General features: G+C 64.6%; 59 protein-coding genes, 1 tRNA gene, 1 pseudogene and 1 riboswitch. Of the genes and pseudogenes, 35 read left to right on the top strand and 26 right to left on the bottom strand.

The genetic code is table 11. The annotated features are described in order from the left end of the window. Positions 1-63: 63 nt before the first annotated feature. Positions 64-1,152: a chorismate synthase gene (gene aroC, locus GGD62_RS32685; RefSeq protein ID WP_018322574.1), complete on the top strand. Its 1,089-nt coding sequence runs from the start codon at positions 64-66 to the stop codon at positions 1,150-1,152. Positions 1,153-1,227: 75 nt separating this feature from the next. After that, entirely contained in the window at positions 1,228-2,418 is a 1,191-nt protein-coding gene (locus GGD62_RS32680; RefSeq protein WP_183712297.1) for an adenylate/guanylate cyclase domain-containing protein, read from the top strand. 21 nt (positions 2,419-2,439) lie between these two features. Here the strand turns inward: GGD62_RS32680 and GGD62_RS32675 are convergent, their stop codons facing one another. The 6 genes from GGD62_RS32675 to GGD62_RS32650 all read right to left on the bottom strand — a co-directional run bounded on the left by GGD62_RS32675 (position 2,440) and on the right by GGD62_RS32650 (position 6,020). After that, positions 2,440-3,201, bottom strand: a complete 762-nt coding sequence (locus GGD62_RS32675; protein ID WP_183238744.1) for a hypothetical protein — start codon at positions 3,199-3,201, stop codon at positions 2,440-2,442. A gap of 78 nt (positions 3,202-3,279) precedes the next feature. Then, entirely contained in the window at positions 3,280-3,585 is a 306-nt protein-coding gene (gene clpS, locus GGD62_RS32670; RefSeq protein ID WP_018322577.1) for an ATP-dependent Clp protease adapter ClpS, read from the bottom strand. Positions 3,586-3,629: 44 nt separating this feature from the next. Next, positions 3,630-3,971 carry a DUF190 domain-containing protein gene (locus tag GGD62_RS32665; RefSeq protein WP_179735335.1) on the bottom strand — a complete coding sequence of 114 codons (342 nt, stop codon included), beginning with the start codon at positions 3,969-3,971 and terminating at the stop codon, positions 3,630-3,632. A 2-nt stretch (positions 3,972-3,973) separates the two neighbouring features. Then, positions 3,974-4,396: a fluoride efflux transporter CrcB gene (gene crcB, locus GGD62_RS32660; protein ID WP_183712295.1), complete on the bottom strand. Its 423-nt coding sequence runs from the start codon at positions 4,394-4,396 to the stop codon at positions 3,974-3,976. A 6-nt stretch (positions 4,397-4,402) separates the two neighbouring features. Further along, on the bottom strand, positions 4,403-4,792 hold the full coding sequence (gene crcB / locus GGD62_RS32655) for a fluoride efflux transporter CrcB (RefSeq protein WP_026202771.1): 390 nt from the start codon (positions 4,790-4,792) through the stop codon (positions 4,403-4,405). A 19-nt stretch (positions 4,793-4,811) separates the two neighbouring features. Then, on the bottom strand, positions 4,812-6,020 hold the full coding sequence (locus GGD62_RS32650; RefSeq protein ID WP_018322581.1) for an MFS transporter: 1,209 nt from the start codon (positions 6,018-6,020) through the stop codon (positions 4,812-4,814). Between the two features lie 112 nt (positions 6,021-6,132). Continuing rightward, positions 6,133-6,223, bottom strand: a riboswitch (Fluoride riboswitch). A 272-nt stretch (positions 6,224-6,495) separates the two neighbouring features. Between GGD62_RS32650 and GGD62_RS32645 the strand changes: the two genes are divergently transcribed. After that, positions 6,496-7,359 (top strand): DUF1194 domain-containing protein, encoded by an 864-nt coding sequence (locus GGD62_RS32645; protein WP_091964726.1) that lies wholly within the window; start codon positions 6,496-6,498, stop codon positions 7,357-7,359. A 167-nt stretch (positions 7,360-7,526) separates the two neighbouring features. Then, positions 7,527-8,162, top strand: coding sequence for a hypothetical protein (locus tag GGD62_RS32640; protein WP_018322583.1), 636 nt, complete (start codon positions 7,527-7,529; stop codon positions 8,160-8,162). A 38-nt stretch (positions 8,163-8,200) separates the two neighbouring features. Here GGD62_RS32640 and GGD62_RS32635 read toward each other — a convergent pair whose 3' ends face one another. Further along, positions 8,201-8,974, bottom strand: coding sequence for an enoyl-CoA hydratase/isomerase family protein (locus GGD62_RS32635; protein WP_312014316.1), 774 nt, complete (start codon positions 8,972-8,974; stop codon positions 8,201-8,203). A gap of 252 nt (positions 8,975-9,226) precedes the next feature. On the opposite strand from GGD62_RS32635, the gene GGD62_RS32630 reads away from it, so the two are divergent. Continuing rightward, a complete protein-coding gene (locus GGD62_RS32630) occupies positions 9,227-9,610 on the top strand; it encodes a VOC family protein (RefSeq protein ID WP_183712291.1) in 384 nt (127 codons plus the stop codon). A 77-nt stretch (positions 9,611-9,687) separates the two neighbouring features. Next, complete coding sequence (locus tag GGD62_RS32625) at positions 9,688-10,320, top strand: hypothetical protein (protein ID WP_018322587.1); 633 nt, start codon at positions 9,688-9,690, stop codon at positions 10,318-10,320. Here the strand turns inward: GGD62_RS32625 and GGD62_RS32620 are convergent. Continuing rightward, on the bottom strand, positions 10,317-11,426 hold the full coding sequence (locus GGD62_RS32620) for an Acg family FMN-binding oxidoreductase (protein WP_246800373.1): 1,110 nt from the start codon (positions 11,424-11,426) through the stop codon (positions 10,317-10,319). The genes GGD62_RS32625 and GGD62_RS32620 overlap by 4 nt on opposite strands. Positions 11,427-11,506: 80 nt before the next feature. Then, positions 11,507-12,415, bottom strand: a complete 909-nt coding sequence (locus GGD62_RS32615) for a GntR family transcriptional regulator (RefSeq protein ID WP_246800372.1) — start codon at positions 12,413-12,415, stop codon at positions 11,507-11,509. An 89-nt stretch (positions 12,416-12,504) separates the two neighbouring features. Between GGD62_RS32615 and GGD62_RS32610 the strand changes: the two genes are divergently transcribed. The 5 genes from GGD62_RS32610 to GGD62_RS32590 are packed head-to-tail and all read left to right on the top strand — an operon-like array spanning position 12,505 to position 17,439. Then, entirely contained in the window at positions 12,505-13,440 is a 936-nt protein-coding gene (locus tag GGD62_RS32610; RefSeq protein WP_183712289.1) for a hydroxymethylglutaryl-CoA lyase, read from the top strand. Further along, positions 13,437-14,651 carry a CaiB/BaiF CoA-transferase family protein gene (locus GGD62_RS32605; RefSeq protein WP_183712287.1) on the top strand — a complete coding sequence of 405 codons (1,215 nt, stop codon included), beginning with the start codon at positions 13,437-13,439 and terminating at the stop codon, positions 14,649-14,651. Before GGD62_RS32610 ends, GGD62_RS32605 begins: the two co-directional genes overlap by 4 nt. A gap of 42 nt (positions 14,652-14,693) precedes the next feature. Then, positions 14,694-15,740: an ABC transporter substrate-binding protein gene (locus GGD62_RS32600; protein WP_183238675.1), complete on the top strand. Its 1,047-nt coding sequence runs from the start codon at positions 14,694-14,696 to the stop codon at positions 15,738-15,740. Continuing rightward, positions 15,737-16,585, top strand: a complete 849-nt coding sequence (locus tag GGD62_RS32595; RefSeq protein ID WP_179735355.1) for an ABC transporter ATP-binding protein — start codon at positions 15,737-15,739, stop codon at positions 16,583-16,585. Before GGD62_RS32600 ends, GGD62_RS32595 begins: the two co-directional genes overlap by 4 nt. A 2-nt stretch (positions 16,586-16,587) precedes the next feature. After that, complete coding sequence (locus tag GGD62_RS32590; RefSeq protein ID WP_020508811.1) at positions 16,588-17,439, top strand: ABC transporter permease; 852 nt, start codon at positions 16,588-16,590, stop codon at positions 17,437-17,439. Positions 17,440-17,449: 10 nt separating this feature from the next. Here GGD62_RS32590 and GGD62_RS32585 read toward each other — a convergent pair whose 3' ends face one another. The 8 genes from GGD62_RS32585 to GGD62_RS32550 form a co-directional block, all read right to left on the bottom strand. Continuing rightward, positions 17,450-18,697, bottom strand: coding sequence for a methyltransferase (locus GGD62_RS32585; protein ID WP_183712285.1), 1,248 nt, complete (start codon positions 18,695-18,697; stop codon positions 17,450-17,452). After that, on the bottom strand, positions 18,690-19,424 hold the full coding sequence (locus tag GGD62_RS32580) for a TlyA family RNA methyltransferase (protein ID WP_183712283.1): 735 nt from the start codon (positions 19,422-19,424) through the stop codon (positions 18,690-18,692). The genes GGD62_RS32585 and GGD62_RS32580 overlap by 8 nt, the downstream gene beginning before the upstream one ends. 63 nt (positions 19,425-19,487) lie before the next feature. Further along, entirely contained in the window at positions 19,488-20,042 is a 555-nt protein-coding gene (locus GGD62_RS32575) for a nucleoside 2-deoxyribosyltransferase (RefSeq protein WP_183712281.1), read from the bottom strand. Positions 20,043-20,228: 186 nt separating this feature from the next. Beyond that, a complete protein-coding gene (dxs, locus tag GGD62_RS32570; protein ID WP_026202775.1) occupies positions 20,229-22,157 on the bottom strand; it encodes a 1-deoxy-D-xylulose-5-phosphate synthase in 1,929 nt (642 codons plus the stop codon). Between the two features lie 605 nt (positions 22,158-22,762). Beyond that, positions 22,763-23,014, bottom strand: coding sequence for an exodeoxyribonuclease VII small subunit (locus GGD62_RS32565; RefSeq protein ID WP_008132970.1), 252 nt, complete (start codon positions 23,012-23,014; stop codon positions 22,763-22,765). Between the two features lie 74 nt (positions 23,015-23,088). After that, on the bottom strand, positions 23,089-24,018 hold the full coding sequence (locus tag GGD62_RS32560) for a histone deacetylase family protein (RefSeq protein WP_026202776.1): 930 nt from the start codon (positions 24,016-24,018) through the stop codon (positions 23,089-23,091). 133 nt (positions 24,019-24,151) lie between these two features. After that, positions 24,152-25,813, bottom strand: a complete 1,662-nt coding sequence (locus GGD62_RS32555; protein WP_183712279.1) for a bifunctional UDP-sugar hydrolase/5'-nucleotidase — start codon at positions 25,811-25,813, stop codon at positions 24,152-24,154. A gap of 199 nt (positions 25,814-26,012) precedes the next feature. Continuing rightward, positions 26,013-26,771 (bottom strand): enoyl-CoA hydratase-related protein, encoded by a 759-nt coding sequence (locus GGD62_RS32550; RefSeq protein WP_092259911.1) that lies wholly within the window; start codon positions 26,769-26,771, stop codon positions 26,013-26,015. Between the two features lie 205 nt (positions 26,772-26,976). Between GGD62_RS32550 and GGD62_RS32545 the strand changes: the two genes are divergently transcribed. After that, complete coding sequence (locus GGD62_RS32545) at positions 26,977-28,215, top strand: MFS transporter (protein ID WP_183712278.1); 1,239 nt, start codon at positions 26,977-26,979, stop codon at positions 28,213-28,215. A 91-nt stretch (positions 28,216-28,306) separates the two neighbouring features. Here GGD62_RS32545 and GGD62_RS32540 read toward each other — a convergent pair whose 3' ends face one another. Beyond that, a complete protein-coding gene (locus GGD62_RS32540) occupies positions 28,307-30,085 on the bottom strand; it encodes an acyl-CoA dehydrogenase (RefSeq protein WP_183712276.1) in 1,779 nt (592 codons plus the stop codon). Between the two features lie 256 nt (positions 30,086-30,341). Between GGD62_RS32540 and GGD62_RS32535 the strand changes: the two genes are divergently transcribed. Then, positions 30,342-30,416: transfer RNA gene (locus GGD62_RS32535), tRNA-Gln, on the top strand. An 87-nt stretch (positions 30,417-30,503) separates the two neighbouring features. Here GGD62_RS32535 and GGD62_RS32530 read toward each other — a convergent pair. Then, complete coding sequence (locus GGD62_RS32530; RefSeq protein ID WP_183712274.1) at positions 30,504-31,487, bottom strand: LysR family transcriptional regulator; 984 nt, start codon at positions 31,485-31,487, stop codon at positions 30,504-30,506. A gap of 102 nt (positions 31,488-31,589) precedes the next feature. Between GGD62_RS32530 and GGD62_RS32525 the strand changes: the two genes are divergently transcribed. From GGD62_RS32525 to aroQ, 11 genes and pseudogenes are all read left to right on the top strand, one after another. Continuing rightward, entirely contained in the window at positions 31,590-32,534 is a 945-nt protein-coding gene (locus GGD62_RS32525) for a ketopantoate reductase family protein (protein ID WP_183712272.1), read from the top strand. A 4-nt stretch (positions 32,535-32,538) separates the two neighbouring features. Continuing rightward, a complete protein-coding gene (locus GGD62_RS32520; RefSeq protein WP_026202784.1) occupies positions 32,539-32,925 on the top strand; it encodes a VOC family protein in 387 nt (128 codons plus the stop codon). Positions 32,926-32,937: 12 nt separating this feature from the next. After that, positions 32,938-33,408, top strand: a complete 471-nt coding sequence (locus tag GGD62_RS32515) for a MaoC/PaaZ C-terminal domain-containing protein (RefSeq protein ID WP_183712270.1) — start codon at positions 32,938-32,940, stop codon at positions 33,406-33,408. Next, positions 33,405-34,646: a CaiB/BaiF CoA-transferase family protein gene (locus GGD62_RS32510; protein WP_183712268.1), complete on the top strand. Its 1,242-nt coding sequence runs from the start codon at positions 33,405-33,407 to the stop codon at positions 34,644-34,646. Before GGD62_RS32515 ends, GGD62_RS32510 begins: the two co-directional genes overlap by 4 nt. Positions 34,647-34,649: 3 nt before the next feature. After that, on the top strand, positions 34,650-35,477 hold the full coding sequence (aroE, locus tag GGD62_RS32505; protein WP_183712266.1) for a shikimate dehydrogenase: 828 nt from the start codon (positions 34,650-34,652) through the stop codon (positions 35,475-35,477). 15 nt (positions 35,478-35,492) lie between these two features. Next, entirely contained in the window at positions 35,493-36,347 is an 855-nt protein-coding gene (locus tag GGD62_RS32500) for a shikimate dehydrogenase (protein ID WP_183712264.1), read from the top strand. A gap of 51 nt (positions 36,348-36,398) precedes the next feature. Next, the gene (locus tag GGD62_RS32495; RefSeq protein ID WP_183712262.1) at positions 36,399-37,067 is read left to right on the top strand and encodes an amino acid ABC transporter permease; all 669 of its coding nucleotides are present in this window, start codon (positions 36,399-36,401) and stop codon (positions 37,065-37,067) included. 9 nt (positions 37,068-37,076) lie between these two features. Then, complete coding sequence (locus GGD62_RS32490; protein ID WP_018322646.1) at positions 37,077-37,733, top strand: amino acid ABC transporter permease; 657 nt, start codon at positions 37,077-37,079, stop codon at positions 37,731-37,733. Positions 37,734-37,790: 57 nt separating this feature from the next. Beyond that, positions 37,791-38,618 carry a transporter substrate-binding domain-containing protein gene (locus GGD62_RS32485; RefSeq protein ID WP_183712260.1) on the top strand — a complete coding sequence of 276 codons (828 nt, stop codon included), beginning with the start codon at positions 37,791-37,793 and terminating at the stop codon, positions 38,616-38,618. Between the two features lie 58 nt (positions 38,619-38,676). Next, positions 38,677-39,427 (top strand): annotated as a pseudogene (locus GGD62_RS32480) (amino acid ABC transporter ATP-binding protein). Between the two features lie 13 nt (positions 39,428-39,440). Continuing rightward, positions 39,441-39,890: a type II 3-dehydroquinate dehydratase gene (gene aroQ, locus GGD62_RS32475; RefSeq protein ID WP_183712257.1), complete on the top strand. Its 450-nt coding sequence runs from the start codon at positions 39,441-39,443 to the stop codon at positions 39,888-39,890. Positions 39,891-40,042: 152 nt separating this feature from the next. Here aroQ and GGD62_RS32470 read toward each other — a convergent pair whose 3' ends face one another. Further along, the gene (locus tag GGD62_RS32470) at positions 40,043-40,387 is read right to left on the bottom strand and encodes a hypothetical protein (protein WP_183712255.1); all 345 of its coding nucleotides are present in this window, start codon (positions 40,385-40,387) and stop codon (positions 40,043-40,045) included. A 104-nt stretch (positions 40,388-40,491) separates the two neighbouring features. Next, entirely contained in the window at positions 40,492-40,947 is a 456-nt protein-coding gene (locus GGD62_RS32465) for an Hsp20 family protein (RefSeq protein WP_018322651.1), read from the bottom strand. Between the two features lie 156 nt (positions 40,948-41,103). On the opposite strand from GGD62_RS32465, the gene GGD62_RS41930 reads away from it, so the two are divergent. Together GGD62_RS41930 and GGD62_RS32455 are read left to right on the top strand one after the other, a co-directional pair. Then, a complete protein-coding gene (locus GGD62_RS41930; RefSeq protein WP_409333978.1) occupies positions 41,104-41,499 on the top strand; it encodes a hypothetical protein in 396 nt (131 codons plus the stop codon). Beyond that, on the top strand, positions 41,496-41,675 hold the full coding sequence (locus tag GGD62_RS32455) for a hypothetical protein (protein ID WP_028143162.1): 180 nt from the start codon (positions 41,496-41,498) through the stop codon (positions 41,673-41,675). The genes GGD62_RS41930 and GGD62_RS32455 overlap by 4 nt, the downstream gene beginning before the upstream one ends. 15 nt (positions 41,676-41,690) lie before the next feature. On the opposite strand, the gene GGD62_RS32450 is transcribed toward GGD62_RS32455, so the two are convergent. After that, on the bottom strand, positions 41,691-42,602 hold the full coding sequence (locus tag GGD62_RS32450) for a LysR family transcriptional regulator (RefSeq protein ID WP_183712251.1): 912 nt from the start codon (positions 42,600-42,602) through the stop codon (positions 41,691-41,693). A gap of 110 nt (positions 42,603-42,712) precedes the next feature. Between GGD62_RS32450 and GGD62_RS32445 the strand changes: the two genes are divergently transcribed. After that, positions 42,713-43,345 carry a DsbA family protein gene (locus GGD62_RS32445; protein ID WP_183712249.1) on the top strand — a complete coding sequence of 211 codons (633 nt, stop codon included), beginning with the start codon at positions 42,713-42,715 and terminating at the stop codon, positions 43,343-43,345. A gap of 43 nt (positions 43,346-43,388) precedes the next feature. After that, entirely contained in the window at positions 43,389-44,288 is a 900-nt protein-coding gene (locus GGD62_RS32440) for an MBL fold metallo-hydrolase (protein WP_183712247.1), read from the top strand. A 9-nt stretch (positions 44,289-44,297) separates the two neighbouring features. Here GGD62_RS32440 and GGD62_RS32435 read toward each other — a convergent pair whose 3' ends face one another. Continuing rightward, the gene (locus GGD62_RS32435) at positions 44,298-44,786 is read right to left on the bottom strand and encodes a MarR family winged helix-turn-helix transcriptional regulator (RefSeq protein WP_018322657.1); all 489 of its coding nucleotides are present in this window, start codon (positions 44,784-44,786) and stop codon (positions 44,298-44,300) included. Positions 44,787-44,910: 124 nt separating this feature from the next. Between GGD62_RS32435 and GGD62_RS32430 the strand changes: the two genes are divergently transcribed. From GGD62_RS32430 to GGD62_RS32410, 5 genes are all read left to right on the top strand, one after another. After that, positions 44,911-45,453 (top strand): VOC family protein, encoded by a 543-nt coding sequence (locus GGD62_RS32430; RefSeq protein WP_018322658.1) that lies wholly within the window; start codon positions 44,911-44,913, stop codon positions 45,451-45,453. A gap of 27 nt (positions 45,454-45,480) precedes the next feature. Then, positions 45,481-47,118 (top strand): FAD-dependent oxidoreductase, encoded by a 1,638-nt coding sequence (locus GGD62_RS32425; protein WP_183712245.1) that lies wholly within the window; start codon positions 45,481-45,483, stop codon positions 47,116-47,118. Continuing rightward, entirely contained in the window at positions 47,115-47,321 is a 207-nt protein-coding gene (locus tag GGD62_RS32420) for a DUF2783 domain-containing protein (RefSeq protein ID WP_018322660.1), read from the top strand. Before GGD62_RS32425 ends, GGD62_RS32420 begins: the two co-directional genes overlap by 4 nt. Before the next feature lie 282 nt (positions 47,322-47,603). Further along, complete coding sequence (locus GGD62_RS41925) at positions 47,604-47,873, top strand: EF-hand domain-containing protein (protein ID WP_409333977.1); 270 nt, start codon at positions 47,604-47,606, stop codon at positions 47,871-47,873. A 33-nt stretch (positions 47,874-47,906) separates the two neighbouring features. Then, on the top strand, positions 47,907-50,192 hold the full coding sequence (locus GGD62_RS32410; RefSeq protein WP_183712243.1) for a heavy metal translocating P-type ATPase: 2,286 nt from the start codon (positions 47,907-47,909) through the stop codon (positions 50,190-50,192). A gap of 19 nt (positions 50,193-50,211) precedes the next feature. Here GGD62_RS32410 and GGD62_RS32405 read toward each other — a convergent pair whose 3' ends face one another. Next, complete coding sequence (locus tag GGD62_RS32405) at positions 50,212-50,814, bottom strand: hypothetical protein (protein WP_246783583.1); 603 nt, start codon at positions 50,812-50,814, stop codon at positions 50,212-50,214. 285 nt (positions 50,815-51,099) lie between these two features. Between GGD62_RS32405 and GGD62_RS32400 the strand changes: the two genes are divergently transcribed. Then, entirely contained in the window at positions 51,100-52,287 is a 1,188-nt protein-coding gene (locus GGD62_RS32400) for a CaiB/BaiF CoA-transferase family protein (RefSeq protein ID WP_183712241.1), read from the top strand. Here the strand turns inward: GGD62_RS32400 and GGD62_RS32395 are convergent. Further along, positions 52,284-53,006: a DUF72 domain-containing protein gene (locus GGD62_RS32395; RefSeq protein WP_183712239.1), complete on the bottom strand. Its 723-nt coding sequence runs from the start codon at positions 53,004-53,006 to the stop codon at positions 52,284-52,286. The genes GGD62_RS32400 and GGD62_RS32395 overlap by 4 nt on opposite strands. A gap of 92 nt (positions 53,007-53,098) precedes the next feature. On the opposite strand from GGD62_RS32395, the gene GGD62_RS32390 reads away from it, so the two are divergent. After that, positions 53,099-53,314, top strand: coding sequence for a hypothetical protein (locus GGD62_RS32390; protein WP_018322666.1), 216 nt, complete (start codon positions 53,099-53,101; stop codon positions 53,312-53,314). Position 53,315: 1 nt separating this feature from the next. Here GGD62_RS32390 and GGD62_RS32385 read toward each other — a convergent pair whose 3' ends face one another. Then, a complete protein-coding gene (locus GGD62_RS32385; protein WP_183712237.1) occupies positions 53,316-54,464 on the bottom strand; it encodes an amidohydrolase in 1,149 nt (382 codons plus the stop codon). Positions 54,465-54,722 lie beyond the last annotated feature (258 nt).

Genomic DNA, 54,722 nt, shown 5'->3' with positions numbered 1-54,722 from the left:
ACCCCGGTGTTCCCCCGCGTTACCACCACAAGTCAGAACTGACTTACGCACCAGCGAGAAGCGATGTCCTTCAACACCTTCGGCCACATGTTCCGCGTCACGACCTTCGGCGAGAGCCATGGGGTGGCGATCGGCTGCGTGGTCGACGGTTGTCCGCCCATGATCCCGCTGACCGAGGCCGACATCCAGCAGGACCTCGATCGCCGCCGGCCGGGCCAGTCGCGCTTCACCACCCAGCGCCAGGAGCCGGACCAGGTCAAGATCCTCTCCGGCGTGATGGCGCATCCGGAGACCGGCGTGCAGGTGACGACGGGTACGCCGATCGGGCTCCTGATCGAGAACACCGACCAGCGATCGAAGGACTATTCCGAGATCAAGGACAAGTTTCGCCCCGGTCACGCCGACTTCACCTATGAGGCCAAATACGGCCTACGCGATTATCGCGGCGGCGGCCGCTCCTCGGCGCGCGAGACCGCGACGCGCGTTGCCGCCGGTGCCATCGCGCGCAAGGTGCTGCCCAACGTGAAGGTGCGCGGCGCGCTGGTGCAGATCGGCCCGCACAAGATCGACCGTGCGAAGTGGGACTGGGACGAGATCGCCAAAAATCCGTTCTTCTGCCCGGACAAGGACAAGGCCGCATTCTTCGAGACCTATCTCGACGGCATCCGCAAGAGCGGCTCCTCGATCGGCGCGGTGATCGAGGTGGTCGCCGAAGGCGTGCCGGCCGGCCTTGGCGCGCCGATCTACGCCAAGCTCGATTCCGATCTGGCGGGCGCGATGATGACCATCAACGCAGTGAAGGGTGTCGAGATCGGCGCCGGTTTCGGCGCGGCCGAGCTCACCGGCGAGGAAAACGCCGACGAGATGCGCACCGGCAATGACGGCACGCGCTTTTTGTCCAACCATGCCGGCGGCGTGCTCGGCGGAATCTCCACGGGCCAGCCGGTGGTGGTGCGTTTCGCGGTGAAGCCGACCTCGTCGATCTTGCAGCCGCGTCTCACCGTCGACCGCAAGGGGGCCGACACCGAGATCTTCACCAAGGGCCGCCACGACCCCTGCGTCGGCATCCGCGCCGTCCCTGTCGGCGAAGCCATGATGGCCTGCGTGCTGGCCGACCACTTTCTGCGCGATCGCGGGCAGGTGGGACGCTAGCAAAAGGTCTTCATGTCGCGGTACTAGCCCACCGCGCAGCTTGACGTTCCCACAACTTCGTCCGCAAATGCGGACATGCAAAGCTCCGAGCTTCAGCGCATCACCAACTGGCTGATTGACGGCGCCTGGGCGGCTCAGGAGTCGGCCGTAGGGATTGCCGATTTCTGCGAACGTCTTGTCGCGGCCGGCCTGCCGCTGACGCGTTTCGGCATCTTCATCCGTACGTTGCATCCCGAAGTCTTCGGCCGCAACTTCATCTGGCGGAAGGGCGAGGAGGTCGAGGTCGGCACCGTCGATTTCGATATCCTGGACACGCCCGAATTCGCCGCGAGCCCGCTCCGCATCGTGTTCGAGCAGGGGATCGAGGTCAGGGGGCGCGTCGGCGATCCCGACAATACGCGCTTTCCGATCGTCAAAGACATGGACGCCGAAGGAGCGACCGACTACATCGCGGTGCCGATGCCGTTTCTCGACGGCTCGGTCCACGCCACGAGCTGGGTGACGCGGCATCCCGGCGGCTTCAGCGATGACCATATCGCAGCGATCCGGTCCATCGTGACGCCGCTGGCGCGCGTCAGCGAGATCATCACCCTGCGCCGTACCGCCGAGATGCTGCTCGACACCTATGTCGGCAACCGCGCCGGCGCGCGCATCCTCGGCGGCCAGATCCGCCGCGGCCACAACGACACCATGCAGGCCGCGATCTGGCTCTCGGACCTGCGCGGCTTCACCGCGCTGTCGGACCGGCTGCCACCCGAGACGGTGGTCGAGATCCTCAATCACTATTTCGACTGTCAGGTGACCGCGATCCGCGGCCATGGCGGCGAAGTCCTGAAATTCATGGGCGACGGCCTGCTCGCGGTGTTTCCGATCGACGAATATGTCGGCGATGCCGCCCATGTCTGCACACGCGTGCTGGAAGCGGCGCGCGAGTCCCGCGCCAGCGTCGAGGCGCTGGCCTTTCCGGTCGGCGACGCCGTCGAGCGCTTCCGCTTCGGCGTCGCGCTGCACGTCGGCAACATCCTCTACGGCAATATCGGCGGCGGCAACCGCCTCGACTTCACCTGCATTGGTCCCGCCGTGAACCTTGCCGCAAGGCTCGAGAAGATCACGGGCCGCCTGGGGCGGACCGTTGTCGCCTCGGAAGGTTTTGCCAATGTCTGCCGCCACGACTGGCGCGAGCTCGGCGAGTTTCCGATCGCGGGATTTTCCAAGGCTCAGCGCGTGTATGGGCTTGGCGAGGAAATGCCGGTGGTGATGGCCTAGCGGACGGCACCGTCGGCGAAACTAGTCAGCGCGCACATATGACTGCCTCAGCCCAAGCGTCAGGATCGTCAGAGTGATCCACAGCCGCAGCATCGCAAAGCTGAAGATGAAGACGAAATAGATCAGGTTCTTGCTGAACTGGCTCGCTGACGAGGTCTGCCAGAAATTCCAGATCGCGCTCCGCACCGCTTCCTGTCCGTAGGCGAGGGCGACGTTGATGACACCGAGCGCGATCACGGCGGCGCCGAGCCACAGCCCGCGCCGTGCGAACTCGCCGATGGCGCCGAACAGGGCGACCCTGCCGTCATCGCGCTCGGCACGGACGATCATGAGCAGCACGATGGTGGCGATCCATGCACTCCAGAAGCGCCCGGGATGGGTGAACTGGTCGAACGCCATGCCATCGAGCCCCGCCAAGAGATGATACGAGGCCTCAAAGCCGGCTAATCTGGCGCTGAGCGCCGCCGCGATCATCACGAGCATGATCCGCCACAGGATCGAGAAGGACAGCTTGAACTGCTCGCCCAATGTCAGCGCGCCGAGCGAGGACTGGCCGCCGGCCGCCTCGATCGATTGTTGCGCCGTCGCGAAGAAGGCCAGGAGCACCGAAATGTCGGCAATGATGATGGCTGGCAGCGCCACGGCGCCGCCGCCGAACGCGATCACCCGCATCGCAGCCGCCAGGATCAGCCAGGGCAGGGCGTGCAGGAGCTTGAACGGACCGAACGAGGTTTCTGGGCGGGCCGGCTTGAGTGCGAACTGTTTGCGCAGTGCAACTGTCATCTCACCGCGGTGACACAGGAGATTGAACCTGCGGTAGCGGGGATCGGTAAAATTGACCGGAAGCGGGCAAACGACGCCCTATTCCTCCGGCTCGGTCGTGAACAGCAGTGGATAGCCCTTGGCGCGGCCGGCATCGGTGGCGCGGGTGGCCTTGGTCTCGGCGACGTCCCTGGTGAACACCGCGACGACGCAGGCGCCGAGCTTGTGCGCGGTGATCATCACCTTGTAGGCCTGATCCTCGGTCATGCGGAATTCGGCCTTCAGGATCATGGTGACGAATTCGCGCGGCGTGTAGTCGTCGTTGATCAGGATGACCTTGTGCAGCTTCGGCCGCTCGACCTTGGTCTTGGTCCGCGTCTTCGGCTTGGTGACAGTGTTGTTCATTCCGCCTCCCGGATACGGCGGGCTCGGGTTCCCTGCCGCAGCGATCAGCTTGCGACCTTCGCACCATATTGCAGGACCTGCACCTTCTCCAAGGTGATCAGGCCGCTCGACATCATGCCATCCAGGATGGGCAGGAATGCGTTGATGTTGTCCTCGCTGTCGACGATTTCGATCAAGAGCGGCAAATCTTCCGACAGCCGCAGGATTTTCGAGGTGTGCAGCCGGCTCGACTTGCCGAAGCCCATGGGGCCGCGCAGCACGGTGGCGCCGGCAAGGTGCCGCTCGCGCGCGGTCATCACGATCGCTTCATAAAGCGGTTTGCCGTCGAAATGGTCGCTCTCGCCGATGAAGATCCGGAGCGAAACTGCCTGATTGGGGATTTGCATGGTCAGCTCCTCGTCAAGCGGTTGTAGCGGCTCGCCATCATATGCCCTGCCCATACCGACACCAGCCAGCAGATGACGGACGCCGCGATATAGGCGAGCGCGGTGTATTTCATGCCGCCGTGGAACAGGCGGAAGGTGTCCAGGCTGAAGGTCGAAAAGGTGGTGTAGCCGCCGCAGAACCCGGTCATGACGAATTGCCGGTGCTCGGGCCGCGCCAGCATGCGGCCGTCGGGGCCGGTCAGCGTCGCGTAGAAGCCGATGATCAGCGAGCCCGTCGCATTGATGAACAGCGTCGCGAAGGGAAAGCCCGACCCGGTGTCGAGCGCGAGCCCGACGAGATAGCGCGTCAGGCCACCGACGACGCTGCCGGCGGCAACCCAGGCATAGAGTATCGCAGTGCGCCAGCGCTCGGCGGGAGCGTTCATCGGCCTCTAGCCTCCCAGGCCGTCCGCAAGGAGGAAACCGCAACTGACGGCGGCAAGGCAGAGCCCGACCGAGAACACGACATTGCCGAGCGCATGCATCGCCTCGCCGTTACGCGCGAGTGTCAGCGTCTGCAGGCTGAACGAGGACACCGTGGTGTAGCAGCCGAGAAATCCCGTCACCGCGAACAGCCACGGATTGGGCGTGGCAAAGGCCGAGCCGGGATGGGTCGCCAGCGCGCCGAGAATGCCGATCAGGAAGGCGCCGGTGACGTTGATGGTCATGGTGCCCCACGGAAACGTCTCGCCCAGCCGCCGCGCGATCACGCCGGAAATAAAATAGCGCGCGCAGCCGCCGAGCACGCTACCGACCATGATCGCGATTGCTCCGCTCAGCACGATGAACGACCTCCCATCCTCATTTGTCCTCCGCTGCCAGACCGTTGCCGACGGCCAAGAGTCCCACGAGCGAGACCAGTGCGAAGCCGAGCCCCGCAAAGAAGGTTCCTGCCGGACCATAGGCGTCCCACAGCGCGCCGGCGATCACGCTCGCGGCCAGCAAGGCAAGGCCGGTGAACAGGTTGAAATAGCCGAACGCGGTGCCGCGCAGGCTGGGCGGCGCGGCGTCGGCGACGAGGGCCGAGAGCAGGCCTTGCGTCAGTCCCATATGCAGCCCCCACAGCACGACGCCGAGTGCGAGGCCGCCAAGGCTCGGCAGCAGCGCCAGCGCGAGATCGGCACAGGCGAGGAAGACGAGCCCGAGCGCGAGTAGGCCGGTCCGGTTGATCCGGTCCGAGAGCACGCCGGCCGGATAGGCCGACAGCGCGTAGGCGATGTTCATCAGCACCAGCACCGCCGGCACCCACATCGCATTGAGCCCGATGTTCTGAGCCCGCAGGATCAAGAAGGCCTCGCTGAAGCGGGCGAGGGTGAAGACGACGCCGACGGCCACGACGCGCCAATAGACCGTGCCGAGCTGCCGCATCGCGGCGAGATTGAGCGGATTCCCCGCAGGCTCCCGGCTCGGATCCGGCTCCGGCTCGCTCACCGCGAACGCGATCAAGCCGAACGACAGGAAGGCCGGCAGCACCGCCACCCAGAACACCGCGGCAAAATTGTCTGCCGTCCACCACATCAGGCCGATCGCCACGAGCGGCCCGAGGAAGGCGCCGATGGTGTCGAGCGATTGCCGCAGGCCAAAGCTCGCCCCGCGCAGGCCGCGAGGTGCGATATCGGCGATCAGCGCATCGCGCGGCGCGCCGCGTATGCCCTTGCCGACACGGTCGATGAAGCGCGCGGCCACCAGCCATCCGACGCTGGGGGCAAGCGGGAACAACGGTTTGGTGAAGGCTGCGAGCCCATAGCCGAGCGCTGCGAGCAGCTTGCGGCGGCCGAGCCAGTCGGACAACGCGCCGGAGAAGATCTTCGTGATCGAGGCCGTCGCCTCCGCGATGCCCTCGATGAAGCCGACGGTGAGCGTCGAAGCGCCGAGCACGGTGACGAGATAGACCGGCAGGAGCGCGTGGATCATCTCGGAGGAGATGTCCATCAGCATCGAGACGAAGCCAAGCACCCAGATCCCCCTGGGCAACCCGCTACGTGCAGCAGTCGGTGTCGTCGTCGTCACGTCGTCGCCGTCTCCTTCGCGTTCTCCTGGCCAAAGGCCAGACAACAAAAAACCCGCCACCGGCGGGTTTGTCCATGCTCCCGCCGAAGGCAGAGGCTCAATGATTGCCCCTCCTCAAGCAGGAGTCATCAGCCCACTACGGTCCAAGATTCGGGTTCAAGGCCGCCGGGCGGTTATCGGGGGACTCCATCCCCATCTGTTTGGCCAACCTAGCATGGAAATCGTGCCGGACAAGTAGGCGGGACGCTCTGTCCCGCGGCTCGTCGTTCCGGCTTTGCGCATCGCGAGCCCGATGATGCCAGCAATCTGGCGCGTTCCAGCGGCGCGAGCGCGGCAACACGGCGGCAGCTTTGCGCAAGGGCGTGCACATACCCAACCCGCAGCTTCCTAACCTGAATGTGAAGCGCAAGCGATCTTCGCCCTTTGCGGCTCGGCGATTGCATGTCACCATCGCGTCATACGACGGGAGACTGCGATGCGCTTGCTGTTCTCGATCGGGGCTGTGCTGGTTGCCGGCATGTTTGCCGGAGGGGACGTCGCGGGCATCGCGGCACCAGGACCAAAATTTGAACCGCCAAAGAACGAGCCGCAGCGGCTTGCGGCCGACAGGGACGCGCAGACGGTCGACGTCGAGCTGATCCTCGCCGTCGATGTCTCTTACTCCATGGACATGGACGAGCTCGCGATCCAGCGCGAAGGCTATGCGCAGGCGATCCAGTCGAAGGAATTTCTTCAGGCGCTGAAGCTCGGTCCGAACGGTCGGATCGCGGTGACCTATTTCGAGTGGGCCGCCTCGAGCGACCAGAAGATCATCATTCCCTGGCGGCTGGTCGACGGACCGGAGACGGCCGATGCGGTTGCCGCCGAGATCATGAAGACGCCGATCCGGCGCGCCTCGCGTACCTCGATCTCCGGCGCGATCACGTTCGCGATGCCGCTGTTCGACGAGGATCCCTATCGGGGCCTGCGCCGTGTGATCGACATTTCCGGCGACGGCCCCAACAACAATGGCGGCCCCGTCACGGTGGCGCGCGACGCCGCGCTGGAGAAGGGCGTCGTCATCAACGGCCTGCCGATCATGGTCAAGGAGCCGTCCTATTCGACCATGGATATCGATAATCTCGATTTCTATTACGAAGACTGCGTCATCGGCGGTCCAGGCTCCTTCGTCATCACGATCAAGGACCGTGACAAGTTCAAGGAGGCGATCCGCACCAAGCTGCTGATGGAGGTCGCCGGCCGCACGCCGGAGCGCCCCGTGATGCGCGTCGCCGACAAGGAGCCGCGCGTCAATTGCCTGATCGGCGAGAAGATCTGGTCGGACCGTTGGGGACGATGAAGCCCCCCGGCTGAGACCTTTTGCCCATCCAACCGGCAGTTGAACTTAACGGCTCGTTAACCGGTGCATGGCCCTAATCGGTCGGTTTCTGTCCGTTTCAGTCGGCGTCCCGATATCGCTGAAGCCAAACGAAGTGGGTCTGTCGGGCCCGTCTTCCGAGCAATCATATGGCCGTCATCTCATCCAGCACCAGCCAGATTTCTCCCGCCAATGAGCGGCTGTATCACCAGAGCGCGCTGCTTGGTGACTGGAAGGGCAATTGGGTGGGCAACAACCAGCCCGTCGGCTTCAAGGTCGTGAACATCCGCGGGGCCCGCGCGCAGGTCGAGTACACCCATAACGGGCACACCGAGCGCGGCTTTGCCGAGGTCCAGGGCACGCTCATCACCTTTGGCGGGGTCACGGTCGGCACCAAGGACGGCAAGAACATGGTGATGCTGTTCTCGTTCGGGGGCGCTGGCAAGCAGACCGCCAATCTCGAGAAGCAGGCCCCGCCGGCTTCCGACAGCCGCCTCATGGGAAGCTGGGGCGGCTATTCCAGCGCCAACGGCAAAAGCGCGAGCTTCAAGGTGCTCGCGGTCAATGGCAAGGAAGCCCAGGTCAGCGTCACCACCGATGGCGTCACGCGCCAGGGCACCGGCTACGTCTACAAGAACGTCATCATGTTCGGGCAGACGCAGATCGCGACCGATGACGGGCAGAACGGCAAGGTCATCTACCAGGTCGGCACGAAATCCTTCATGGTGCCGGTGACGAAATATCCGCCGGCCGATTCATCGTCCTCCGTGGACAGGACCGCCTGAACGCGCGGCGCTCCGACACGCGCGGGGGCCTGCTGTCCTCACCATTTCGGCGCCCGCTTCTCCACGAACGCCCTCAAGCCCTCCTGCGCCTCATCCGACGTCGCGACGTTGCAGAAATCGTCCACGGCGCTCGCAATGCTGCGGCGATAATCGAGATCGATCTGGCGCATGAAGGCGGCGCGGCCCATCCGCAGCACCGTGGCCGATTTGCCGGTGAACTGCGCAGCGAGCTTCGCCACCTCGGCCTCGAGTTCGGCATCGCCGACGACGCGGTTCACCACGCCGAGCTCGCGTGCTTCCATGGCGCTGAAGACCCGGCCGGTGAACAGTAGCTCGAAGGCGCGGTGACGTCCGACGATGCGCGGCAGATGCGCGTAGTGGATCGCGGGAATGACGCCGACGTCGATCTCGGGATAGCCGAAGGTCGCGCTCTCGGCTGCCAGCACCACGTCGCAGGACACCGCCATGGTCATGCCGCCGCCGCGCGCCGCACCGCCGACCGCGGCGATCGAGGGCTTTCCGAGCCCGTACTGGGCATCGTAAAGGTCGATATAGAGCGCCTGGAGGAATTCCCGGATCTCGGCGCCGGATCTGCCAAGCAGGATGTCGAGGTCGAGGCCCGCCGAAAAACGTTTTGCAATTGCGCTCGCCAGCACGACAACGCGTGCGCCGTCGTCATCCGCAGCGCGGCGGAAGGCGGCCACAACTGCGCGGATCATCTCGAGGCTCAGCGCATTGACAGGCGGGCGGCGCAGCGTGATGCGGGCGATGTTGCCAACGCATTCGTACGCGACGGGATTGTCAGAGGTCACCGCGTTCTCCATGCTTCATTGGGGCAGCACCTTCAACTCCCGCTCGACCTTGCGCAAGACTTTCGCGGGCAGCCGCAAGGGCGCCATCGCCGATCAGCCGCCAGACATCATTAGTCCGTTCCGCCAGATGCGGGATCGTCAGCGGCAAGTGCGCGGCTTCATGACCAGCTTACGTTGCGGCGCCGCCCGTGCAAGACCTCGGGCGCGCATGCTAGGCTGCGCTCTGGAGATTGCTCGCGACGGAGAGGACAGATGACCGACGAACATCCCATGTTGGCCGGCTCGGCCACCGTTTTCGTCGTCTCCGACATCGCCGCGAGCCTCGCCTATTACCGCGACGTGCTCGGGTTCGAGGTCACCTTCGAATATGGTGAGCCCCTGTCCTATGCCTGCCTCTGTCGCGAGGAGGTCGCCCTGCATCTGCTGGCAGCGGCCAGGACGAAACGCTTGCCCGGGCAGGGCGGCCTCTGCATTTTCGTCCGCGACGTCGACCTGCTCTATGCCGAATTGTCCGGCCGTGGCGCCAGGCCCATCAACCAGCCGGAGGATCGCGATTACGGCATGCGCGATTTCGACATCCTTGATGCCGACGGCAATCAGCTCACTTTCGGCATGGGTATCCCGGAACCCGGCTGAGGCGATGCCGGCGCGGCCTCGCTGGCATTCCTCATCGCCGGAGGGTATGATTTGCGAGGTTTTCGAAGGTTATCCGAATGTCCCGCCTTGCAGCTTCATGCGGTCTTGCAGCTATCGTCGCCGTGCTCTGGCTCGGCGGCACCTCCGTTCATGCGCAAGTTGCACCGCTGAGATATGTCATACCGGGCGGACCGTTTGGCTTTGGCGGCAGCGATGGCCAGGGCTCCGATCCTTACGGCAATTTTCCGAGCTTCAATGCCGGTGACGCAGGCGGGCGCACTAATTTTGCGAACGGCTTCTTCGTCGGCAGCCAGCGCGGCAACCTCAATTGGAGCGGGCTCAGTCAGACCGGACTTGGTCAGAGTGGATTTGGTCAGAGCGGTTTTGCCGGCAATTTCAGCGCGCTCTCGTATGACAGCACCCAGTTCGGCTACACCACCAAAACCTTGGGCGACATGCCCGTCACCTTTTTTGCCGGTTTCGACACGCTGAAATATGGCAATGGCATCGGCAGCTCGGTGGCGCCGCTGACCTCGGGTGCGGCCCCCGGCACCAGCGCATTTGCGGGCGTCGAGTTCAAACCGACCTCCAACCTCAGCCTATCGTTCGGCGCCGGTTTCATCCAGCAGGACTCGGGTCGCATGGACAGCGATATCAGATCGAACATGCTGCCCGGCGAGTCGCCGGCCCTGAGTGGCCTTCGGCGTTAGGATCGCATCACCAGTTCCGGCGGACGCCGCAGCGATTTCGGCAGGTCCGGGCCGTACCCGAAACGCATCACGATATCGGGGCGCCGCTCGCCGAGTCCGAGTGAGGCCGCGAATTGCGGCCTCAGCGCCGCCACCTCGACCGGCTGGTTGACGAAGGCATATTTCAGTCCCAGCGCGGTCGCCTGCAAACCGAAGCGCTGGCAGGCGCGCCCCACTGCAATCCAGCGCGGTGTGTCGCTGCGATTGGCCGCGAGCACGACGACGCCCGCAGAGCTGACGAGCTGTTCGCGGTACTTCTTGTTTTCGCCGCTCTCCGTGAAGAAGAGTTTCATAAGCGGCCGCGCCAGCCACGACGGCAGGGACGGGTTTCCCGAGGCCGGTGAGAACAACCCGTCCATGCTCGCGAGCGCCTCCGTCTCGTTGAAGCGAATCCAGTTCACGAGCTCGCGCATGAAGGCCCCGTCGCGCATCTGCGCGGCGTTGCCTTCGAGCACGTAGTCGGCGACCTTCGCGATCGCGGCGTGCTCGGTCAGCAGGATGGTTGTGACATCAGGTTCGCGACAGACGTTCTCGAGCCGGCGCAATGTCTCGGGCGGGGCCGGCCTACCGTCGAACGTCGCGCGCGTGCACTGCCGTACCGGAATCGCGGCCGCCAACGCCGATGCGGCGGGCGGTGTTTCCTCGAGCGTGATCACGATGCGGTCGCCGTCGATGACCGGGTCGGCGCGCCAGCCCAGCGTGGATGCAGCGAGGATGAGGTTTTCGGCGGCGCAGCCGAGGCTGACGAAGAGGTGATGATCGTCCGGATCGACGGCCGGACAGCGGCGCGAAAAATCCGGCGCGATCGTGATTTCGTTGCCGTGCGCGGAGAAGACCCACGGCTGGGTGTTATGGCTATTGGCGGCGAGGGTGGCAAAGCGCACGAGCTCGCGATCCCGTGGCACGGCCTGCAGTGGAGCCCGCGACGTCGTCACCGCCGCGTCATAGGTCATCGTTGCTCCCGCGGCAGGGAAGCCGCCGATCGCAGCCGCGGGAAACCCGAGCGCGGCCGCGATGAACTGCCGTCGGTGAACCAAAAACGTCCGCTCCATGCCCTTGCGCAGCATGCCTCTAGCAGCAACGGGCGCCAGAACGATTGACCGGAATCAAGATCAGATGACCGGTCCACGCAATTCTGGTTTGGGCATCACGACAAGCCCGCCACCAGCGGCCTTTGCAGGTGCCTGGCCATCAGTTCCGCCGCCTCCGTGTAACGTCGCGTTTCCAGGACGTCGAGCAGGCGCAAATGCTCGCGCACGTGCCGGCGCATGCCCTCGCGGTCGGCGAAGCTGCGATAGGCGAACAGGCGTCTGATCGAGTTCACGCGCTTGAGCGCTTCGAGAAAAAAGGGATTGCCGGCGCCGCGGATGATGTCTTCGTGGAATTCGCAGCCGGAGTGAAAGATCTCGCCGATCGTCATCTTCTCGATCTCGCCTTCGAACACGCGCTGTTGGCGCTCGCGCAGGCGTGTGATCACCTCCTGCGGCAGCGTAAAACCCGGCTGCGCGATCGCCGCCGGCTCGATCACCGCGCGAAACGCCTTGGCCTGTGCTTGAGCTTCGGGGCTTGAGACCGTCTCTGCGAAACGCCAGCCATAGCCCGGCAGGCGTGCGATCCAGCCCTCGGCAGCGATCCTGTCCAGCAGCCGCTGCAGCTCGGCCCGCGTGACGTCATAGCGGCGCATCAGCTCCGCCTCGGTAACGTCGGTCGGCAGCCGGCTCGCGAGCACGTCGCCTGCGACCGACGCATAAACCTGCTCGTTGCGCCTCACTGCCGCGAGCGCCGGTTGGGCTGCGCCGCTGGTGGGATTCTTCGCCAGCACAAAACCGCGATGCGGCTCGCCGCGCGCCAGCCCCGCTGCTTCCAGCGCCTTCAGGCCGAGCCGGATCGGCGCGCGCGAAAGGTCCAGCGCGTCGGCAAGCCTTTGTTCGATCAGGCGGTCGCCGGCCTTCATGCCTTCGCGCCGGGCCAGCGCCATGATGAGACCGGCAAGGTGTTCGGCGCGTTCGGAACCGTTCTTGTCGGTGCGTTGTCGGGAACTGTCTGATGAGCTCATTGCACTGCACGCGAGATTTAGGGCTTGACAGACTGTCCCACGGATTGTTCTTTTATGCAACAATATACAATCGACCCAGGGAGAGCCCGATGGCACGCGCGCCGGATGTCCATATTTGCGAGGTCGCTCCCCGCGATGGTCTGCAGAATCTCGACATCTTCGTTCCGACCGAAGCCAAATGCGCGCTGATCGACACGATCGCCGCTGCCGGCGTGCGCGAGATCGATGCCGGCTCGTTCGTGCCGCCAAAGGTCGTGCCGCAATTCGCCGACGTCGATACGGTGATGACACACGCGCTCACGCACAAATCGGCGACCATCGGTGCGCTGGTGCCGAACGTGAAGGGCGCCGAGCGCGCCATCGCCGCCGGTGTCAACGCCGTCTACTTCGTGGTCTCCGCCAGCGAGACGCATAATCGCGCCAATGTGCGCCGCACGGTCGATGAGCAGATCGAGGGATTTCGCGCGGTCCGCGCCGCGATCGACGCCCGGCCCGTGGGCCAGCGGCCGCAATTGATGGGCGCGATTGCCACCGCCTTCGGCTGCTCGCTGGAGGGCGAGGTGAGTGAGGCAGCCGTGTGCCGGGTGGCGCGCGCTTTTGCCGAGGCCCGCGCCGACGAGATCGGCCTTGCCGACACCGTTGGTTACGCCACCCCAAAGCTGATCGGCCAGATCGTTGCAGCCGTGCGGCGCGAGATCGGGTCGCAAATGACGCTGCGGCTGCATCTGCACGACACGCTCGGTGCGGGCCTTGCCAATGCCGTCGCCGGTCTCGAAGCCGGCATCCGCCGTTTCGACGCTGCGGTGTCCGGCCTCGGTGGCTGCCCCTTTGCTCCCGGTGCGCGCGGCAACATCGTCACCGAGGACCTCGTATTCATGCTGGAACGCATGGGCCTCTCCACCGGCATCGACCTCGACCGTCTGATGCAGACGCGCGAGATCCTCGCCCGCCATATCCCGGCAAAACATTTGACGGGGCATCTGCACGAGGCGGGCATTCCCAAAGTCCTGCGGAGCGCGGCATGACCACGGCTGCACATGAGACGGCATCGGAGCTTCGCCCGCTCGCCGGGCTTCGCGTCATCGAGTTCAGTCAGATGGTGATGGGGCCGAGCTGCGGCTTGATCCTGGCCGATCTCGGCGCCGACGTGATCAAGGTCGAGCCGCCCAAGGGCGACCGCACCCGCACTTTCAAGGGCCCAGCCGCCGGTTTCTTCGCCACCTACAGCCGCAACAAGCGTAGCATCGCGCTGGATACGTCGACCGCGGACGGCCAGAACGTCGCACGCAGGCTGATCGAGAACAGCGAAGTCCTGATCGAGAATTTCCGGCCGGGCCTCTTGAAACGGATCGGCCTCGACTACGAGAGCGTCGCGGCGTTTGCGCCGCGCCTGATCTATTGCTCGCTCAAGGGGTATCTGCCCGGCCCGTACGAGAACCGCCTCGCGCTCGACGAGGTGGTGCAGATGATGGGTGGCCTCGCTTATATGACCGGCTTGCCCGATCGTCCCATGCGCGCCGGGGCCTCGGTCAACGACGTCATGGGCGGCATGTTCGGCGTGATCGCGATCCAGGCCGCGCTCGCCGAGCGCCAGCGGACCGGCCGCGGCCGTTACATCCAGAGCGCGCTGTACGAAAACAACGTGTTCCTGATGGCGCAGGCCATGATGTGCGAGGTGGTCAGCGGCCAGCCGTCGATCCCGTATTCCATCAAGGACAGTCCGTGGCCGGTCTACGATCTCTTCGACACCAGGGACGGCTCGAAGCTGTTCGTCACCATCGTCGGCGAAGAGCAATGGGCGGCGTTCTGCCGCGCCTTCGATCGTGACGCCTGGCTCGTTGATCCGCGCTTTGCCACGAGCAACGACCGCGTCGATCATCGCAGCTGGCTGATCCCGGAAATCGCGAAGATCTTCAGGCAATGGGACAAGGCCGATCTCGCCGCGCGCCTCGAGCAGCTGGATCTGCCCTACGCGCCGGTCAACAAGCCCGGCGATCTCTTCGATGATCCGCATCTCAACCAGTCGGGCGGCCTGACCGATATTCGGCTGCCCGATGGCGGCGAGGCCAAGACACCGCTGTTGCCGATTTCCATGGACGGAAGGCGACTGCCCAACCGCTACGATCCACCTGGGATCGGTGAGCACAGCGGCGAGATCCTGCGCGAGATCGGCATGTCTCCGGAAGACATCGAGGCGCTGCGACAAGCAGGGACGATCAAGTTCGCGCCGTCCTGACCGATCCGCGTAATCGAACAAAAAACGAGGGAGGAGGAGCACATGAGCATTACTAGGCGCCAGGCGCTGATCGCGGGCTCCGCATTGGCCGGAGCATCGCTGTTGCCGGGGCGATTGCTTGCGCAGAGCAAGCAGGTCTCCCTTGCGTTCGGACCAGTGTCGCCGGTCTACGCCATCGGCATGATCGCCGAGCTGAAGGGGTACTTCAAGGACGAGGGGCTCGATTCCAAGCTCATCACCGGCAATGCCGGCACGTTCGGACGCCAGACGCTGGCGGCAGGGCAGGCGCTGTTCGCGCATGGCGATGCCAGTCACCCGCTCCAGCTCGGCGCGCGCGGCAAGCCATGCAAGATCCTGCTCGCCACCGAGATGGTGTGCTCCTACGCCAACATCATGGTCCGGCAGGATCTCCACGACAGCGGGATCAATTCGGTCGAGAAGCTCGCCGACTACAAGCGGCCGGACGGCGCCAAGCCGATCGTTGCCGCCACCGCGATCGGCTCGGGCACCTGGGTGTTTGGCACCTATGTGTTCGAAGCGCGCGGGCTCGGCGACAAGGTGAACTGGGTCGCAGGCGGCGGGACCAACACGATGTTCCCCTCGCTCCAGACCAAGCAGTTCGACGCGATCATGGCGCCGCCGAGCTGGATCGTCGAGGTCGAGAAGAAAGGGTTTGGCAAGACGATTTACGACACGTCCAAGCCGGGCGTGTTCGAGAAGGATTTCGGCGGCACGCTGCCCGTGCTCGTGATCTACACGCTCCAGGACACGGTGGAGCAGGACAAGGCGTTGGTGCAGGCCTACGTCAATGCGATCTACCGCGCGATGGCGTTCGTGAAGGCGGCGCCACTCGCGGAGGTGCAGGCGCTGGTCACGCCGAAATATTTCTCGGGCATCGATCCCGACGCGGTCAATGCCGAACTCGGCTTCGACAAGTCGACCTGGGCCTATGACGGCGTCATCGACAAGACTGCGTTCGAACGCGGCGCCAAGCCCTGGTACCGCAAGGGCACGGATATTCCAGAGACCAAATACGAGGATGTCGTCGACATGAGCTTCCTCCAGGCCGCCAGGGCGAAATACAAATGATCGCCGCGACGGGCCAAGGCCTTGCGCTCGCGCGCGACTACGATCACACAGCGGCAGCGCGCGTCCGCATTGCCGTGCAGGGGCTTGCCAAGCGCTTCAACGCGTCCGGCCGCGAGTTCGTGGCGGTGGATGACGTCTCATTCGAGGTCAAGCAGGGCGAGTTCGTTGCGCTGCTGGGTCCATCCGGCTGCGGCAAGAGCACCATTCTCAACATGGTCGCGGGGTTGTTGCCGCGCTCGGGTGGACGCATCCTGATCGACGAGGACGCGGTCGAGACCGGCACGGTCAACCCCAGGGTCGGTTATGTCTTCCAGCGCGATACGCTATTTCCCTGGCGAACCGTGGAGCAGAACATCGGCTATGGGCTGGAGATCGCCGGGTTGCCGAAGACCGAGCGCGCCAGCCGCGTCGCTTCGGCGGTCGAGAAGGCCGGGCTCTCGGGCTTTGGTCAGAGTTTTCCACGCATGCTGTCCGGCGGCATGCGCCAGCGCGTCGCCTTGATGCGCACGCTGATCCTGGAGCCCGAGATCCTGCTGATGGACGAGCCGTTCGGTGCGCTCGACACCCACACCAAGCTGGAGATGCACAAGACGCTGCTGGAGATCTGGGAACGCGAGCGGCAGACGGTGCTGTTCGTGACGCACGATCTCGGCGAGGCGCTGACGCTCGCGAGCCGCATCATCCTGCTCTCGGCCCGGCCCGGGCGTCTCAAGGAAGATTTCGACGTCGCCATCCCGCGGCCGCGTGACCCCGTGGCCGTGCGCGAGAGCGCCGAATTCGGCCGCCTCTATTCTCACATCTGGCACTCCCTCGGCGAAGAATTCCGCCGCACCAGGGTCGATTGACCATGTCCAACAACCGCGCCGTGATCCTGTTCTGGCAATTGGCCATTCTCGCAGCCGTGCTCGTCATCTGGCAGTGGGGCTTTGAATGGAGCAAGGCGTTGCTGCCGAGGGCTTACGTGCCCAAAATCCTCGATCCCTATTTTGTCGCCAAGCCGTCGCTGATCTGGCAGAGCTTTCTGCGGCTCGGCTGCTTCGCTGACGCTGGCGGCTTTGCCGCCTGTATCAGGGGCAACGACAACAATCTTTGGCTCGCCACGCTCGTCACGCTGAAGAATACCTGGTGGGGCTTTCTGTTCGGCTCTGCGAGCGGCATCGCCGCTGGCCTCATTCTCGGCCGCTCGGATTTCCTTGCCCGCGTGTTCGGACCCTACATCGTGGCGCTCAACTCGATACCGCGCATTGCGCTGGTACCGCTCGTCATCCTGATCTTCGGCCTTGGCGATCTCTCCAAGATCGCGACCGCCTGGCTCGTCGTGTTCTTCGTGGTGTTCTTCAACACCTTCGAGGGAACGCGGGCGGTCGATCGCGACCAGATCGCTGCCGCCCGTCTGCTCGGCGCCAGCGAGTTCACCGTGCTGCGTACGGTCGTGATCCCGTCCGCGCTCGCCTGGGTGTTCGCTTCGCTGTTGCCGGCGGTGTCTTTTGCGCTGATCGGCGTCATCGTTGGCGAGTTCATCGGCGCCGAGCGCGGCCTCGGCAAGCTCATCATCGAGGCGGAGGCGCGGGCCAATGCCAGCGAGATGATGGTGGCCATCTTCGTCATGATGTTCGTCGGCATCCTGCTGGCGATCGCGGTGCGCTCGCTACAGTCCTATCTGCTACGATGGCAGCCGCAATTCGAGCCATCGGCATAGCGGCCTGACCTCAACGGCTGAACCGCGCCACCAGCTCCACATGCGGCGTGTGCCGGAACTGATCGACCGGCACCACCGCCTCCAGCCGATAGCCGCCGTCGATCAGCAGCCGCGCGTCGCGGGCAAATGTCGCGACGTTGCAGGACACCGCGATCACGACCGGCACCTTGCTCGCGGCGAGCTTAAGCGCCTGCGCTTGTGCGCCCTGGCGCGGCGGATCGAACACGACGGCGTCGAAGTCACGTAGCTCGGGCGGCACCAGGGGGCGGCGGAACAGATCGCGCGGCTCGGCCTTGATCGGCTTCAGGCCCGGCGTGCGCGCGGCTTTCGCCAGCGCTGCGACAGCGCCGGCGTCGTTGTCATAGGCGGTGACGCGGGCCTTCTCTGCGAGCCGCAGAGCGAACGGACCGACACCGCAGAAAAGGTCGAGAACCTCCTTGGCCTTGCCGATGCGCTCGGCGACGAGCGCTGCCAGCGTCTCTTCGCCCGCCACGGTTGCCTGCAGGAACGAGCCCGGCGGCAGCGTCACCTCGGCGCGGCCCATCTTTATTGTCGGCGCCAGGCGTTGCAGCACCAATTCGCCATGCCGCGTCAGCCGCGCCAGGCGGTGCTGCTCGGCGACGCGCGAGAGCGCGGTGACGAGCGCCGTCGGCAGCGGGCCGGAGCCGCGCACGTCGACATCGAGGCCGTTGGCGGTGGCGGTGACCTGGATGTCCAGCGGCTTGGTCACCGGCATCCTGGACGTCAAAGGCTCGGCGAGCGCCCAGGCGGCATCGAGCGCGCCGTCGAGTCCGGGATCGAGGATCGGGCAGCGATGGATCGGGATGACGTCGTGCGAGCTCGTCGCCGAGAAACCGACCTTGAGGATGTCATGCGTGCCGAAGCGGCCATGCAGCGTGACGCGGCGGCGTCCGGCGCCATGGGCATCGACCAGCGGCGCGACCTCGCATGCGATGCCGGCCTGGGCCAGCGTCTCCACCACGATGCCGCGCTTCCAGGCGTGATATGGCTCAGCCGCCCAATGCTGGATGGCGCAGCCGCCACAGACGCCGAAATGCGGACAGAATGGCTCGATGCGCTCGGGGCTTGCGACGTCGACTGCGAGCAGCTTGCGGCGATCGGGATGGTTGCCCACGACGTGATCGACCTCGACGGTCTCGCCGCCAAGCGTGTAGGGCACATAGATCGCTTCGCCGGCGTCGAGGCAGACGCCGTCGCCGCGATGGCCGACATGATCGATCCTGATGCGCTCAACCACGACGCGCGCCCAGGAAGAATTCGATATTGCCGTCGCCGCCCGTGATCGGCGAGGGGAATATCTCGATGTCGGTGCAGCCGAGCGAGGCGGCAAAGGCGGCGATGTCGCCGCAGATTTCCCGGTGCACGGCGGCGTCGCGGACGATGCCCTTCTTGTTGTGCTTCCGGTCAGCCTCGAATTGCGGCTTGATCAGCGCCAGCAGGCTCATCGGCGCTGCCGCCAGCGACAGCGCCACCGGCAACACGGTCTTCAGCGAGATGAAGCTGACGTCGATGACGACGACATCGGGCCGTGCCGGCAGCCGCTTGCCCTCATAGCTGCGGATGTCGGTCTCCTCCATCGACACGATCTTGGGATGGTCGCGCAGCGAAGGATGCAGCTGGCTGGTGCCGACGTCGATGGCGAACACCAGGCTCGCGCCGTTCGCCAGCAGCACCTCGGTGAAGCCGCCCGTTGAAGCGCCGACGTCGAGGCAGACTTGATCTTCGATCTCGATCGGATACCGTTCCAGCGCGCCGGCGAGCTTGACGCCGCCGCGGGAGACATAGGGGTGCGCGGGCTCGGCCTGGATCACGGCGTCCTCGGCAATCGTCTCCGACGGTTTGGCGACCGGCTTGTCGTCGGCGGTGACGAGCCCGGCCTCGATCGCCGCGCGCGCCCGCGCCCGGCTCTCGAACAGGCCGCGCTCGACCAGCAATACATCTGCGCGCTTGCGGGCAGGGGACATCACGCTCTCTTGGTACGGCTCTCGGTACGGGTCTTGGGACGCTTCTTGGGACGATTGATCTGCTTATGTAGCGATCAATCGCGCGGCTGCCATCCGGACGCAAGCCTCGAACGCGGCCAGATCGTGCCAGACGTCGATCGGCATCGCGGCCGGCGTCACCAGCGGACAGCCGTGCAGCTCCAGCGCATGGATCATCATGAGATTGTCGACGAGGCCGAAATCCTCGACCGTCAGTCCCTGCGCGTCGACCAGCCGCCCATCCTCGGAGGTGACCTCCATGAAGCGGCCGACACGGTCGGCATAGGCGGCACCGTCGTTGGAATAGGCCAGGCAGAATTTGCGGCGGCCGGCCATGTAGCCGAGCTCGTAGACGGTGCCGGGATCGGCGCCGGCGCCGCGGAACGGGGTGAGATTGGCAATGATGGCGTCGGCCGCCTCCATCATCGCCTCGTTGCCGCAGAAGATCTGCCGCGCGGCATCGGGCGCGGTGAGATCGATGGCATTGTCGAGGGGATAGAGGCCGGTGAGCCCGTGCGCGGCGCAAATATCGACCTTGCGCCGGCCGATCTCGATCGCATCCGGCAGGAACACGTCGGGGCCTGCCAGATAGATTCTCATGGCTGACTGCTTCGGAGAAATTCAGGCGAGCTGCGAACCGCGGCGAAAACTGCGCTCCCTCTCCCGCTTGCGGGGGAGGGTTGGGGAGGGGGTGTCTCGGCAATCGAGAACCCCCAAGAGGCGAAAACCCTCACCCGGATCGCTTCGCGATCCGACCTCCCCCGCAAGCGGGAGAGGTGTACCACCTCAGGCCAGCTTGACCGTCTCGGCCTTCACGTCCTTGCCGAGCGCCTCGAACACCTTGGCGACGATGCCCTTGGCGTCGAGACCGGCGCGGCCGTACATCGCGGCCGGCGTGTCGTGGTCCTGGAATACGTCGGGCAGCACCATCGAGCGGAACTTGACCATGCCGGTGTCGAGCACGCCCTGATCGGTCAGGTACTGCGCGACATGCGAGCCGAAGCCGCCGACCGAGCCTTCCTCGATCGTGATCAGGATCTCGTGGTCGCGGGCCAGCTTGAGCACCAGCTCGGTGTCCAGCGGCTTCATGAAGCGCGCGTCGGCGATCGTGGTCGACAGGCCATGGGCTGCGAGCTCGTCGGCCGCCTTCTCGCATTCGGCGAGGCGCGTGCCGAAGGAGAGCAGGGCGATCTTGCTGCCCTGGCGAATCACGCGGCCCTTGCCGACCTCGAGCGGGATGCCGACCTCGGGCATCTCGATGCCGCGGCCTTCGCCGCGCGGATAGCGCAGCGAGCTCGGACGGTCGTCGATCGCGACCTGCGTCGCCACCATGTGCACGAGCTCGGCTTCGTCGGCCGCCGCCATGATCACCATGTTCGGCAGGCAGCCGAGATAGGCGTTGTCGAACGAGCCGGCATGCGTGGCGCCGTCGGCGCCGACGAGGCCGGCACGGTCGATGGCGAAGCGGACGGGCAGGTTCTGGATCGCGACGTCATGCACGATCTGGTCGTAGCCGCGCTGCAGGAAGGTCGAATAGATCGCGCAGAACGGCTTGTAGCCTTCGCTGGCAAGACCGGCGGCGAAGGTCACCGCGTGCTGCTCGGCGATACCGACGTCGAAGGTGCGGTCGGGGAAGGCCTTGTTGAAGATGTCGACACCGGTGCCGGACGGCATCGCCGCGGTGATGGCGACGATCTTGTCGTCCTTTTGCGCTTCCTTGACGAGGCTCTGGCCGAACACGTTCTGGTAGGCCGGCGCATTCGGCTTGGCTTTGGCCTGGGTGCCGGTCGCGACGTCGAACTTGACGACGGCGTGGTACTTGTCGGCGGACGCTTCCGCCGGGCCGTAGCCCTTGCCCTTCTGCGTCACGACGTGGACCAGGATCGGGCCGGTCTCCATGTCGCGGACGTTCTTCAGGACAGGCAGCAGATGGTCGAGATTGTGGCCGTCGATCGGGCCGACATAGTAGAAGCCGAGCTCCTCGAACAGCGTGCCGCCGTCCATCATGAAGCCGCGGGAATATTCCTCGACGCGGTTGGCGCGGTTGGCGATGATCTTGGGCAGGCGCTTGTTGATCTGCTTGGCCGCATCGCGCAGCGTGCGATAGGTCTTGCCGGAGTAGAGCCGCGACAGATAGGCGCTCATGGCACCGACCGGAGGCGCGATCGACATGTCGTTGTCGTTGAGGATGACGATCAGGCGCGAGTTCATCGCACCCGCGTTGTTCATGGCCTCATAGGCCATGCCGGCCGACATCGCGCCGTCACCGATCACGGCGATAACGTTGTTCTTGCCGCCGGAGAGGTCGCGCGCCACCGCCATGCCGAGGCCGGCGGAGATCGAGGTCGAGGAATGGGCCGCGCCGAACGGATCGTAATCGCTCTCGCTGCGCTTGGTGAAGCCGGACAGGCCGCCGCCGGTGCGCAGCGTGCGGATGCGGTCGCGCCGGCCGGTGAGGATCTTGTGCGGATAGGCCTGATGGCCGACGTCCCAGATCAGCCGGTCGCGCGGCGTGTCGAAGACGTAATGGATCGCAGTGGTGAGCTCGACCACGCCGAGGCCCGCGCCGAAGTGACCGCCGGTCACCGAGACGGCATCGATGGTCTCCTGCCGCAGCTCGTCGGCAACCTGGCGAACCTGCTCGATCTTGAGCTTGCGCAGGTCTTCCGGCGTCCGGATGGTGTCGAGAAGCGGCGTTTTACTGTATGCGTTCACGGCGATTTCCAATTTGTCAGCGCCGGAAGTTCATTCCGGTGCGCGATGGGTTTGCACAATATCGGCGCAGCGCGAGTCCTCAAACCGTCGGAGCCACCTGCATGGGGCAAGGCCCCGTCTTCAAGCTTAGGTAAGCTTAAGTGCGCTCCGGTTCAGTCTCTGTGATCCCTGTCACTTAGATCGGCTTCGTCCGTCCCAACCAATTTCATTAGCAGTTTGAAGCGCTTGTCGTCGGAATTCTCTGCCCACGCAAGGCTTGCAAAAAGCCACACTCCGCGCAGCTTTACACCAAAGCTTGGGCCAAAGCCAACCCGCAGGACCGATTGGGGGTATGCACATGCAACCGGCGGGCCAGAGTGGTTAACCGTGGCTCGGGACAATGGGTTCCAGCCTTGCCGGGTCCCCTGGCAGGCTTTTCCGCCTGAATGAGATCTTTTTTTGGTCCCGAGGGACGGATTTCCGGACGGATGGCATCGATCCGGCTGCACGGAACCGTGCTGGTTGGCGGGATCGCGCCGTGCGTTCATGAAATCATGGCGGCCACGCTCCCGTGATGACGTTTTGGGGCCTGCCCTCGGAAGGCTGAGCGGGAACTCTCGGCTTTCCTACTGCACGTCCAGCGGTGCGGTGCCGGTGGCCTGGCCGCTGGCATCGGTGGTGATCTTGTCGACGCGCGCCTCGGCCTGGCGCAGCAATTCCTCGCAGCGGCGCTTTAGCGCCTCGCCGCGCTCGTAGATCGTCACGGATTCCTCGAGCGGCACCTTGCCGTCCTCGAGCCGCTTCACGATCGTTTCGAGTTCCTCGATCGCGCGCTCGAAGGTGAGCCTGGAGACGTCGACTTGAGTATTTTCGGCCATATCCGTTTCCGATTGCCCGATTCGCTTTCCTTGCAGTGAAGGCGGGTTTTGCGGGCTTAATGTGGCGGGCGTCGTCACGCGCCCATCAGGGCGCCGACATGCGCCGTAACAGATTCTTTCAGTCCCTGCAGGTCATAGCCGCCCTCGAGCACCGAAACAACGCGCCCTCCCGCGGACTTGTCGGCGAGATCCATCAGCTTGCGCGTCACCCAGGCATAATCCTCCGCGCGCAAATTCAGCGAGGCCAGCGGATCGCGATAATGCGCGTCGAAGCCGGCGGAGATGATGAGCAGCTCGGGGCTGAATTTCTCGAGCTGCGGCAGAATCAAATTCTCGAATGCGGAGCGGAATTCCGGCCCGCCGTCCTCGGAGGCGAGCGGCGCGTTGACGATGGTGTCGTGGTCGCCGCGCTCGCCCGTCGCGCCGGTGCCCGGAAACAGCGGCATCTGGTGCGTCGAGCAGTACATCACGGTCGGGTCCGACCAGAAGATGTCCTGCGTGCCGTTGCCGTGATGCACGTCGAAATCGACGATGGCCGCGCGCTTGATGCCGTATTTGCGCTGGGCGTGGCGCGCGGCGATGGCGACATTGTCGAAGAAGCAGAAGCCCATCGGCTTGCCGATCTCGGCGTGATGGCCGGGCGGACGCACCGCGACGAAGGCGTTGCGATGCTCGCCCGCCATCACCGCTTCGGTCGCCGCCACCGCGCCTCCGACACCGCGCATCACCGCTTCCCACGTGCCAGGGGACATCGAGGTGTCGCCGTCGATATAGACCTGCCCGCTGCTCGGTGCGATGTGGCGCAGCTCGGTGACGTAGTGCTCGTTGTGGCACAGCGTGACGAGATCGAGATCGCCCTCCGGCGCCTGGTCGCGCACCAGGAACTGGAAGCGCTCATGCGACAGCGCTTCCTCCACCGCACGCAGGCGATCCGGCCTTTCAGGGTGTCCCGGCGGCGTGACATGGTCGAGGCAGGCCTTGTGGGAAAGGAGAAGCGTGCTCATCAGGTCGGCCTCATGGATCCGGGCTTTCGACGTCGCTTGGCGCATCCGGCGCCAAAACGCAATGCAAATCCCAATCTATGCGTTTGAACGGGAATGGCAAAGGGTCGTCCGGTTCTGGCCCGTTTGATCCGGATCAATTCACGCGCAGGATGCGACTCAGCGGCAGCGGGCCGATCGGACCGTGCGCCCGGAAGAACGCGAACAGCGCGTCCGCGTCGTAGCCGCCATATTGCGGCGCCGTGCCTTGTTTGGCGACGGTAAAACCATCGCCGCCGACCGCGAGGTAATCGTTGAGGGTGACGCGGTAGCCGCTGGCCTGCTCGATCGGCCTGCCGCCAAGCGTCATCTTGTCGGCGATCACGCGCTCGCCGAATGGCTTCGACGCATCCCAGGCATAGCTGAACCCGTTCGATACCTGGAGAATCCGCGGCCGCTTCGGGTCCAGCCATTGCTGCTCGAGCATGTCCTTGAGCTGACTGCCCGTCAGCGTCATCGTCACGAGGCGGTTGCGGAATGGCTGGCTGGCGAACACGTCGCCGAACGTGATCGCGCCGTTCTCCTTCGGGACGATGTCGGTGCGGATGCCGCCCGGATTGGTGAGCGCGATGACAGCGCTGCCATCCTTGGCGTCCCTGGTCGCGGCAAGCTGCGCGTCCGCGATGATGTCGCCGAGCGCGCTTTCGCCGGCCTCGTTCGGCACGCGCGACAGCGTCTGCGTCACCGATCCGGCCGGCCGGTTGGCGATCGGCGCCGAGAGCCTGTCATAGGCCTCGATCAGCGCGGTCTGCTCGGCGTCCTTCGCCAGCGAGGCGTTGGCGACCATGACGTTCTCGGCTTTGGCGCTGACGATGTCGCGGGTTACAGGATCGAGCTTGAGATCGATCGCGGTGACCAGCGTGCCGTATTTGTCGCCGCTGGTGACGAGCCGTCCGTCGATGTCGCAGACATAGGCGCGGTGGGTATGGCCGCTGACGACGACATCGACGGCGCGGTCGAATCTCTTGACGATATCGACGATCGGCCCGGTAATGGCAGGACATTCATTGTAGTCGCCGGCGGGCTCGCCGCCCTGGTGGATCAGCACCACGATCGCCTCGACGCCGCGCGCCTTCAGCTGGGCGACCTGCGCATTCACCGTCTCGGCTTCGTCGCGGAATTCGAGCCCGGCGATGCCAGCAGGCGAGACGATGCCCGCGGTCTCCTTCAAGGTCAGCCCGATGAAGGCGATCGGGATGCCGTCGAATTCCCGGATATCGTACGGCGGCAGCACGCTGTTGCCCGTCGCGGTCTCGATGGTGGACGCTGCGAGATAACGGAATTTGGCGCCCGTGAACGGATGCGGCCCCTGGCAGCCGTCGACCGGATGACAGCCGCCGTTCTGCATCCTGAGCAGCTCGGTCTTACCCTCGTCGAACTCGTGATTGCCGACCGAGCTGATCGCAAGCCCCATCAGCGAAAGCGCCTCCACGGAAGGCTCGTCGTGAAACATCGCCGACAGGAACGGGCTCGCGCCGATCAGGTCGCCGGCGGCGACGAAGATGGTGTTCTTGTGTCCCTCGCGCAGCTGCTTCACCAGCGTCGCCATGTATTCGGCGCCGCCGGCCGCCACCATCACCTTCCGGGCTCCGTCCTCGGGATCATTGATGCGGATGCCGCCCGGCGGCGGACGCAGATTGCCGTGAAAATCGTTGATCGCGAGCACGCGCAGCTCGACCGGCGCGGCGGTCTGGGCCGAGGCGGGGAGGGCGGAGGCGAGAGCGAGGGCGGCAAGGATGGATCGTAAGGCATTTCGCATGGAACCAAGATTAGTCGGTCCGCGCGAAGATTTCACGAAGCATTATCGTAACCGTGCTGGACTTCTCCCCAACCTCAGTATTGTAGGGTGAGCAAAGTGAAGCGTGCCCACCATCTGACCATGATCGAAGAAAAGTCGTGGGCACGGCGCAAGTGCGCCTTTGCCCACCCTACGATACTGGACTCGCGGAGAGAGGCCGCTACTTCTTCTTCCGGTTCGCAAACGCATTGAACGCCGCCACCGCTTCCTCCGACTTGAGCCGCTCGCCGAACAGATGGCCTTCCTGGTCGATGCGGCGGGTGAGCTCTTCGGCCGGAGCGCGCAGCAATTTGCGGGAGGTTGCGACCGCCTCGGCCGGCAGCCGGCAGATGTCGCGCGCCACCTTGCGCGCCTCGACCTCGGTATGTCCGGGCGACACCACGGTGTTGACGAAGCCTGCCGCGTGCGCCTCCGCGGCGGAAAAAGTCCGCCCCATCACCAGCATGGCAAAGGCGCGCTGATATCCCATCGTGTTCGGCATCAAGAGGCTGGCGGCGCCGACCGGCACCAGCCCGAGATGGATGTAGGGCGCGGAGAAGGTCGCAGCGTTCGAGGCCAGCACGTAGTCGCAGTGAAACAGCATCACGGTGCCCATGCCGATCGAGGCGCCGTCGACGGCGGCGATGATCGGCTTGACGTTGAGGGCGAGCGAATAGAGGAACTTCGCGCCTTCCGACAACGTCTCGGGGCGCGCGGTGTCGGCGTGCATGAAATCGTCGATATCGTCGCCGGCGGTGAACACGCCTGAGCCGCCGGTGATGATCATGCAGCGGATGTCGGGGTTGTTCTGCGCGGTGTCGATCGCGTGGCTCATCTCTCGATACATATCCTGGGTGATGGCATTCTTCTTGCCCGGACGGCGCAGGGTGATGACACGCGTTCCGCGCTCTTCGGTGACGACGATATTGCCATTCGGCATGAGAGCCCCCTGCGCTCGCCGCGATGCTCGCCGCTTCGCGAGTCTCGCCGAGCATCAGCCTACATGATCCGGCAGGCGTGCCAATGCGCTGTGTCAACCTTTTCGGCGCCAACGCATCGCAACAATTGGCTACAATGTTTCATTTGAAAAACCGGTGGTTGTGGTGCACGATCCCGCGGTTCCATGTGACCCGATTGCCCGATTGATGATTGCCGCAACCCGCGTCGACGAATCCTCGCTGCACTACCGCGGCTGGCGCGTCGTGCTGGCCTGCTTCCTGATGGCCTTCTTCATGTTCGGCTTCGGCCTGTATGGCCAGGGCGTCTATCTCGCCGAGCTGCAGCGCGCCCATGGCTGGCCGGGCACGCTGGTCTCCGCGGCCAGCACGTTCTCCTTTCTCCTGACCTCCGTCCTTGTCATCTTCACCGACGATCTGCTCGCGCGCATCGGCTTGCGGTCGCTGATCCTGTGCGGCCTGGCGGCGCTCGGCGCCTCGACGGTGCTGCTGGCGCTGATGCAGACGCCCTGGCAGCTCTATCTCGCCTATGCGCTGATGTCGGTCGGCTGGACCGGCATGGGCACCGTGGTGATCGCGACCGTGCTGAACTCCTGGTTCGAACGCCGGCGCGGGCTGGCGCTCAGCCTCGCATTCAACGGCGCGACCTGCGGCGGCATCATCCTCGTTCCGCTGCTGCTGTCGCTGACCGGCAGCATCGGCTTTCGCTCCGCCATGCTGGCGGCCACGTTCGCGATGATGGTGCTGGTGCTGCCGGTGGTCGTGACCTTCATCGGCTGGCCTGCAGGGACCTCGCCGGCTTCGGGCGGACGCCCTTCCGGTGAGAGCACGGCCGCACCAAGCCATTCCCGCAAGACGCTGCTCGCCAACGCGGCGTTCTGGACCATGGTCTTGCCGATCGCGATCGCGCTGCTGGCGCAGATGGGATTTATCATCCACCAGGTGACGTTTCTCGAGCCGCTGATCGGCCGCTCGGCCGCAGGCGGCGCGGTCACCATCATGGCGGCGATGGCGGTGGTCGGCCGCCTGTCGCTCGGCCTGTTCGTCGACCGGCTCGATCCCCGGCTCGCCTGCGCGGCGTCGATGACGAGCCAGGCGGCGGCGCTGTTCGTTCTCGTGCAGAGCACGAGCCCGACGGTGCTGCTGGTGTGCTGCGCCGTCTACGGCTTCTCGATCGGCAACATGATCACGTTCCCGCCCTTGATCATCCAACGCGAGATCGGTGCCGCCGCCTTCGCCGCCGCAATGGGATTGGGCACCTCGATCAGCGGCGTCGTCAGCGCCTTCGGTCCGGGCATCGTCGGGCTCGTGCGGAGCTTGACGGGCAATTACACCGCGGCTTTCGCGATGTGCGTCGTGCTGGATCTCGTGGCGGCGGGCGTCGTGTTGTGGCGGCCTGGGAGAAGCGCGAAGGCCGTGGCCTCGTAGCCCGGATGGAGCGAAGCGTAATCCGGGATTCGTGCCATGAGCGACGTCGGCCCCGGATCGCGCTGCGCTCCATCCAGGCTACAAGGCCTCCTTACCCCAGCAACACCGCATCCGCCGCTGCGACGGACTCCGCGCTCTCGGTCACGGTGCGCTCGAGCGCGCCGGCCTGCACACTGATGTTCTCGGCGAAGAAGCGTGCGAGTGAGACGTAGCGCGCGGCGTCCGTGTTGCCGTCGGCCTTGGCGGCGAGTGCTTCGGAGGCGAGCAGGCAGCCGCCGAGCGTCGAGCCGAACTGCTGCAGATAGGGTGTCGCGCCGGCAAGCGCCTCGTTCGGCGCGGACGTCACGCGCTCCAGCAGCCATTTGCTGGTGCGGGTCAAGGCCTCCAGCGCTTCGCGCAGCTTGACGCCCGTGGTGCCAAAAGCCGGATCGTTCGACGCTTCGACTTTCTTGACCGTCGCTGCGAGCTCGTCGAGCAGCGCCCAGACGGCAGCGCCGCCATTGGCCGCGAGCTTGCGCGTGACGAGGTCGATCGCCTGGATGCCGTTGGTGCCCTCGTAGATCGCGGTGATGCGGGCATCGCGATAATGCTGGGCCGCACCGGTCTCCTCGATGAAGCCCATGCCGCCATGCACCTGCACGCCGAGATAGGCGACCTCGTTACCGATGTCGGTGGAATAGCCCTTGGCCATCGGCGTCAGCAGCGCCGCGCGCGCGGCGGCATCGGCGCGCACCTTGGGATCCCTGGCGCGCGTCGAGACGTCGATCGCGACCGCGGTCGCATAGCAGATGGTGCGCGCGGCGGCGGTCTGCGCCCGCATCCGCATCAGCATGCGCTTGACGTCGGGATGCACGAAGATCGCGTCCGAGCCTTCGCTCTTGCTGCCGACGGCGCGGCCCTGCTTGCGCTCCTGCGCATACGACAAAGCCTGCTGGTAGGCGCGATCGGCGACGCCGACGCCCTCGAGGCCGACGCCGAGGCGGGCCTGGTTCATCATCGTGAACATGCAGCGCATGCCCTGGTTCTCTTCGCCGACGAGGAAGCCTATGGCGCCGCCATGATCGCCCATGGTCATGGTGCAGGTCGGGGAGGCGTGCATGCCGAGCTTGTGCTCGACGCCGCTCGCATAGATGTCGTTGCGCTGCCCCAGCGAGCCGTCAGCATTGACCATGAACTTGGGCACGAGGAACAGCGAGATGCCCTTGGTGCCGGCGGGCGCATCTGGCAGACGCGCCAGCACGAAATGCACGATGTTGTCGGTCATGTCGTGCTCGCCATAGGTGATGAAGATCTTCGTCCCCTTGATGCGATAGGTACCGTCGGTCTGCTTCTCGGCGCGGGTTCGCAGCGCGCCGACGTCGGAGCCGGCCTGCGGCTCGGTCAGCTGCATCGTGCCGGTCCATTCGCCGGAGACGAGCTTTTCGAGATAGATCTTCTTCAGCTCACTGCTGCCATGCGCGTCCAGCGCCTCCATCGCCGACGCCGTCAGCAGCGGGCAGAGGCCGAAGGCGAGGTTCGAGGCGCTCCAGATCTCGGTGCACGCAGCATTGATCGCGATCGGCAGGCCCTGGCCGCCGAAATCTTCGGGGCCGGACACCGCGTTCCAGCCGCCCTCGGTCCAGCGCTTGTAGGCGTCCGGCCAGCCCGGCGCGGTCGTCACCTTGCCATCGTTGAGCTTGATGCCGTGCTCGTCGCCGATCTTGTTGAGGGGGGCCAGCACGTCGGTCGCGAACTTGCCGGCTTCCTCCAGCACGGCCGCGGCGATGTCGGCATCGAAATCGCCGTAATGACCGGCCTCCACGGCAGCCTTGAGGCCGGCGCCGTGATTGAGCGACAGCAGCATGTCAGAAATCGGCGCGCGGTAGGTCATGGCTCACTCCCGTGGACAGGTCTTGGCGCCCTATTCCCATGAAATGGGGGAGGTCTCAATGGGGCGGGAGGGGTCGGACGGTGGCGGTCAGAACGGGGCCGTCGCGGGCCCATAAAGAGAGTGTAGCGGCGCCGAACCCGGGGCTGTGGTATTTTGCCCCTCCAGGCGGTTGAAATGCTGCGCCGCTCCCTATAGACCGGCTGCGACCAAGGGAATCTGCGGTAGCCAGTTCTTCCGCCGGCCCCAGGTCGCCTGTTGGGGCGTAGCCAAGCGGTAAGGCAGCGGATTTTGATTCCGCCATTCGGAGGTTCGATCCCTCCCGCCCCAGCCAGAAGCTTAGGCTGCTGTCTTGCGCAAGACGGAGGTTCAGCTTCGATCGTTTGGCAGCGAAGAGCCGAAAACTGCCTCAATAAGCGCTTCACTGCGACCGCATTTTGCGTGGCCCTCGTTTCTTCGGCCGACTGGAAGGATGCAGACCCCGCACCTCCTGCTGTTGAAAAAGTTCCGCGCAGATGCCACGCAGCCATTGGCTTGCCGGGTCGTGGTGGAAGCGGGCGTGCCAATATTGCTTCACCGTAAACCCGGCGATCGCCAGCGGGCAATCGAGCACGCGCAGTCCGTAATAGTGAGCCAGCGTTTCGCCAATGTGCCTTGGCAGGGTGGCGATCAGGTCGGTCGTCCCCACGATTGCGGGCAGTCCCAAAAAGCCGGGTAGCTCAAGCGCCACGTCAAGGACTATCCGCTGCTCCTGTAGCGCGGTCGCGAGCAACTGATGTCCAGTGCCGGAGCGAATGAGGACGTGGGCCTCGCGCCTGAAGTCCTTTGCGGTGATGCGGTCGCGGATCCGGGCATGTTTGGCGTTCGCCAAACAGACCCAATCCTGCGGAAAAAGTGCCTGTTGGAAATGTCCGGCGTCGAGACCCGAGATGTAGCCGAGGGCCAGATCGGCTTCACCGGATTGCAGCATCCGTGGGGTGTCCGCGCCGATCTGTGTCGCCTCGATACGAACGCCCGGGGCGACGCGGCGGATGTGAGCGAGGATGGACGGAAGCAGCGTGACGTGGCTTCCATCCGTCATGCAGATCGCAAAACGGCGCTTTGCGGTTGAGGGATCGAAGTCGGTGCGAAGCTCAGCCAGACGACGCAGCGTTTCCAGCGCCTGCCTCGCCGTGCCGATGAGAGCCTCGGCGCGCGGCGTTGGCAGCATTCCCTCCGCCGACCGGATGAAGAGCGGATCGTCCAGTTCCTTACGCAGTCGCGCCAGCCAGATCGAGATGGTCGGCTGACTTTGACCGAGCTTTTCTGCGGCCTTGGTGACGCTGCCCGTGGCGAATAACGCGTCGAAGAGCCTCAGCAGGCGCGGGTCCAGCAGGTTGGTCTCGACATTGTCCGTCTGCTTCATTGCGATTCACAATAGTAGATATAAAGATCATAGCATATCTTAATATGGATCGGCCTGCTACCACGCTTCCAGCGCCAAGAAGGGCGCGCGGGGAAGCGTTGGATGAGGATCTGCTTTATTGGAGCGGGAGCCTTGGGCTCGACCATCGGCGGCACGCTGGCGCGCGGCGGGGTCGAGGTCTGGCTCATCGATCCGTTCCAGGCTCATGTCGACGCCATCAATGCCGCGGGCCTTCGGATGCTCGAAGGCGACGCCGAAACCATCGTGAAGGTCGCCGCTTGCACCTCCGCGGCCCAAGTCGGCGTAGAGGCCGACCTCGTCATCGTCCTCGTCAAATCCTACCACACGCGGGATGCCATCCGGGCGGCAGCGCCGATCATCGGGCCGCAGACGGTCGTGATGTCGCTTCAGAACGGTCTTGGTCACGAGGACATCCTTTCGGAGGAAGTTGGTCGTGAGCGGGTCATGGCGGGCAAGACCTACGTTGGTGGCGTGCTGCTTGGCCCCGGTCACGTTCGCTCCGGGGTCATCGGCAAGGAAACCATCATCGGTGAACTTGACGGACGCTTGACGGAACGCGCGCAGCGAATCTCCGAAGCTTTCAATCGTGCCGGCATTCTCACGCTGCTCAGCGACAACATCCTGGGCACGATGTGGGACAAGCTTTTTATCAACGTCGCCGGCGGCGGCGTTACTGCCATTACCGGCCTGACCTATGGCGGCCTCTATTCGCTCCCCATCCTGAAGGATTGTGCGCTGGCAGCGATTTCAGAGGGCATCGCGGTAGCGCAGGCGGCCGGCGTGAAGATCTCGATTACCGACCCACTCCGCGCCTGGACAATGGCATCCGCCGGTCTGCCGCCCGAGTTCAAGACGTCGATGTTGCAGAGCTTGCAGTCCGGCAATCTGACCGAGGTTGACTACATTCACGGCTCCGTCGTGCGTTGGGGCGCAAAGCTCAACGTGCCGACCCCGGTCAATTCTACCCTCGTCGCGTTGGTCAAAGGGCTCGAATACGCCCGCAGCGACTATCCTGGAAAGAGCTGAGACGATGTCGTTGCCTCGCGCTTATATCGAGCACGTCGCGATCCGTGTGCCGGACATTGATCGTCACGTTGACTTCTTTCGCGAGGTGCTTGGTCTCGCCATTCGCGACGAGCAACCCGCCGATGGTGCGCGCCCGCGCCAGGTGTGGGTGCTCGGAAGCGTGCAACTCATCGAGGATCCGAATTTTGTCGGACCGGAGGGGCGTCTCGCCCATCTCGGCATCATGGTCGACGACTACGAAGGCGTGCTCGTCCGCGCTGCCGCCTGGGGCGCCAGGGCGTTGCCCGCAGGACCGAACTGGCTCGAACTGCCGGGGGGGCTCAACGTCGAAATCTTGCAAGCCAGCGCAGGCGCTGTGGAAGCCGCCCTGGCGATCAATCCACGGGCCTGAGGAAAACGCGACATGATCGATGAGCGCTACTGGGACGATGCCAAGGTCGGTGACGAATGCGTCACCTCCTCAGTGACGGTCACCGAGGCGATGGTCAATGCCTATGCCGAGTTGACGGGTGATTTCACCCCGGTCCACGTCGACGAGGAATACGCCAAGACCACACCATTCGGCACGCGCGTCGCGCACGGGCTGTTGGGTCTGTCGCTGGCCGACGGTTTGAAGACCCGTGCCGACTACCGCTTCCTTCCAGGAATGTCGCTGGGCTGGACGTGGGATTTCAAGCTGCCGATCAAGCTCGGCGACACCGTGCACGTGAAGTTCCGCGTCGGCTCGATGCGCGCCACGAAGCGTGATGGGTGGGGCATCGTGGTGCTGCCCTCGGAGCTGATCAATCAGCGCGGCGAAGTGGTGCAGCTAGGCGAGCATCGGTTGATGATTCCGATGCGCCCGAAGAACAACGCCGCAGGAGAGCAGGCATGACCGCGCAAGAACTGCCGCTCCAAGATCTGCCGCTCAAAGGCATTCGCGTCATCGACTACAGCCATTTCCTGGCAGGCCCGTTCATGGGCCGTTGCCTCGCCGCGATGGGCGCGGAAGTCATCAAGGTGGAGCGCCCTAGGGAAGGCGATGCGGGACGCGCCCACGGATATTTCAAGGACGGGCAATCCGGCTACTTCCTGCAGCAGAACATGGGAAAGCAGGGGCTCTGCATCGACCTGCGTGACAAGCGTGGTCTCGACATGATGATGAAGCTCGTCGACACGGCCGATGTCTTCATCGAGAACTACCGCCCCGGCGCACTCGAGCGCCTCGGGCTCGGTTACAAGGCGCTGTCGGCACGGAATCCCAGACTGATCTACTGCTCTGTCTCCGCCTACGGACACACCGGCCCCTATGCCGGCCGTCCGGGCTTCGGCCTGATCGCAGAGGCGATGTCGGGCGCCCTGGCGCAGCTGGGCACTCCCGGTGTGGCTCCGCCGTTGCTGCGGATGCCGCTGGCAGACATGTATACCGGCATCCACGGCGTAGCAGCCATCAACGGGGCGCTGGTCGGTCGCGTATCGTCCGGCCGTGGCCAACACATCGATCTGGCGCTGTACGACTGCATGGTCTCGATGCACGACTATGCGGTTCAGCGTTACTTCCTCTCCGACGGCGCCGACATGCCGAAGCAGACCGGCAGCGGACAGCCGGACTCGACCGTCTACGGCGTCTTCCCGGCCAAGGACGGTAATCTCGTCATCGCCGCGCAAGTCGATGATGCGTGGCGGCGATTGGCGACGCTGATCGGAGGGAACGCGTTGGCATCCGACCAGCGATTCGCCCAACCTGCCGCACGCAACGCTCATTATGCCGAAGCCATGGAGATTGTGCGTAACTGGACGCTGTCGCAGCCGTCCCGGGATGCGTGTCTGGCAGCACTCGAGCAAGCAGGTGTGCCGTCCGCTCCCGTGCAGACCATCGGAGAAGTCGTGAAAGACCCGCAGATCCACGCGCGCGGCATGCTGGTCGAGCAGGAGCATCCCGTGCTCGGCAAGGTGACGTTGCCGAACCTGCCTTTCCGCTTCTCCGACTGCGACACCACGATACGCATGCCGGCGCCACTACTCGGTCAGGACAATCGGCGCATTGCCGCGTCACTGGGATTGTCGGCCGAAGCCGTCGACGCGATGGTGCGCGACGGCGTGCTGTACAACGAAGTCGCAGTGCAGGAGTGAGCGATGAGCGATCGTTATGCGGTGATTGGCAATCCGATCGGCTTCAGCAAGTCACCCCTTATCCATGGCACTTTCGCCAGAATGACGGGACAGGACCTTACCTATGAGGCAATCGAGGGGCCCCTCGATGGTTTCAACGAGCGGGTTGATCAATTCCGGACCGAGGGCGCCAAGGGGCTGAACATCACCGCCCCGTTCAAGCTCGATGCCTTCGAGTACGCAAATGAGCTTTCGGAGAGCGCCGAGCGAGCTGGCGCCGCAAACTGCCTGAAGTTCGTCGGCGATCGGATCATTGCCGAGAATTTCGACGGGATCGGCCTCGTCCGTGACATCACCGTCAATCTCGGCGTCAAAATGGCCGGCCGCCGCGTCCTGATGCTCGGCGCTGGAGGAGCGGCCCGCGGCGCGTTGCTGCCGTTCCTGCGCCAGGACCCCTCGGAGCTGGTTCTCGTCAACCGAACGCTGTCGAAAGCCGTGGCTTTGGCCGACGAGTTTGCCGGCTGTGGTCCCCTGATCGTCAGCGGCTACGCCGAGCTGGCCGATCTCGCGGAGGGCTACGACGTCGTCGTCAACGCGACGTCTGCCAGTCTGCGCGGTGAAATGCCGCCGCTTCCAGGCAATGTCTTCCGGGGGGAGGAGCTAGCCTACGAACTCGCCTACGGCAAGGGGCTCTCGCCCTTTCTGCACACGGCCCGCGCCGAAGGCGTCGCCAAGCTCGCCGACGGCGTCGGCATGCTGGTGGAGCAGGCGGCCGAAGCTTTTGCCTGGTGGCGCGGCGTTCGACCGAGCACGGCTCAGGTCATCGCCGAGCTGACCGTCCCATTGCGCTGACCGGCGGTGCCGAGCATGCAACCCAAACCCAGCTTCCTCGTCGGCCTGATCGGCAGTGGCATTGCTGCGTCCCGCACCCCGCCGATGCATGAAGCGGCCGCTGACGCCGCGGGCATCCGCTATCTCTACAAGAAGATCGATCTGTCCGAGTTGAAGCTCGGTGCGGAGGCATTGCCGGAATTGCTCATGGCCGCGAGGCGGATGGGCTTTGACGGGCTGAATGTGACCCATCCCTGCAAGCAGGCGATTATTCCACTCCTGGACGAGCTCTCGCCTGACGCGGAGGCGCTTGGCGCCGTGAACACCGTGGTCATCAGGAATGGCCGGATGACCGGCCACAACACCGACTGGTTCGGCTTCGCCGAGAACTTCCGCCGCAACATGCAAGGCGCATCGCTCGGTCGGGTCGTCCAGCTCGGCGCGGGCGGCGCAGGCGCGGCAGTTGCTTTCGCGCTCATGAAGCTCGGCGTGCAGGAGTTGATCATTGTCGACTTGGACCTGGCCAAGGCGCAGAGCGTGGTGGACGGATTGTCCCCCCGATTTGCAGAGGGGCGCTTGAAGGCCGGCCAGGATGTCGCAGCCGCCGTGGCTGCCGCAGACGGAATTGTCAACGCGACTCCGATCGGCATGGACAAGTATCCAGGGACGCCGCTGCCGACCGTCCTGCTGCGTCCGAGTCTCTGGGTCGCCGAGATCGTCTATTTCCCGCTGGAAACCGCACTACTGCGCGCGGCGCGCGCCCTTGGTTGCCGCACCGTCGACGGTGGCGGCATGGCGATCTTCCAGGGCACCGAAGCATTCCGCCTGTTCACGGACATCTCACCTGATCCGGACGTCTTCTTCGCGACTTACGCATCCCTGGGAGGGTGACACCCGGCCGATGGGCGAGCGGCACGCACAACGCCCGAGAGGAAACGCAAGATGGGCTATACGCTCGATTTCTCGGTGGTCTGGCAGGCGCTCCCAGCCTTGTTGTGGGGGTGCCTGGGGACGCTCGGGCTGGCGCTTGCCGGCATGACACTGGCGATGATCATCGGCGTCGCCGGCGTCGCGGCACGCGATTCGAAGGCGGCCTGGTTGCGTGCCATCGTGATTGGCTTCGTCGAGATCGTGCGCAATACGCCTTTCCTGGTGCAGATCTTCTTTCTGTTCTTTGCACTGCCGCTCATCGGATTGAAGCTCAATCCGACCGCCACCGCCATTATCGCACTCGGCGTGAATGGAGGCGCCTACGCCATCGAGATCATCCGGGGCGGCGTGCAGTCCATTCATCAAGGACAGGTTGAGGCCGGCTACGCGCTCGGTTTGCACAAAGGACAGGTGTTCCGCTTCATTGTACTCAAGCCCGCGCTTCGCGCGATCTACCCATCGCTCACGGGGCAGTTCATCATGCTGACGCTGACCTCGTCGATCTGTTCGGCCGTCTCCGCCTATGAACTGACATCGGTTGCGCAGCGCATCGAAAGCGACACATTCCGCAGCTTCGAAGTCTATTTCTCCGTCACCTTCCTCTATCTCGCGATCTCCTGGCTGCTGATGCTCGGCTTTGCGGTCATCTCCCGCCGTTTCTTCTCTTATCCGACACTCTGAGGAGAGATCATGACACCGCATTTTGGCCTTCCGGAGTTCGGCTTCCTGTTACGTGGTCTGCAATGGACCGTGCTGCTGACGCTGGTCGCATTCGCAGGCGGCTGCACGGCGGGGCTTGCCGTCGCATTGATGCGGACCTGTGGTCACAAGGGCGTGGAATGGATCACCAGCGTCTACATCGGGATATTCCAGGGCACTCCGCTGCTGCTGCAGCTTTTCGTCGTGTATTACGGATTGGCGCTAACCGGGCTGAAGCTCGATGCCTTCGTCGCGGTAGCGATTGGCTTCACCGTCAACGCTTCCGCCTTCCTCGGCGAGATCTGGCGCGGCGCAATCCAGGCCGTTCCGCGCGGCCAGTCCGAGGCGGCAATGGCGCTCGGCCTGCATTATTCCTCCCGCATGCGCGACATCGTGCTGCCGCAGGCGATCCGCATCTCGCTGCCGGCGACCGTCGGCTATCTCGTGCAACTCATCAAGGGCACCTCGCTCGCCGCCATCGTCGGCTTCATCGAACTCGCTCGCGCCGGTCAAATCGTATCGAACCAGACCTACCAGCCGTTGCTGGTCTTCGGCGTGGTTGGCGCGATGTATTTCATCCTCTGCTGGCCACTCTCATGGTGGGGCAGCCGGATGGAGGCCAGGCTCGCCCTGGCCAATCAAAGGTAGGAACGGCCGCACCTACCCAATCAAATACAGCCATCACCAGGAGGAGGAGAACACCAAATGCTATTTTCGATCACTCGCCGCCAGCTCGGCATCGCGGTACTCGCAGTGGCGGCTGTCGTCACTGCGGGTAAACTGCAGGCCGCTACGTTGGAAGACGTGAAGAAGAAGGGCGTCGTCGTCATCGGCATTCAGGGCGATAATGCGCCTTGGGGCTTTGTCGATAGCTCGGGAAAGCAGGAGGGCATCGATGCCGACATGGGGCGTGCCTTCGCTGAATTCCTCGGCGTGAAGGCCGAGTTCTCGCCTTTGGCCGTGGCCAATCGTATCCCGGCACTGACCACGGGCCGGGTGGACATCCTGTTCGCGACCATGGCCATGCTGCCGGAGCGTGCGAAGGCGGTGCAGTATTCCAAGCCGTACGTCGCCAATGAGATTACGCTCGTCGCGGCCCAGGCAACGCCGATCACCAGCAATGCCGATATGGGCAAATTCGTCATCGGTGTCCCGCGCTCCTCGACGCAAGATACGCAGGTCACCAATAACGCCCCGTCCGGGACCGAGATCCGCAGATTCGACGATGACGCGGCCACGATACAGGCACTCCTCTCTGGCCAGGTCCAGGCCGTGGGTGCGAACTTGTTTTACCCGCAGCGTCTGAATGCCGCGAAACCGGAGCTCGGGTTCGAACCGAAGCTTCATTTCTCCGCTCTGTACAACGGCGCATGTACGCGCCTGGGAGACAAGGAGTGGAACGAGACGGTCAACAAGTTCATCGACCAGATCAAGTCGAATGGCAAGCTGGCCGCTTTCTACGCCAAATGGATGAAGGTGCCGGTCCCGGTTTTCCCCGACTCGGTCCCCGGCGTCCCTTTCACCGTTCAGTAGTCCCTGCGAGCGGCCGACGCGCGATCCGCGTTGGCCGCCGCCGACAGCGGAGGCCAGCATGCAGGACCAGATCCTGATCGAAATGAAGCGTGTGCAGAAGTGGTACGGCGGGTACCAAGCTCTCCGCGATGTCGATCTCACCGTGCGCAAGGGCGAGAAGATCGTGCTCTGCGGTCCGTCCGGTTCGGGCAAGTCGACGCTGATCCGCTGTATCAACCGCCTGGAGGCGATCCAGCAGGGCAGTATCGTGGTGAACGGGGGTCATCGGCTGGACGACAGCATCAAGGCGATCGATGTCGTACGTCAGGACGTCGGCATGGTTTTTCAGAGCTTCAACCTTTTTCCGCATATGACGGTGTTGCAGAACTGCATGCTCGCCCCCATTCGCGCGCGCCGCATCGGCAAGGCCGAGGCAGAGGCGACCCGCGCGAAAATATCTGGAGCGGGTACGCATCGGTGACCAGGCCGACAAATATCCGGCTCAGCTTTCGGGCGGCCAGCAGCAACGTGTCGCGATCGCGCGTGCTCTCTGTATGCAGCCCAAGGTGATGCTGTTTGACGAGCCGACCTCGGCTCTCGATCCTGAAATGGTCAAGGAGGTGCTCGATACGATGATTGGCCTCGCCAACGACGGTATGACCATGATTTGCGTCACCCACGAGATGGGCTTTGCCCGCCAGGTTGCCGACCGTGTCATCTTCATGGCCGAAGGGCACATCATCGAGGAAGGCGCGCCCGAGGCCTTCTTCCGCAACCCACAGCACGCCCGGACCAGGCAGTTCCTCGGCGAGATCCTTGCCCATCACTGAACGGAGTTCTTCCATGAGTCGTCTTGTCTACGTCCTCAACGGGCCAAATCTCAATTTGCTTGGCAAGCGCCAGCCTCACATCTACGGTCACGAGACGCTTGCGGACGTGGAGCGGGATTGCCGGGCGCTGGCCGCGGAGCTCGGCCTGGAGATGCGCTTTTACCAATCGAACAGAGAATACGAGCTGATCGACTGGATCCACGAGGCGCGCGAGACGGCTGCCGGTATCGTGATGAATCCCGCGGCCTTCACCCATACCTCGGTCGCCATCCTGGATGCTTTGAACACGTTCGTGGGCACAGTGATCGAGGTGCACATTTCCAACGTGCACAAACGCGAGGAATTCCGCCACCACTCGTTTGTGTCCAAACGAGCTGATGGGGTCATCGCAGGCTTCGGTACTCAGGGCTATCTGCTCGGCTTGCGTCGTGTGGCCAAGCTGCTCGACGAGAAGAAGGGCTAGTATCGCATGAGTGCACCCGCCCGCCCATCAGTGAGGGGAGCGGGTCTCATCGGCGAGCGACACATCGAACACATTCTCGCGCGGCCGGAGCGGTGCAGCGGAAACCGGAGATCTCGTGTCGGTTTGATACTGGAAGGTGAAGCCGGCCTTGTTCAGACCCTTTGGCTTGTCCTCGATAACGGGGTTGCGGCGGCCCAGGGCCGCCGCAGCCGCATCGGGACGCCGCCGCCGGGCGGCGGGTCGTCGTCATCATCATCGAGCTTGCGCAGCGCGGCGAGAATGTCCGCGAGCCGGATCGGCTGATCCATGCCGGGAATCTCGCGCAGCGCTGGATGGGATTCGACCGCGTACATGTCCGAGGCCCAGGACGACAATATGATCCGCTTCTCCGCTGTCGAGAGCTTGCCGTCGTCGAGGACGGCGCTTGGCGATGCATAATGCGCAGCGGGATGGAACAGCGCGCCGAGACCGCCGGTGGTCGCATTGGCATTGGTCATCACTCGTCTCCCTCTACACTCCTTTCGAAGGGATGGTCCGATCGGCGGATGGCGATCCGGTCGCCATCCGCCAGGGTGGTCGCTGTCGAACGCGTTCGACCGGCCTAAGCCGCTTTCTTCTGCTCGATCTGCGGTGACGCAGCACCCGCGATCTGGATCCGGCGCGGCTTCATGGCTTCCGGAATCTCGCGCAGCAGATCGATGACCAGGAGACCGTCCTGGAAAGCGGCCTGCTTGACCTGGACGTAGTCGGCGAGATTGAACACGCGGCGGAACGGACGCGCGGCGATACCCTGATAGAGATATTCACGCGTGGCGCTGTCCGGCTTCCGGCCCTCGATGGTGAGCGCGTTCTGTTCGGCGGTCACGCTGATGTCGTTGACGCCAAAGCCCGCCACGGCCAGCGTGATCCGGTATTGGTCTTCGCCGGAGCGCTCGATGTTGTAGGGGGGATAATTGTCCTCGCCCGCCTGGCGCAGCGTGCTGTCGACGAGGTCGGCCAGATGGTCGAAGCCGATGGTGGAGCGCCACAGCGGCGCGAAGTCAAAGGTGGTCCTCATACCAAGTCCTCCAAAGAGCAAGATGGATACGAAGGAGCGCCGTTAAGGAATCGGGAACGGATCCGAAGATCCCGGCCCGGCGCCCGCGCCGGACCCGATCGGGCATCCGGCACACCGCTCTCGCGGCGAAAAACGACTTAGAGCGCCGCAAGGCTCTTGCAAGAGGGACGCGCAAAATTTTTTTCGGGCACCCCCAACGGTGTCAAGGAAGCGGCGAAAGAGGATCTTGACAGCAAAACAAGCCTGAATATTTTTTGCGCCGGAAGATGTTTCTTCCCGCACCGCAAATTCGAAAAGGACCGTGAAAGACCGTCAGGAGTGACGACGATGCTCGATCAGGATTTCGCCCGCATCCGCGCGCACCGCAACAACCTCTCTCGTTATCGACGCTTGCTGAAGACTGAGCTGTCGGACATTGAGCGCCAGTTTATCGAACGACGCCTCGCCGAGGAGCAGACCGCGCTCGAGGCTCTCGCCGCCGATGCCTTCCCGGCCGCATTCACCGGTCCGAACACGCCATCGGCGATCGCCACGACCGGAGCGGAACGATGAGTGACGTCCGCAACCTCCTCATCAGCGGCAGCGAGAAGGTGATCGGGCACTATCGCGTGTTGCTGGCCGGTGCCAGAAGCGAGAGCGAACGCGAGCTCTATCGCGCCCGGATCGAGCGCGAGCAGCGCCTGCTTGACGCCCTGCGGGGCGGCCTGCCGGATCGATCCGCGGCATGAACCAGCGGGCACCTGTCATTCCGGAAATTTGCTGGCGAGCGTGCGGCCTTCCTGCACCAGCATGGCCACGAACTCGGTGATCTTCGGCGGCCGGAACCGGGCCGCGGGATACACGGCATGGATGCCGCCGGTCGGCAGGCTCCAGGACGGCAGGACATGGACCAGCCGGCGGGACTTCAAATGCTCCGCGACCAAATAGTCGGGCAGCACGCAGAGTCCGCCGCCGGCGAGGGCTGCGCCTAGCACCGCAGGCGTCGTGTTGATCGAGATCGACTGCCGCATGCGGATCGTGCGGCTGTCGATATCGCGTCTGGTGAAGCGCCAGACCAGTGGCTCGTCGAGCGCTCCGTTGGCAATGAACGGCAGAGCCGCAAGCTCGTCGGGCGTCCTGCTCCGGAACGCCGCGGCCACGTCCGGCGCGGCCACCAGCAATTGTCGAAACGATCCGATCCGCCTGGCCTGCTGACTTGAATCGTTCAGCCAGCCGACCCGGATTGACAGGTCGATCTGGTTGGCGAGGAGGTCCGTTCGCGTGTCCGACAGGATCAGCTCGACGGCGCAAGCGGGATATTTGCGCGCAAACTTCGCCGCCAGCGGCGCGATCATCGTTGCGCCATAGTCGTTCGGCGCGGCGATCCGCAGCATGCCCATCGGCTCGGCATTGGTCTGGGCGAGCTCGTCCATGGCATCTTCCGCGGTGCGCAGGATCATGACGCAGCGGGCATGCAGCAACCGGCCGGCTTCGGTCGGCTCGACCCTCCTGGTGGTCCGCAGCAGCAAAGCCGTTTTCAATTCCGCTTCGAGCCGTGCCACTTGCTGGCTGACGACGGTCTTGGTGATGCCGAGGCGCTCGGCAGCGCGTGTGAACGAGCCGGCATCGACCACGGCTGCGAAATAGGCGAGGCGGTTGAGATTGATCGCTTCCATGCGGTCGCCATTGTTAGCTAATAACAAACAATATGTACAATTATCTGATATTTATCAAATAATGATCGGCCGCTAGGTTCTCCGCATCGAACATTGGCGGCCCGAAAATCATGCAAATCACCTATCTCTTCGACCCTCTCTGCGGCTGGTGCTACGGCGCATCGCCGGTGCTGGAGCAGCTTGCCGCGCACGGCGATGTGACGCTGGTGCTGGCACCGACCGGCTTGTTTGCGGGCCCCGCGGCGCGGACCATGGACCAGCATTTTGCCACCTATGCCTGGCAGAACGACCAGCGCATCGCACGGTTGACCGGCCAGCCGTTCAGTGAGGCCTATCGCACCGGCATTCTCGGCAATACCGGCAGCCTGTTCGACTCGGCGCCGGCGACCCTTGGCGTCGTCGCCGTAGGCCTGGTTGATCCGGCTCGTGAGTTCGAGGCGCTCAAGCTCTTGCAGCGCGCCCGCTATGTTGATGGCCGCGACAATTCCAACCTTCAAATCGTCGCCGATTTGCTCGACGGCGCGCAACTGACCGATGCAGCGCGCCGCGTGCGGGCGCCTGACGATGCATTGATCGCGGCTTACCAGGCGCGGACCGCGGCCGCGCGCGCCGACATGACGCGATTTGGGGCCGGTGGCGTGCCGGCCCTGGTGGTCGGCGAGGGCGCCGGGCGGAGGCTGCTGGACGGCAGCATGCTGTTCGGGCGGTTCGATCTGCTGGCCGCACAACTCCGTGCCGCCTGATCATCCAAACCGATTTTCCCTGCAGATTTCAATGGAGAAAGCGATGTTGTCGAGGAGACAGATCATGAAGACCAGCCTTGCCGCGGGTGCCGCCGCATTATTCGCGCCCGCCGAAGTCGGTCATGCTGCGGAGGGCAAGCTGAGCTGGAAACATTTTCCCGCAGGCCCCAATGGATTTTTCCGTGCGCCCGTCCTGCTTTCCGGTCCGACCGAGGCGGTGCTGATCGACGGCGGCTTCTCCTATCCGGACGGACGCGCGCTCGTCGAGGCGATCAAGGCAAGCGGCAAGAAGCTCACCACCATCTATGTCAGCCAATCCGATCCGGACTATTATTTCAGCCTGAAGCCGGTGCGCGAGGCTTTCCCGAATGCCAAGGTGCTGGCGGCGTCCGCGACGCTTGCGGCCATCAAGGCGAATGTGGAGAAGAAGCTCGCCGTCTGGGGACCGCAGCTCAAGGAGAACGGTCCGCAGACGCTTGCCGATGTCGTTCTGCCGGACGCGTTCGATGGGGCTTCCCTTGCGGTTGACGGCGAGGCGATCGAAATCGTCAACGCCGAAGGTCTCGCCAACCGCCGCTATCTCTTCGTTCCGTCCTTGAATGCCGTGTTCGGCGGCGTGATGATCTTCTCCGGCGTGCATGTCTGGACCGCCGATACGCCGACCAAGGAGCAGCGCGCAGCCTGGGTCGCCAACCTCGACAAGATCGCGGCCCGCAAGCCGTCTCTCGTCGTGCCGGGCCACATGGCAGCGGGCGTCGCCGTCGATCTTTCCGCTGTCGAGCACACCAGGAAGTACCTGCTCGCGTTCGACGAAGAGCTGGCGAAGGCCGCTGACAGCGCTGCGCTGAAGGCTGCCATGGAAGCGCGCTTCCCGAATCTCGGCATGGGCGTCGCGCTCGATATCGGCTCGAAGGTCGCCAAGGGCGAGATGAAGTGGGGCTGAGGGGAGAAGCTACGCCAACGCCGCCGACAATTTGCGCATCACCCGGTCGAGTACCGCCACTTCCTCGGCAGTCAGCGCCCCAAGCAGCTTCGTCTCCCGCGCCAGCGCGTAGGGCACGATCTTGCGATAAAGCGCGCGACCGGCTGGGGTCAGCGAGACGATCAGCTCGCGCCGATCGTCGGGATGGTGCTTGCGGCCGGCGATGCCGCGCGACTCCAGGCCCTGCACGGCGCGGCTGACCTGCATCTTGTCGAGCGTCGTCAGCGGGCCGATCTCCTTGGTCGCAATCTCCGGGCGCACGCCAAGAATGGCGAGCACGCGCCATTCCTGCCGTGTCAGCGCAAAACGTTCGGAATAGACCTCGGCAACCGCCAGCGACACCTGCTCGGCAAGGCGTGCCAGCCGGTACGGAAAATATCGCTGCAGGTCCAGCTCGACGCCATCCTGCGCCGTGGCGGCTTTGGCCGCTTCGCCGCGCTCCACGCTTGAACGTCCCATCACGCGATTCCCGTCGCCCGACCCACTCGAAAAATTCTTCGGAGTGGATTGATCCAGATCAAATTCAGGAAATAGTAACATCTGATACTAATTTCGCAACCGCAGATCCAGGGAGCGAAACGCCATGAAAATCGAGAAGATCCATCACGTCGCCTATCGCTGCGTCGATGCCAAGGCGACTGTCGAATTCTACAAGACCGTCATGAACATGGATCTTCTCGGCGCCATTGCCGAGGATCGGGTGCCTTCGACCAAGGCGCCCGATCCCTACATGCACATCTTCCTCGATGCCGGGAACGGCAACATCCTCGCCTTCTTCGAGCTGCCGAACTCGCCGCCGATGGGCCGCGATCCCAACACGCCGGAGTGGACCCAGCACATCGCCTTTCAGGTCAAGGACCTCGCCGAACTCGAAGAGGCCAAGGCGCGCGCGGAGGCCGCCGGCCTCGACGTCGTCGGCGTCACCGACCACACCATCTTCAAGTCGATCTATTTCCGAGACCCGAGCGGCCATCGCCTGGAGATCGCGGTCTGGACCGCGACGCCAGAGCAGATCGACCGCATGAAGTCGGTCGCGCACGAGATGGTCGAGGAATGGTCGCGCACCAAGCGCCCGCCGCGCCACACCGCCTGGATGCACGAGAAGGAATTCGCCGACGCGCATTGACCCCGGCACGCGCATCAGGAAGTGAACATGACGAGCTACATCTATCCGAAGTTCGGCTATCGGCGTTCCCAAGAGCAGGCCGAGGGGATCGTGAAGCGGCATCCGATCGTGGTGATCGGCGCAGGTCCCATCGGCCTGACCGCGGCGCTCGATTGCGCGGCGCGCGGCCAGCCGGTCGTGGTGCTCGACGACAACGACACCGTCTCGATCGGCTCGCGCGCGGTCTGCTACGCCAAGCGACCGCTCGAAATCTGGGACCGCCTCGACTGCGCGGCGCCCATGGTCGAGCGCGGCGTGAGCTGGAACGTCGGGAGGGTCTTCTTCCAGGACCAGCTGTCCTACCAGTTCGATCTGTTGCCCGAGGCCGACCACCAATGGCCGGCCATGATCAATCTGCAGCAATATCATCTGGAAGAGATGCTGGTTGCCAAATGCCGGGCCAATCCGCTGATCGAGCTGCGCTGGAGGCACCGGCTCCTCAGCCTCAAGCAGGCCGCCGACCACGCCACGCTGGCGGTGGAAACGCCCGACGGCATCTTCCCCATGGAGGCGCAATGGGTGATCGCCTGCGACGGGGCCAACTCCGACGTGCGCAAGATGGTGGGGGCCGAGTTCACGGGACAGTACTTCCAGGACCGCTTCCTGATCGCCGACGTCGCCATGAAGGCGGATTTCCCGACCGAGCGCTGGTTCTGGTTCGATCCGCCGTTCCACCGCGGCCAGTCCGTGCTGCTGCACCGGCAGGCGGACAAGATCTGGCGCATCGACTTCCAGCTCGGTTGGGAGGCTGATCCCGATGAGGAAAAGAGGCCCGAGCGGGTGATACCGCGCATTCGTGCCATGCTCGGCGAGGATACCGAGTTCGTGCTCGAATGGGTCTCGATCTATCAGTTCGCCTGCCGGCGCATCGACAATTTCCGCCAGGGCCGGGTGTTGTTCGCTGGCGATGCCGCGCACCAGGTCTCGCCGTTCGGCGCGCGCGGTGCCAATACCGGCGTCCAGGACATCGACAATCTCGCCTGGAAGCTCGCGATGGTGCTGCGCGGCGAGGCGTCGGAAGCACTGCTCGACAGCTATCACGAGGAGCGCGCCTATGCCGCCGACGACAACATCCTGAACTCGACGCGCGCCACCGACTTCATCACGCCGAAGACGAAAGCGAGCCGCTATTTCCGTGACGCGGTGCTGGAGCTCGCCCGCCATCACGCCTTTGCGCGGCCTCTGGTCAACAGCGGCCGTCTCTCGACGCCGACGCCCTATGTGATGTCGGCGCTCAATACCCCCGATGACGACGCGATGATGGGCGGCGTGCGGCCCGGCACCAATGCGGCCGATGCGCCGATCACGGTGGATGGCAAGCCCGCCTGGTTCCTCCATTGTCTCGGCGATGGCTTCACGGTCGTGGCCTTCGGCAAGGAGACCGACAAGACCGAGATCGCGGTGGGTCCCCTCAAAGCGAAACTCATTGTCCTCGGCCGCGATATCGCCGATCCCTCCGGCCTGCTTGCCGAGCGCTACGGCGCTTCGGCCGGGACCACCTACCTGTTCCGGCCCGATCAATACGTCGCGGCACGCTGGACCGGATTTGACGAGGCTGAGATCGCGGATGCGATGTTGCGGGCCTCCGGGCACGACACCGCCGGACGGAAGGAGCTGGCAGCATGACGCTCAATTTGTCACCCAACATCGCCGATCCCGACGACTTCTACGCCGAGCTGATCGACGGCCAGCGAGATCTCGACGAGGAACAGGCGCTGCGGATGAACGCACGGCTGATCCTGTTGCTCGCCAATCACATCGGCGACCGCAAGGTGCTCACGGAGGCGATCGGCTGCGCCCGCACCGGCGGCGGCGTCGAAAAGCCATAGGAGCCAAGCTGGAGCAAAAGCCGCTTTTTGATTTGGCTCAACGTAAACTCGGTGAAGTCCGACACCTTGTAGGCCCACCCCAAGGACGGAGGAAGCGCCATGCCAGGTCGAACCATTGCTGCAGCGTTGCTGCTCGCCACTTTGGGCCAGCCGGCTTTGGCTCAATCGCCAGCGGACCATCAGAGCCACCATCCCGGACAGGAGCAGGCGCCGGCCTCGCCACAGTCGAGCTCTCCTGCAAACCCATCCGCCGAGCGGCAGAGCCCGATGCGCGGTGGAGATATGATGGGAATGATGGGGCGCGGAATGATGGGACAGGGAATGAAGGGGCATGGTGCGACAGGCGGTGACGCCATGGGGCCGCCGGTCGCCTTTCGCATCATCTTCGCGCTGATGGATGCCGATGGCGACGGAACCGTCTCGTTGCCCGAGTTTCAGGTCGCGCACGAACGAATTTTCAAGGCCATGGATCGCGACAAGGACGGGAAGCTCACTCCGGACGAGATGATGGCGTTCATGCACGGGAACAAGAGCGCCGTCCCGCAGCAATAGCGAGTGGAAACCAAAGGGCGGGCGCGCCAAGCCATGTCGTTTGATCGGGTCCTGCGATGGGCTCTGGTTGCGATCGCAATCGCAGGATTGACTGCAGGTATTCTCGCGCGAGCCGCGGGCCGGCCTGATGTAGCAGACTTCGCCTGGGCGCTCGGCACGGCGCCCGTGATTGCGGGATTGGCGGTCTCGATCGTCAAGGATCTCTTGAGCGGCCGCGTCGGCGTGGACGCGATCGCGCTGCTGTCGATGAGCGCGGCGTTGGCGCTCGGACAGCCGCTCGCAGGCGCTGTGGTCGCGCTGATGTATTCCGGCGGCAACGTGCTGGAGGAGATCGCGGTCGCACGGGCGGAGCATGATCTGCGATCCCTGGTTGATCGTGCGCCGCGCCAGGTCCATCGCAAATCCGGCGAGCGGATCGAGGATGCTCCGGTTGGGGACGTCGCGGTCGGCGAGGAGCTTCTGGTTAAGGCCGGCGAAATCGTGCCGGTCGACGGTGTCGTTGCGTCGGCCTCTGCCACCATCGACGAGTCCGCTGTGACTGGCGAGCCGATTCCGGCGGAGAAGACACGCGGAAGTGCCGTTCTCTCCGGTTCTCTGAATGCGGGTGAGACCTTCCAATTGACCGTGACGGCGGTGGCCAGCGAGAGTACTTACGCGGGCATCGTGCGCATGGTGACTGCGGCGCAGACTGCGAGAGCTCCGTTTGTGCGGTTGGCCGACCGCTATGCGCTGATCTTCCTGCCGGTCACACTCGTCATCGCCTTTGTGGCATGGCACATCTCCGGCGACTTGACCCGCAGCCTTGCCGTGCTGGTGGCGGCGACGCCTTGCCCCCTGATTCTGGCCGCACCCGTCGCCTTCATCGCGGGGGTGGCACAAGCGGCCCGCCGCGGCATCCTGGCCAAGGGCGGAAGGGCGCTGGAGGTGCTGGCCCGCGCGCACACCGTGCTATTCGACAAGACCGGTACCCTGACGGTGGGCGGGGCGCGGCTGCTGTCCGTAGAGGTCGCGCCGGGCGAGGATCCGGATGAGGTCCTCAGGCTCGGAGCGTCGCTCGAGCAAGCGTCGCATCATGTGCTTGCGAAGGCCGTCGTCGCTGCGGCGCTCGCCCAGGGGCTCGAGCTGAGGCCGCCGGAACATGTCAAAGAGATCATGGGATCCGGCCTCAGCGGCCAGATCGACGGGCGCCACGTTGTGGCGGGCTCGCGGGAAATGCTTCTCTCGCATGCCGATCTGTCGCCATGGGAGTTGCGAGCGATACGACGTGCCTCGTGGCGCTCGGCGCTGATCGTCTTTGTCGCGGTGGACGGCCGTCTGATCGGCGCGCTGCTGCTGGCCGACGAATTGCGGGCCGACACGCCACGCGCGATCCGGCTGCTGCGCGATGCCGGCATCGCGCGGATGGTGATGGTCACGGGTGATCGCGCCGCGGCGGCGCAGGCCATCGGAGCTGCGCTCGATCTCGATGCCGTGCTGGCCGACCGCGTTCCCGCAGATAAGGTCGAAGCGGTGCGTAGCGAACAGCGGCTGCATCCGACCATCATGGTCGGCGACGGTATCAATGACGCCCCGGCGCTGGCCGTGGCTGACACCGGGATCGCGCTCGGCGCGCGTGGTGCAAGCGCCTCCTCCGAGGCGGCAGATGTGGTGATCCTCACGGACCGGCTGGATCGGGTCGGCGAAGCGATCATCATCGCGCAGCGGGCGCGACGCATCGCCCTGCAGAGCATCTTCGTCGGTATGGGATTGTCATTGGTAGCCATGGTCGCTGCCACCGTTGGCTGGCTCGATCCCGTGCCCGCTGCCATCGTCCAGGAGGTGATCGATGTTGCCGTCATTCTGAACGCGCTGCGAGCGCTCAATCCGCCTCTCGTCAGGAGTGGTCCGCGCCTCACCGCAGAGCAGGGGCTGACGTTGCATCACGATCATCAGGCCCTGCTCAGGGATCTCGACCGCTTGCGCCAGATCGTCGATGCGCTCGACGACGCGGTGCCCGAAGCCGTCGCTGCCTTGATTGGCGAGGCCCATCGACTGGTCCAGAGCAGCGTCGTGATGCACGAACGCGAGGATGAAGACAGCGTCTATCCGAAGCTCACGCAGGTTCTGCGCGACCGCCACGGACTCTCCGCCATGAGCCGTGCGCATCGCGAGATACTGCATCTCGCGCGGCTGCTCGCCCGGATCGCGGAGGATCTGCCGTCAGAGAAGATCGACCGCTACCTCATTCGCGACGCCCAGCGCGTGATCGAGGCGATCGAGACGCTGGTGCGCATGCACACGGCCCAGGAGGAGGACATCTACGAGGCCGTGGCGGCATAGGAGGCAGCGGCAATCGACCTCAATGTTGCAGCGGTTGCCAGCCGGCATGGTCAAAATACTTGCCGTATTGAGCGAGCGCCCGCACGATCTTCATGGCTCCCTGATCGCGGCTGGTCCCGGTCTTCATCTTCGCCGCGCCATCGATGATCTGCTCGAGGACGAGGTGAAGCTGCTGATCGGCCCGCTCGGGCAGCTTGCAGTTTCCGACCACGTCATCGACCTGCGCCTGGATTCGCGTCGCCAAAGCCTCGTATTGCGCAGGCGTAAACACGTTGCTGTGAATGGGTGCCAGCGATTGCCTCATCGCGAGACTGATGTCGTCCATGCCGCGGCGCAAGACATCATCAGTCGGCCACTTCTTGCCGTGGTCGAGCTCCGGCTGGGCGGTCGTGGTTGGTCCTTCATGGCTGTGGGGTCCGGCGGCGAGAGCAGGCTGCCCCAGCATGAAACAGAGCGCGAGAACTGCCATCAGGAGTGACTTGGTTGAGATGATCACGGGATTCCTCCGAAGAGCTTCTTTGCCTTCAAGTGGGAGATTGCGACATCCAGGAGTTTGCGCTGGAGCAAAGTCGTGGACGGAATGAGCTGCGGCCCCGCGACGCAGGATGCGTCGAGCCAGCATGCCGTCCTTCCCTCACGATGTTACGGCGCACCTTAGGCTCTCGTCTTGCTGCGGCTGGTCCTGGCGATCGGTTGAATGAGCATGGCGATGATCCTTGCGCTGCGGTCCGGCGGGTTTCGGGGAAGCGCTCAGACGAGACCTCAGCGCGCACGGTTTCCCTGTCGAGAAGCGTTTCATCAGGAACTGTTCGCGATGCGATGATGAAAGTCGCGCGTGCGTCCCGCTTCCCAACTTGCCCTGGCAGCCAGTCCCTGTAATCTGCGGAAAACAACAGGGAAGGAATCGATGGGAGGTGTTCTGGAGGGCGTGCGCGTGCTCGATTTCGGGCGCTATATCGCAGGGCCCTATTGCGCGACATTGCTGGCCGAATTCGGCGCCGAGGTCATTCGCGTGGAGAAGCGCGAGGGCAGCGAGGATCGGTTCGTCGCGCCGGTCGGCGAAGGCGGCGAGGGCGCGTTGTTCCTCCAGGTCAACCGCAACAAGAAGTGCATCACGCTCGATCCGATGAAGCCGGAAGGGCAGGAGGTGATGCGCCGCCTGGTTGCGACCGCGGACGTGGTCGTCGCCAACCTGCCGCCGCAGACCCTGCGCGCGATGAAGCTCGACTACGAGTCCTTGAAGGCGATCAAGCCCGACATCATCCTGACGACCGCAACCGCGTTCGGCGGGCCGGGGCCCTGGTCCGACCGCGTCGGCTTCGACGGTGTCGGACAGGTGATGTCGGGATCGGTCTACATGACCGGCACTGGCGAGCCGCCTTACCGGGCCGCGGTGAACTGGGTCGATTTCGGCACCGCGCTGCACTGCGCGTTCGGCACACTCGCCGCGCTGATCGAGCGCGGCAAATCGGGGCGCGGGCAGATCGTCGAGGGCGCGCTGCTCGCAACCGCGCTGTCCTTCACCAACGCGACGCTGATCGAGCAGGCTGTGATCAACGTCAATCGCGTGCCGACGGGCAATCTCGGCCAGACCGCAGCACCCTCCGACATCTACCGCACCCGGGACGGCTGGGTGCTGTGCCAGGTCACGGGGCATCCACTGTTCAAGCGCTGGGCGAGGCTGATGGGCGAGGAGGAGGTGTGGCTGAACGATCCGCGCTTTGCCGACGACATCAGCCGCGGCAATAACGGCGCCGTCATCAGCGAGCGGATGGCGCGCTGGTGCGCCGAGCGCACCACGCAGGAAGCGGTCGATGCGCTGGGCCAGGCCATGATCCCGACCGGGCCCGTCCTCTCACCGCAACAGGCGCTGGATCACCCGCAGATCCGCGCCGCCGGCTTCATGCAGGACGTCGATTATCCCGGCCTACCGAAGCCCGCCCCGGTGACGCGTGCCGCCGTCAGGCTGTCGGAAACGCCGGGCGAGATCGCGAGCCGCCCGCCGACGCTCGGCGAGCATACGGATCGCGTTCTCGCCGAGCTCGGCTATGATGCGGCTGCGATCGCGGCGCTTCGGCAAGGCGGTGTGATCTAGAGCAGTTGCTTCAACGCCTTGGCGTCCGCGGGCGCCGCGCTCTTCTGGTCGTTGTCGAAGTAGACATAGACGTCGCAGCCCTGCCGCTTCCACGACTTGATGCGCTTCGCCCATTGCGCCAGCGCCGCCCTGGTATAGTGCCCGTGATAGCGCCCGCCCGGCCCGTGCCCGCGCACATAGACGAAATCCGCCGTGCGCTTCCAGGGCGCGGGCGCATCGTGATGGTCGGACAGGCAAAGCGAGATGTTCTCGTCGGCCAGCATTTTGAGGATGCGCGGCTGATACCAGCTCGGATGCCGGAATTCGAAGCTGTAACGCCGTTTCCGTGACAACAGCTTGAAGAAGGAGGCGAGGCGGTCCGCATCCGCCTGGAATTGCGGCGGCAGCTGGAACAGGATCGGGCCGGCCTTGCCGCCGAGCCGTGAGATGCGGTCCTCCAGCAGCTCGAGGCTGTTGACCGAGCGCTCCGACAGGCGCTTCCAGTGCGTGATGAATTTCGACGCCTTCCAGGCGAACACGAAATCGCGGCCGGTCTGCTCGCGCCAGCCTTTCACCGCTTCAGGCGTCGGCGTGCGGTAGAACACGCCGTTCAGCTCCGTCGTGTCGAACTGTCCGGCGTAGTAGCTAAGCTGCTGCTTCAGCGTCACGCCCTCGGGGAAGAACGGGCCGCGCCAGGAGTCGTAATGCCAGCCCGAAGTTCCGACCAGAACGCGCGCCATGGTTTCCGTGCCCTCCGTTGCCTTTGCCGGAAAGGAACGTCCAGACAGCCGATACGTTGCTGGTGAACCCGCCAACGCAAGGACCGGAACCGATGTACGCGCTGTTCGAAGGCAACAAGCAGATCGGCGATCCCTTTCCGACCGAGAAGGAGGTGTGGGAAGCCGCCTTGATCGAGGGCCTCGTGACCGACGTTCCGGTCGCGGACGAGGAGGGCGGCCGGCTTCTCCCTGCCGGATATCACGTGGCGCCCGTCGAGGAGACGTTCGCGCCGCGGTCGGATTGGAAGCTGCCGCGCGAGATCTCGTGAACTAGTTCGACGCCAGCGCCGTCTTGGCGACTTCCGCCATCCAGCCGGAGGCGACGGGCAGGATCGCGTCGTTGAAATCGTAGCGCGGGCCGTGCAGCTCGGCGCCGTCGCGCAATTCGCCATTGCCGATCCAGACGAAGGCGCCCGGCCGCTGCTGGAGATAGTGGGCAAAATCCTCGCCGGCCATGCTGGGCGCGAGGTCGCACCGCACCTCGGCCTGCACCTTCTCGGCGGCGATGCGCGCAAGCGCGGCCTCATCAGGCGTGTTGACCACGACGCCGACGCCCATCACGATCTCGGGTGTCACCTTGACGCCAAAGCTGGTCGCGATGCCGGCGCAGGTCCGTTCGATGCCGTCGAGGATGACGTGCTTGACCGCCTCGCGATGGTACCGCAGCGTGCCGCGGATGGTGACACGTCCAGCGATCTGGTTCGGCGCGGTGCCGCCTTCGATGGTGCAGAGCGACAGCACGGCGGTGTCGAGCGGATCGACGCCGCGCGAGACGACCGATTGCAGCGCCACGATCAGATGGCCCGCCGCCATCACCGGATCGCGCGTCAGATGCGGCATGCCGGCGTGGCCGGCATGGCCCTCGATGGTGATGGTGATGCGTCCGCCGGAGGCCATGACGACGCCGTCGTGCACGGCGATGGTGCCGGCGGCAAGGCCCGGCCAATTATGAAAGCCGAACACGCGTTCCATCGGAAAGCGGTCGAACAGCCCGGCCGCGACCATCGCGCGCGAGCCGCCAAAGCCTTCTTCGGCCGGCTGGAAGATGAAATCGACCGTGCCGCTCCAACTGGTATCAGTGGCGAGCAGCGCGGCGGCACCGAGCAGCGAGGCGGTGTGCCCGTCGTGGCCGCAGGCATGCATCACGCCTGATGTCCTGGAGGCGTAGGCAAGCCCGGTATCTTCGGTGATCGGCAGCGCGTCCATGTCGGCGCGCAAGCCGACGCGGCTGCGCGCATGTCCGCGGGTCAAGGTCGCGACGATGCCGTGGCCGCCGATGCCCGCCTCGAAGGGAATCCCGAGCTCGATGAGCTTGTCCTGCACGAAGGCTGCGGTCTCCTTCTCCTGGAGCGACAGCTCCGGGTGCGCATGAAGGTGCCGGCGCCACGCGGTCAGTTTCTGGTGCAGCTCGGGTGTCAAGGCAGGGGATCTTTCGCAAGGTGTTGGTTGCCGCCACCATAGCGGATTATCCGTGGCCCGCATCAAGCGCGTTGGAATGCCTCGCGTGCAGCAACGCGCTTCGTCGGCGTGAGATCAGGTTCGACGGTGCCGCGGGGAAAGGTGCGCCCCCTCTCCCGCTTGCGGGCAGGGGAATCGCATATGGGTTTTGTCTAGCTATTGCATTGGAAGGCAAGACGGATTCTGAAGACGACTCCCGGAAGACGGAGGGGGTCGGAT

The sequence above is a fragment of the Bradyrhizobium sp. ERR14 genome (assembly GCF_014198235.1).
GTDB lineage: Bacteria > Pseudomonadota > Alphaproteobacteria > Rhizobiales > Xanthobacteraceae > Bradyrhizobium.
Note: the sequence above shows the minus strand (reverse complement) of the source record. Positions and strands in the feature narration are given on the sequence as shown.

Excerpts from the sequence above, each read along its gene's own strand:
- aroC (WP_018322574.1), top strand. The coding sequence starts at position 64 with ATGTCCTTCAACACCTTCGGCCACATGTTCCGCGTCACGACCTTCGGC.
- GGD62_RS32680 (WP_183712297.1), top strand. The coding sequence starts at position 1,228 with ATGCAAAGCTCCGAGCTTCAGCGCATCACCAACTGGCTGATTGACGGC.
- GGD62_RS32675 (WP_183238744.1), bottom strand. The coding sequence starts at position 3,201 with ATGACAGTTGCACTGCGCAAACAGTTCGCACTCAAGCCGGCCCGCCCA.
- clpS (WP_018322577.1), bottom strand. The coding sequence starts at position 3,585 with ATGAACAACACTGTCACCAAGCCGAAGACGCGGACCAAGACCAAGGTC.
- GGD62_RS32665 (WP_179735335.1), bottom strand. The coding sequence starts at position 3,971 with ATGCAAATCCCCAATCAGGCAGTTTCGCTCCGGATCTTCATCGGCGAG.
- crcB (WP_183712295.1), bottom strand. The coding sequence starts at position 4,396 with ATGAACGCTCCCGCCGAGCGCTGGCGCACTGCGATACTCTATGCCTGG.
- GGD62_RS32645 (WP_091964726.1), top strand. The coding sequence starts at position 6,496 with ATGCGCTTGCTGTTCTCGATCGGGGCTGTGCTGGTTGCCGGCATGTTT.
- GGD62_RS32640 (WP_018322583.1), top strand. The coding sequence starts at position 7,527 with ATGGCCGTCATCTCATCCAGCACCAGCCAGATTTCTCCCGCCAATGAG.
- GGD62_RS32630 (WP_183712291.1), top strand. The coding sequence starts at position 9,227 with ATGACCGACGAACATCCCATGTTGGCCGGCTCGGCCACCGTTTTCGTC.
- GGD62_RS32625 (WP_018322587.1), top strand. The coding sequence starts at position 9,688 with ATGTCCCGCCTTGCAGCTTCATGCGGTCTTGCAGCTATCGTCGCCGTG.
- GGD62_RS32620 (WP_246800373.1), bottom strand. The coding sequence starts at position 11,426 with ATGCTGCGCAAGGGCATGGAGCGGACGTTTTTGGTTCACCGACGGCAG.
- GGD62_RS32615 (WP_246800372.1), bottom strand. The coding sequence starts at position 12,415 with ATGAGCTCATCAGACAGTTCCCGACAACGCACCGACAAGAACGGTTCC.
- GGD62_RS32610 (WP_183712289.1), top strand. The coding sequence starts at position 12,505 with ATGGCACGCGCGCCGGATGTCCATATTTGCGAGGTCGCTCCCCGCGAT.
- GGD62_RS32605 (WP_183712287.1), top strand. The coding sequence starts at position 13,437 with ATGACCACGGCTGCACATGAGACGGCATCGGAGCTTCGCCCGCTCGCC.
- GGD62_RS32600 (WP_183238675.1), top strand. The coding sequence starts at position 14,694 with ATGAGCATTACTAGGCGCCAGGCGCTGATCGCGGGCTCCGCATTGGCC.
- GGD62_RS32595 (WP_179735355.1), top strand. The coding sequence starts at position 15,737 with ATGATCGCCGCGACGGGCCAAGGCCTTGCGCTCGCGCGCGACTACGAT.
- GGD62_RS32590 (WP_020508811.1), top strand. The coding sequence starts at position 16,588 with ATGTCCAACAACCGCGCCGTGATCCTGTTCTGGCAATTGGCCATTCTC.
- GGD62_RS32580 (WP_183712283.1), bottom strand. The coding sequence starts at position 19,424 with ATGTCCCCTGCCCGCAAGCGCGCAGATGTATTGCTGGTCGAGCGCGGC.
- GGD62_RS32575 (WP_183712281.1), bottom strand. The coding sequence starts at position 20,042 with ATGAGAATCTATCTGGCAGGCCCCGACGTGTTCCTGCCGGATGCGATC.
- GGD62_RS32565 (WP_008132970.1), bottom strand. The coding sequence starts at position 23,014 with ATGGCCGAAAATACTCAAGTCGACGTCTCCAGGCTCACCTTCGAGCGC.
- GGD62_RS32560 (WP_026202776.1), bottom strand. The coding sequence starts at position 24,018 with ATGAGCACGCTTCTCCTTTCCCACAAGGCCTGCCTCGACCATGTCACG.
- GGD62_RS32555 (WP_183712279.1), bottom strand. The coding sequence starts at position 25,813 with ATGCGAAATGCCTTACGATCCATCCTTGCCGCCCTCGCTCTCGCCTCC.
- GGD62_RS32550 (WP_092259911.1), bottom strand. The coding sequence starts at position 26,771 with ATGCCGAATGGCAATATCGTCGTCACCGAAGAGCGCGGAACGCGTGTC.
- GGD62_RS32545 (WP_183712278.1), top strand. The coding sequence starts at position 26,977 with ATGATTGCCGCAACCCGCGTCGACGAATCCTCGCTGCACTACCGCGGC.
- GGD62_RS32540 (WP_183712276.1), bottom strand. The coding sequence starts at position 30,085 with ATGACCTACCGCGCGCCGATTTCTGACATGCTGCTGTCGCTCAATCAC.
- GGD62_RS32530 (WP_183712274.1), bottom strand. The coding sequence starts at position 31,487 with ATGAAGCAGACGGACAATGTCGAGACCAACCTGCTGGACCCGCGCCTG.
- GGD62_RS32525 (WP_183712272.1), top strand. The coding sequence starts at position 31,590 with ATGAGGATCTGCTTTATTGGAGCGGGAGCCTTGGGCTCGACCATCGGC.
- GGD62_RS32520 (WP_026202784.1), top strand. The coding sequence starts at position 32,539 with ATGTCGTTGCCTCGCGCTTATATCGAGCACGTCGCGATCCGTGTGCCG.
- GGD62_RS32515 (WP_183712270.1), top strand. The coding sequence starts at position 32,938 with ATGATCGATGAGCGCTACTGGGACGATGCCAAGGTCGGTGACGAATGC.
- GGD62_RS32510 (WP_183712268.1), top strand. The coding sequence starts at position 33,405 with ATGACCGCGCAAGAACTGCCGCTCCAAGATCTGCCGCTCAAAGGCATT.
- aroE (WP_183712266.1), top strand. The coding sequence starts at position 34,650 with ATGAGCGATCGTTATGCGGTGATTGGCAATCCGATCGGCTTCAGCAAG.
- GGD62_RS32500 (WP_183712264.1), top strand. The coding sequence starts at position 35,493 with ATGCAACCCAAACCCAGCTTCCTCGTCGGCCTGATCGGCAGTGGCATT.
- GGD62_RS32495 (WP_183712262.1), top strand. The coding sequence starts at position 36,399 with ATGGGCTATACGCTCGATTTCTCGGTGGTCTGGCAGGCGCTCCCAGCC.
- GGD62_RS32490 (WP_018322646.1), top strand. The coding sequence starts at position 37,077 with ATGACACCGCATTTTGGCCTTCCGGAGTTCGGCTTCCTGTTACGTGGT.
- GGD62_RS32485 (WP_183712260.1), top strand. The coding sequence starts at position 37,791 with ATGCTATTTTCGATCACTCGCCGCCAGCTCGGCATCGCGGTACTCGCA.
- aroQ (WP_183712257.1), top strand. The coding sequence starts at position 39,441 with ATGAGTCGTCTTGTCTACGTCCTCAACGGGCCAAATCTCAATTTGCTT.
- GGD62_RS32470 (WP_183712255.1), bottom strand. The coding sequence starts at position 40,387 with ATGACCAATGCCAATGCGACCACCGGCGGTCTCGGCGCGCTGTTCCAT.
- GGD62_RS32465 (WP_018322651.1), bottom strand. The coding sequence starts at position 40,947 with ATGAGGACCACCTTTGACTTCGCGCCGCTGTGGCGCTCCACCATCGGC.
- GGD62_RS32455 (WP_028143162.1), top strand. The coding sequence starts at position 41,496 with ATGAGTGACGTCCGCAACCTCCTCATCAGCGGCAGCGAGAAGGTGATC.
- GGD62_RS32450 (WP_183712251.1), bottom strand. The coding sequence starts at position 42,602 with ATGGAAGCGATCAATCTCAACCGCCTCGCCTATTTCGCAGCCGTGGTC.
- GGD62_RS32445 (WP_183712249.1), top strand. The coding sequence starts at position 42,713 with ATGCAAATCACCTATCTCTTCGACCCTCTCTGCGGCTGGTGCTACGGC.
- GGD62_RS32440 (WP_183712247.1), top strand. The coding sequence starts at position 43,389 with ATGTTGTCGAGGAGACAGATCATGAAGACCAGCCTTGCCGCGGGTGCC.
- GGD62_RS32435 (WP_018322657.1), bottom strand. The coding sequence starts at position 44,786 with ATGGGACGTTCAAGCGTGGAGCGCGGCGAAGCGGCCAAAGCCGCCACG.
- GGD62_RS32430 (WP_018322658.1), top strand. The coding sequence starts at position 44,911 with ATGAAAATCGAGAAGATCCATCACGTCGCCTATCGCTGCGTCGATGCC.
- GGD62_RS32425 (WP_183712245.1), top strand. The coding sequence starts at position 45,481 with ATGACGAGCTACATCTATCCGAAGTTCGGCTATCGGCGTTCCCAAGAG.
- GGD62_RS32420 (WP_018322660.1), top strand. The coding sequence starts at position 47,115 with ATGACGCTCAATTTGTCACCCAACATCGCCGATCCCGACGACTTCTAC.
- GGD62_RS41925 (WP_409333977.1), top strand. The coding sequence starts at position 47,604 with ATGATGGGAATGATGGGGCGCGGAATGATGGGACAGGGAATGAAGGGG.
- GGD62_RS32410 (WP_183712243.1), top strand. The coding sequence starts at position 47,907 with ATGTCGTTTGATCGGGTCCTGCGATGGGCTCTGGTTGCGATCGCAATC.
- GGD62_RS32405 (WP_246783583.1), bottom strand. The coding sequence starts at position 50,814 with ATGCTGGCTCGACGCATCCTGCGTCGCGGGGCCGCAGCTCATTCCGTC.
- GGD62_RS32400 (WP_183712241.1), top strand. The coding sequence starts at position 51,100 with ATGGGAGGTGTTCTGGAGGGCGTGCGCGTGCTCGATTTCGGGCGCTAT.
- GGD62_RS32395 (WP_183712239.1), bottom strand. The coding sequence starts at position 53,006 with ATGGCGCGCGTTCTGGTCGGAACTTCGGGCTGGCATTACGACTCCTGG.
- GGD62_RS32390 (WP_018322666.1), top strand. The coding sequence starts at position 53,099 with ATGTACGCGCTGTTCGAAGGCAACAAGCAGATCGGCGATCCCTTTCCG.